Raw genomic sequence first — 56,807 nt, 5'->3', positions numbered from 1 at the left:
CACGCGCCGGCATACACAAAGGCCACGCTTTGCCGCGCCCGGGTGAAGGCCACGTAGTATTTCGGCGGCGCGGTGATACGCGCTGCATCGGCCGTGCGCAGGTACTGCGTCAACGGCCCGTTCGGAAAGATGAGGACCCGACTGTAGGTGCGGCCCTTGCACTGCCCAAAGTTCACCGCCGGCAGTCCGTCGCACGCCTGCCGCCGGTCATGCCGGAGCACGGTGGGGGCGAACTCCTGCATGTACGCGGCCACATCCCCTGGAGCGACGAGGTAGATGCCATCGTGTCCGGTGACCTCGCCATTGCCTGATTGGGTCCGCGGCATCTGCGGATAGAGCGTGTCAGCCATATCGCACAGGGCCTGGACGCAGCGCAGACTGGTGAGGCGGTGATCCAGCCGGCATAAGCCGTCGGCCTCCCAAATCTGAAACAGCGCTGCCAGATTCGGACCACGGTATTGGCTGTACCTTTGCGCATAGTTGGTGGCATACGTGGCTTGGCGCGTATCGCCTACCAACGTGATGGCAATCTCACTCTTCAACAGCCGTTCGACCAGATCCAGATCAAAGCCGGCCAGATCCTGGACTTCGTCGATGTAGAGCTCGTCGTACATCGCCGCCAATCGCGCCACGACCTGGCCTTGGGTCAGCTCATCGCAGCGCACAGCGAAATCGGCCGCTCGGTCCGAATACATCCGGTTGCCCGCCAGGTAGTGGCGCGCCACCTGGGTGCGTGGGGCGCGGTTGTTGGTGACACCTTCTACGAACAGGATGGTCTCGATGCGAGGCTCAGGGCAAAGCGCAGCTTGGTACGGGCGAATGCACTGGCGCAGCAGAAAGCCATACCAGCTGTGCAAGGTGACATGCGCGGGGACCGCGCCTGCGTGGGCCTCAAACGAGCGCCGGATCTCTTCCAGGTTTTCCAGCGTGTAGGTGACAATCGCGATGCGGCGCCCAGGTCGCTCCAAGGCCTGCCGGACCAGCAACGTGGTCTTGCCCGAGCCGGCTGCCGAGAGCAGGACCCGGTTAGGTGATGGCACGCTGGACATAGTCCGGGAACCTGATCGAGTGCGGGCTATTGAAAATCGCCAAGGCCGTATCGGTCTTATGGCCCTTCATGTACTTGAGCAGCGCCACCTCATCGGCAAAGGCCTTGCCCAGCACGGTATTGAGTTCGGCCAGCGAGTTGGCTTTGATCAGCTGCTCTTCCAGCGAAGGGGCGCTCTCGTCGGAATCGTAATAGATCGCGTTGATGTGCTCGGCATAGCGCTCTTGCACAACTGCGATATCACCGTCGTTGTCGGTGATCACTTTGGCCTGAATCCTCAGTCGATCGGCAATCTGCAAGAAGCGTTTGAATGCCAACGACTTGACCGAAATGATGTCTACGCCGTGAGCCATCGGCGCCACGCCGTGATGGTCACTGTAGGCACGCTGCACGATCAGTTCGTCGGAAGGGCCTTCCACCAGGATCGCCTGCTTGGCCAGGATCAACCGCAGCGTGTCGTGGCCCGGCAGCTTCATGAAATAGTCGTGGGTATCGCTGGGCAGCTGGTCCAGCTTCATCTGGCCTTGCGCGCTGAACAGGATCACGTTGTCCACGCCCAGCTTGTTCAACACGAAGCTGCTGTGGGTGGCGATGATCACCTGCTGGGCGGTGGAGAGGGCCGCAATCTTGTCGATCAGCTGGGTCATGCTGGAATAGGACAGATGGTTCTCCGGCTCCTCGATCAGCAGCACGTGAGCCGCGCCGGCCGCGTGCATCGCCAGCTTCATCTTCACCGCGCTTTGCTCGCCCTTGCCGACCTGGGTGAACGGGAGCTCATCCAGGTAGGGTGACAGGCTGGTTTCCCACGTTGAGCGCGGCGATGTGTCCACGCCTACCGTCAATGCCCTGTGGCTGATGTCCCCGGTGTGCTCGGTCAAGTAGGCATTGATCGCTGCCACATCCGCTTCTTCGGAAAAGCTCTGCCGCATGCGGCGGAAGCTCAGCGACAGCGAGACGCGCTGCGCAGGCGTCAGTGCCTGCTCGATGATGCCGGCGATATAGCGATCGGCACCGGACAAGGTCTTGATGCCGTGCGTGTCGATGATGGTCGAGTCGAACGGAATACTACGGGCGGTGACGCCATTGTTGGCGAAGGAGTACCAGCGCACCGTGTAGTACTCCACCGGCAGGCTGACCGCGCCCTGGTGCTGCTGCAGGTAGGCGTTGAACTCCTCGCGGTAGTCGTCGTTGAGCTCGACCAGCAGCCGGATGCCGGCGGTATCCAGACGCAGGGAGTTGTTGGTGCCGCGTAACGACGCCAGCGCGGCGTCGGCGCCCAGATAGGCTTCGATGGAGATCCGTGGCGGCGAGGCCGGCGTGCCCGTGGCAAGCGCTCCCAAGTACTCCTGCACCATGGGCTGGTGGAACAGGTAGGGCGTGAGCTCGTAGGCAAGATTGCGCCCATGCAGCTGGCCGGTGACCACCGCGTGGATGGCCTCCAGCAGGGTGGATTTACCGACCTCGTTGTCGCCCACCACCAGGTTCATGTGGGCATTGAGGGGCAGGTCCAGATGGCGAAACGACTTGAAGTTGTCGATGACGATACGTTCGATCGGCATGCACAGTCCTTTGATGGCCAACGGGCTCGGTGGCGGAGCCTGCCTGCACCCTGGCTGGCCTCCTTTCCGCTCTGGGCCATACTACCCAGCGATCGCCGGCCTGGGCGGTTTCGTACTGCTTGGGACGCGGGGAAGGGTCAGAATCCGCCTTACGCGGGATAATTCAATATTATCCCGTATAACTATTCTCGCCGACGAGCGGTCGTCTACCTGCTTTAATAGTATGTAATTACATGGTATGTAATACATTACGAAATAAAGTGGGGTGGCACGATGGCGCGCGCAGGACTCTATAAGAGTGACGTCCAGAAGGCGCGCGACGCGCTGCTGGCCCAAGGCAAGAAGCCGTCAGTCGACGCGGTGCGAGTGGCCTTGGGCAACACGGGCTCCAAGACCACGATCCACCGCTACTTGCGTGAACTGGAAGGAGAGGAAGGCGGCGGTCCGGCGAGGACGGTAGCCGTTAGTGATGCTTTGCAGGACTTGGTTGCGCGCTTGGCCTCGCGGCTCCAGGAGGAAGCAGAGGCCATCCTCACCCAGGAGCGTGAGCGCCATCAGGCTGAGCTCCACAGTCGGCAACAGGCGCTTTCCGGTGCCCAAGAGGAGGCTGCCGCCTTGAGCAGTCGGCTGCAGCGCACCGAAGCAAGCCTGCACCAAGAGCAAGCTGCTCACGCCCTCCTTCAACAGAATCTAGGTGACAGGATCGCGGAAATCGCCCAGTTGAACGAGCGCATCGCTGGCATGACGGTGCGGCTGGCTGATCATGAGGCGCATACGCGTTCTCTGGAGGACAAGCATGCCCATGCCCGGGAAGCGCTTGAGCACTACCGCACTTCAACCAAAGAGCAGCGTGAGCAAGAGCTTCGCCGTCACGAGCATCAGGTCCAAGAGCTGCAAGTAGCCTTACGTCAGGCCAATGAAGCCTTGGGCGCGAAGAATCAGGAGCTGTTGGTGCTGAACCGCGACAATGGTCAATGGCTGGAGCGCCACGGGCGGATTGAGCGTGAGCTTGCCCAGCTACGACAGGCCCACGAAGGCCAACACAGCGAGGTCGTGGCGTTGCGCCAGACCGCGACGGACTATTTGGCACTGCAGGAGCGCTGGAAGACTGACGCCAAGACCTTGGATACCATGCGCAACGAGCTAGCTCAAGTTCAAGACACCCTTGCGCGGGAGCGTGAGCGCCGCGAGAGCGCTGAAGCCGATGCGTTGCGTGCCAATGCACGTCTTGAAGCGCTAGAGCCTCTACTGAATCAACTGACGCCAGCACAAAATGCGGTGAAGAAAACTCGGCGCGGCCATGCGCAAGATGGGGGAGCCGACTGACGAGGCTGCTCGTTTGTCTGCTAGCGGCTGGGGTGGCGCTCACCTGTCCAGTACGCCCATTCCATAGGGACGACCCAATCTACAAACAGTTTGGCTACTGAGGACTCCGGTGCCAAATGATAGGGCTTGAACATGCCTTGCTCGGGCGAGCTGGTCATCAGGTAGCGCAGGCGCTTCTGGACCTCCTGAAAGATGGCTTCCCGCACATGGGCGCTGTCGTGCACGCCAAGACGCATCGCCACCGAGGCACCTTGGCGTACCGCCGCCCAGCAGCAGTAACGCCACCGCGCGATCGGCAAGCCCCGCGGTCCGGATTGAAAGGCGAACCCCACATCACGTGCCCAGCCTGGGTCGAAGTGATGTTTGAGCAATTGCTGCTCCAGAAACTGCTCGGTCTCCCAGAGTGCAAGTTCATCCCACAGCTCCAGTTTCGCGTCCGCCAAGTCTACATCGTGTGCCATATCGCCGAGTTGGTCTTCCAGCACCGGGAGCAGGTGCCTGCGCTCGTGGGTATACCAGGCGAAAGCCCATTGCAGATCTTCGATGGGCGTGACCTCGGCATCGGGGCGGATCTGCCATCGATCCGCTGGCCAGGGAACTTGGATCAAGGCCAAGTCTCGCAGCGTGTCCAGCACCAGCAAGGTGGAGCGGCGTGTGGGCGCCACCGGTAGGCGTCGTAGCTGCGCGGCTAACAGTGCGGCTAGGAAAAGGGTGCCACGAAGGCCCAACTCCTCGATGCTGGCGACCCCAGATGGCGTCATTGACGAGGTTCCGGGCATGCGGTTTCCGGGGATGAGGGAGCGGCGTGGCTCCTGGGGGGGGGGGGGGCGGCGCCACCGGTGTCGCCGGTTGCCTCAAAGCTAAGAATATCTTAGTATGCAAGGCAGGATACATCCGCCATCCTTATGGGGTCTCCATGGGGTGCGCGCGTGACTTTGTCCGTCGACTCAACACCGACCTTCGCTCGACGCCTCAAACAAGCCCGCCTGCACACGGGTTTGTCGCAGAACGAGTTGGGCATCCGGGCCGGTCTGGATCCTCACGTGGCCAGCCCCCGAATCAACCAGTACGAGCGTGGCAAGCACGAGCCCATGCTGGAGATTGCTGAGCGGTTGGCCCAAGCGTTGGGGATCCCCGCCGCCTTCCTTTACACCGACGATGATCTGCTGGCCAAGTTGCTCCTGCGCTGGGGCTCGCTAAGCAAGCAGCAGAAGCGCGAGTTGGTGAAGCTGATCGAGGCCACGCCCGAGAAGTAAACCGAACAAGCGCTCGCCCTATGGGCAACTCTTCGCCTCAACCCGCCCTTTGGGCGCTTCTGGAGGGAGCTGCAGTGTCCGCGGCTAGTGCGACTGACAAGTCGCGACATCTCAGGCTTACTTGAGATTTTGTTCACGACCGATACACACGCGCCTTGTCTAAAGTGATATACCATGTCGCCCGTGTCAGCCTCCTCACTTCTACTGCGACTGTTCCTGATCGCCATGCTCGTGCTTAACGGCGCGTGGTCGGCGTTTGCGTCCGTCAGTATGAACCCGGTCATGGAAGAGCAGGCCAGCGAAGTGGCTGCCGCGGTGCAAGTCGACGAAGACTGCTTCGCCCATCACAGTGCAGAGCATCATCCCGATGCCACATCGATTGAAAAGGCTGGCACTGGGCATGGCGACCATGCCGGTCCCGACTGTTGCAAGTCTTCTGCGTGCCGGTGCGCCTGCGTACACGCTTGCGCGAGCGCACTTCCTGCGCGCCTGCATGTTTCGGTGCAACTGGCCTTGGGCCTGGATGTCATGCCGCTGCCCCTAGGGCATGCGGCACCTGCCTTGCCTCATCTGATCCGACCACCGATCGGCTAAGCGTCCCTAGGCGCCGCAATGGCGCCGTTGGTGTGGCTTGCATGCCTGTTTAGGCCAGCCGCCCGCTCTGTACCACCGCCCGCCGGTGGCAACACAACGCTTGGAGCATTTTCATGTCGCATGATGATTTTCGTGGTCCACACGGTGGACCGCTGCTGCCTTCGCGGCGGCGATTTGTCCAGGGCTTGGCCTTGGGAGGCGCAGTCGCAGGATTAGGTTTCTGGCCCAAAGCCAGCTGGGCGCTCAAGGGCCCGGGACAACCCAACGTACTATCGGGCACCGAGTTTGACCTGACCATTGGCGAGACGCCGATGAACTTCACCGGCAAGACCCGCACCGCGATCACGGTCAACGGGTCCGTTCCGGCGCCGTTGCTGCGTTGGCGGGAAGGCACCACCGTCAACCTGCGTGTCTCCAATGCATTGCCCGCTAACTCCATCCATGGCGCGGACACCTCCATCCATTGGCACGGCATCATTTTGCCGGCCAACATGGACGGCGTGCCGGGCCTGAGCTTTGACGGTATCGGACGTGGTGAGACCTACCACTACCGGTTCACCCTGCATCAGGGCGGCACCTACTGGTACCACAGCCACTCAGGGTTCCAGGAACAAGCCGGGCTCTATGGCCCGATCGTCATCGACCCATTGGAGCCGGAGCCCTTCAGCTTCGATCGCGACTACGTCGTGATGCTGAGCGATTGGACAGACCTGGACCCGACGGCCCTGTTCGATCGTTTGAAGAAGATGCCGGGCCATGACAATTACTACAAGCGCACGGTCGGCGATTTTGCGCGCGATGTGAAGCGCAACGGCCTGTCGGCCACGTTGGAAGATCGCAAGATGTGGGGCGTGATGCGGATGACGCCCACGGATCTGTCCGACGTCAACGCCAACACCTACACCTACCTGATGAACGGCACGACCTCGCTGGGCAACTGGACCGGTTTGTTCCGCAGTGGCGAGAAGGTGCGCCTGCGTTTCATCAATGGCTCTGCCATGACGTACTTCGATGTGCGTATTCCGGGGCTAAAGATGACCGTGGTGGCAGCAGATGGCTTGTATGTCCATCCGGTTTCCGTCGACGAGTTCCGCATCGCGGTAGCAGAAACCTTCGATGTGATCGTGGAGCCCTCCGGGCAGGACGCATTCACCATCTTTGCCCAAGACTCCGGTCGCACCGGCTACGTCAGCGGCACGCTCGCCGTGCGCGAAGGATTACGCGCGCCCGTTCCGTCTGTGGATCCCCGGCCGCTGCTGACGATGGCAGACATGGGCATGGATCATGGATCGATGGATATGTCTGGCGGCAGCAAGGGCATGGAAGGCGGCTGTGGTGCGGCCATGGGCATGCCTGGCATGACCCCACCTGCCAGCGGTAACGCGACCTCGGCCCATGCAGGCCATGCGATGCCCGCCGCCGGCGATGGGGCCATGGCAGGCATGCAGCACGGGGGCATGCAATCACACCCTGCCAGCGAGACCAACAATCCCCTGTTGGACAACCAGGCCATGAGCGTGAGTTCGCGCTTGGATGATCCTGGTAATGGCCTGCGCGATAACGGCCGTCATGTACTGACGTATTCCATGCTCAAGAGCACCTTTGAAGACCCTGACGGACGCGACCCCGGTCGCGAGATCGAGCTGCATCTGACCGGACATATGGAGAAATTCTCCTGGGGCTTCAACGGTCAGAAGTTCTCCGATGTCGAGCCGCTGCGGCTGAACTACGGCGAGCGTATGCGCATCGTATTGGTTAACGACACGATGATGACCCATCCCATCCATTTGCACGGCATGTGGAGTGACGTGGAGGACGACAACGGCAACTTCATGGTGCGCAAGCACACGGTGGATATGCCGCCGGGTAGCCGACGCACGTATCGCGTGCGTGCCGATGCGTTGGGCAGCTGGGCGTTCCATTGCCACCTGCTTTATCACATGGAAGCCGGAATGATGCGCACGGTGAGGGTCGACGAATGAACATCAATAGACGCGATACCACCCTGACTGCGCTGACGCTGGCTATCTCGCTGGCCCTGGCCAATGCGGCCAGCGCCCAATCTATGCAGCACGGCTCCATGCCGATGGAGCAGGGCGCGCAGACCCAAACTCAGGATCACTCTGCACATCAGGCGCCGACATCAAAACCTGCGCCAGCCCAAAAGCCTGCAACACCGGCCAAGACGAGCGAAGCGACGATCGATCATGCGGCGATGGACCACGCCGCGCCGCAGGCTAAAACAGCCGAGCCTGCCATGCAGGGCATGGACCATTCGCAAATGGGGCACGTCTCGCCCGCGAGCACACCTGCGGCGCCCACAGCACAGGCGCAGTCGATGCAGGGCATGGATCACAGTCAGATGGCACAGCCCGCGGCGGCCGACACCTCCGGCACGGCCACGCCTGCGATGCGGGGGATGGACCATTCGCAGATGGGCCATGATTCGCCCGCGCCCGCTACACCAGAAGCGGGAATGCAATCAATGGAGGGCATGGACCACAGTCAGATGGGACACGGGCCTGCAGCGCCAACGCAGCCGCGCACCCCGATACCCGCGGTGACGGACGCGGATCGCAAGGCGGCCATCGCGCCGGAACACGCGCATCCGGTGCATGACAACTCGATCAAGAGCTACGTGCTGCTCAATCGCCTGGAAGCCTGGGATGCCGATCCGGGCACCGGGCTGGGCTGGGAGGGCCAGGCTTGGATCGGTACGGACCTCAATCGCGTCTGGCTCCGCAGTGAAGGCGAACGCACGGATGGTCAGACCGAGTCGGCTGATCTGGAAGTGCTCTACGGCCGCAGTATCTCTACGTGGTGGGATGTGGTGGCCGGTGTGCGTCATGACTTCAAGCCTGGGGCATCTCAAAACTTCGCCGCTATCGGTGTACAGGGCTTGGCGCCGATGAAGTTCGAAGTGTCCGCCACAGCCTATCTCGGCGAAGGGGGCCAGACTGCCGCCAATGTCGAGGCCGAGTACGAATTGCTGCTAACCAACCGGCTGATCTTGCAGCCGCTGGTGGAAGTCACCGCCTATGGCAAGAACGATCCATTGCGCGGGATAGGTTCGGGTCTGAGTACCGCTGAGGCGGGGCTACGACTTCGTTATGAGTTCACCCGAAAGTTCGCTCCCTACATCGGCGTGGTGTACGAGCGCGCGTTTGGCAATACCGCAGACATGCGACGCGAGCATGGCGAGTCCTTTGAAGACACGCGCTTGGTCATCGGCCTTCGTACCTGGTTCTAAGGGGAACTGACAATGAAATCCAACAAGAAGATGTGGGTATGGCTCGGTGCCGGCTTGGGATTGGTTGCGGTAGCCGCAACCGCCACGGTCTCTCTGGGCGTATACAACGTGGCCGCCGACGATCCGCATAGTCGCCCGGTGTATGCGCTACTTGAAACGGCGCGCGAGCGTTCCATTGAGGTGCGCGCCGCCAAGCTTCAGGTGCCCACGAACCTGGATGATCCTGAGCGTATCCGCCAGGGTGCGGGCAACTACAACGCCATGTGCGTGACCTGCCATCTTTCGCCAGAGGCGGCGGCCACCGAGATGAGCAAGGGCCTGTACCCCGCGCCACCGAACCTAAGCAAACAGTCGGTCGCTCCAGCTGAGGCGTTCTGGGTGATCAAGCACGGCATCAAGGCCAGCGGCATGCCCGCGTGGGGCGGCAGCATGGACGATGAGTTCATCTGGAACATGTCGGCCTTCCTGCAGAAGCTGCCCACGCTGGACAAGGCCGGCTACGATGCGTTGGTGGCCAGCAGTGATGGTCATTCACACGGCGGTGGTGAGACCGGCGGGCACTCGCACGGCGAGGAAGCGGGTGCAGATCAGCATGGCAGCGGTGATGGAGCAGAGATGGGTGATGGCCATGACCAGGGTCATCAAGCCGGTGGCATGGACATGGACATGAGCAAAGCTAAGGAAGGCACCACGCACGTGCATGCCGACGGCAAGACGCACGTGCATGCGGCCGAGCCAGCCAAGCAACCCGCGCAGGCCAGATCCGAAGCTGAGCACGATCAGCACTCCTCCATGCCAGCCAAATCAGCCGAGCCAGCTCCCAAGGCCGATGACGGCCACGACCACCAGCATTGATCCCTTCATGGAGCTGCCCGGCTCCACGCCCGAGCGCCTCGGCGCTCGGGCATCTCTTGAGGACGCATGATGAATACTTCTCGCAGCTGTCTCTTTCTGCTGACCACGGCCTTGTCGCTGACCGCATGCGCGCGCCCCGAATCGGCTGTCAGTGCAGAGGCGGCATCGGCCGCTCAATCTCCGACATCGGCGGCTGCGCAGCAGGTCGCTCAGCCGCAGCGTCCGTTGCCGTTGGTCAAAGTACATAAGAGTGCGACCTGCGGTTGCTGCCAACTGTGGGTGGAGCATCTGGAGAAAGCAGGTTTTACGGTTGAGGTGCACAACAGCGAAGACCTTAATCCGATCAAGGCGCGCTTGGGCGTTCCTTATGGACGCGGCTCGTGCCATACCGCCGAGATCGATGGCTACATCGTCGAAGGTCATGTGCCGGTGCAGGACATCCTGCGCCTGCTTCGTGAGCGCCCGGTAGGCCGTGGACTAGTGCTGCCGGGGATGCCCGCCGGTTCTCCTGGTATGGAGATGCCCGACGGACGTGTTCAACCCTACACGGTGGAATTCGTACTGCCCGACGGCACCACGCAGCCTTACGTCCTGCACGGTCAACGCAGCTGACAGTTTGTCGCGATCCCTTCTTCCAGACCAGAGTGATCCATGTCCCCTCATTCCCACGATGAAGCCGGCAAGGCGATGCCGCAGGGTGCCAGCGATGGTCCAGACTCGGTGCGTGATCCGGTATGCGGTATGCAGGTCTCCACGGCTAGAACGCCGTACCACGCCCTGCATGGCGGAACGAAGTATCACTTCTGCTCAGCCAAATGCCGAGAGCGGTTCATCACCAATCCCGTCCGCTATACGGACGATGCTCCCCAGCAAGTTGAAGTGACCGCCCCAGCAGCGGTGGCCCAACCCAGCGGTACCCACGCCACGGTCTACACCTGCCCGATGCATCCGCAGATTCGTCAGCCAGGTCCCGGCACCTGTCCGATCTGCGGCATGGCGCTGGAGCCGGAGATGCCCTCGCTGGAGGAGGACGACAATCCGGAGTTACGCGATTTCACCCGACGCTTCTGGTGGACGTTGCCTTTGACCTTGATCGTCCTGGTCTTGGCCATGCTGGGACATCGTCTGCCCGGCTTGTCCACGCAGGCACGCACCTGGATTGAGCTCGTGCTGAGCGCCCCGGTGGTGCTCTGGGCGGGGTGGCCTTTCTTTGAGCGCTGCCTACAGTCCATCGGCAATCGCAGCCCCAACATGTGGACGCTGATCGGCATCGGCGTGGCCGCCGCGTTTGGCTACAGCGTGGTGGCCACCGTGGCACCGGGCCTGTTTCCGGACTCTTTCCGCGAGCATGGACGGGTAGGGGTCTACTTCGAGGCGGCAGCGGTCATCGTCTCGCTCACCCTGCTCGGACAGCTGCTGGAACTGCGGGCGCGTTCCAAAACCTCGGCGGCCATCAAGTCCCTGCTGGGATTGGCGCCCAAGACGGCTCGCCGCGTCAAACCCGATGGGGGCGAAGAGGACGTTGCGCTGGATCACGTGCACGTGGGTGATCTGCTTCGCGTACGACCGGGCGAGAAGGTGCCGGTCGATGGGGAAGTCATCGAAGGCCGCACCAGTGTCGATGAGTCGATGCTGACCGGTGAACCCATTCCGGTGGAGAAGGCTGTCGGTGATCACGTTATAGGCGCCACGCTCAACGGGACGGGCGCCTTGGTCATCCGGGCGGACAAAGTCGGATCCGGGACGGTACTGTCGCAGATTGTGCAGTTGGTAGCCCAAGCCCAGCGCTCCCGCGCGCCGATGCAGCGTATGGCGGACAAGGTGGCGTACTGGTTTGTCCTGGCCGTGCTGGCCACGGCGGTGCTCACGTTCTTCGGATGGGGCCTGTTTGGACCCGAACCGTCCTGGACTTTTGCCGTCCTCAATGCCGTATCGGTTCTGATCATTGCGTGCCCGTGTGCCTTGGGTTTGGCTACCCCCATGTCGATCATGGTCGCCACTGGCCGCGCTGCGCAGGTCGGGGTCCTGTTCCGCGATGCTCAGGCGATCGAACAGCTACGTCTGATCGACACGTTGATCGTGGACAAGACCGGTACGTTGACCGAGGGGCGTCCAGCCTTTCGCGACACACTCTCCTACGCCGGCTTCGATGCTGATCAGATCCTCAGCTTGGCTGGCAGCTTGGAGCAGGGCAGTGAGCACCCCTTGGCCGAGGCTATCGTGGCTGAAGCCCAGCGACGTGGCTTGATCCTGGTGACCGCCCAAGATTTTGATTCGCTCACCGGTCAAGGCGTTCGCGGGCGCGTGTCCGATCAGGATGTCGTGCTTGGTAACCAAAGCTTGATGGCATCGGTAGGGGCTGATGTTGCGCCCTTGCAAAGCAGCGCCGAGCGTCTGCGCAAGGAAGGCGCCAGCGTGATGTTCCTGGCGGTCAATGGACGATTGGCCGGCGCCATTGCGGTAGCAGATCCCATCAAAGCCACGACCTTGCCTGCCTTGAACCTGCTACGTGCCGATGGCCTGCACGTGGTGATGGCCTCTGGTGACGCACAGGCGACGGCCGAGGCCGTGGGGCGCACGCTGGGCATCGAGGATGTGCGTGGCGGCGTCAAACCTCAGGACAAGGCCGAACTGGTCCAGCAACTCAAAGCCCAGGGTCGTCGTGTGGCCATGGCTGGCGACGGCATCAACGATGCGCCGGCCCTGGCGGCAGCCGATGTGGGCATCGCGATGGGGACGGGCACGGATGTGGCCATGTCCAGCGCCCAGCTCACCCTGGTCAAGGGTGATCTGAGGCGCATCGTGCAAGCCCGTGCCATCTCGTCTTCGACGGTGGCCAACATGAAGCAGAACCTGGGCTTCGCCTTCGTCTACAACGCCATCGGCGTGCCTATCGCCGCCGGCCTGCTGTATCCCAGCTTCGGCCTTTTGCTCAGTCCGATGATGGCGGCCCTGGCCATGAGCCTGAGCTCGGTTTCGGTGGTCACCAATGCCTTGCGTTTGTCCGGCTCCACCGTTGTTGCCACCTCCCCCCCTGACCGCGCCGATGAGCCTGCGCGCGGCCATTCCTGTCACTGATGGCTCATATCCCACAAGGAGTACTGCAATGAAGCGTTATGCCTCCCTCTCGATGATGGCCCTGTTTCTGATGGCGGGCGCGGCCTTCGCCGGCGGCCAGACCACCACGCCCACCACCGACCACGGTCAGCACAAGCCGATGGACCACAAGAAGCAGGAGCATGGTCAGCACAAGCCGGCCGCGGCCGATGCCGATTTCACCAAGCTCGATACCAACAAGGATGGCGCGCTGTCCAAGGAAGAACTGGCCAAGCACAAGCTCGCGCCGCACTTCGGCATGCTTGATGGCAACAAGGACGGCAAGCTGAGCCCGCAGGAATTCGCTGCCGGCAAGGGTATGTAACTGCTATCTCCCCGGGGGCTGGTTCATTGGCTCCCGGGATTCGGCGATGTTCTGCCATTCCCACGGAGATCGACATGTCTTTTTCGCACGGTAAGCACGAAAGCACGCACACGCAGCATTCAGAGCAACACGCCTCGCACGGAAGTTCCGGTCAGACGCATCAGGGCCACTACGGTCGCCTGCTGCTGATGATGGCCTTGTCGTTCCTGGCCATGTACGCCCTGATGTATGCCATGGTCGATCAGTTGGCCAACGTCTATCACAACGTCAACCAGTTCTACATGGCAGGGCTGATGGCCGCGCCGATGCTGTTGATCGAGCTTTGGCTAATGTCCAGCATGTACCCCGATCGTCGGCGCAATCTGATCCTGGCCGGCGTGACCGTGGTGTTCATGCTGTTCTGCTGGTGGGGAATTCGCACGCAGGCCGCGGTGACAGATCGGCAGTTCATCCGCTCCATGATTCCCCATCATGCCGGCGCCATTCTGATGTGCGAGGAAAACCGCCTGAAGGATCCCGAGCTGGTCAAGCTCTGCCAGGAGATCATCACCTCGCAGAAGCAGGAGATCGCCCAGATGAAACAACTTCTGGCTGAGCGCTCCCGCTAGCTCACTGCCTTTTGCCAGCCGGTGTCACCCCACTGAGCCTGCGCGCTGACCATGCGGTGGATCAAGCGCGCAGCCACACGTGCGGTGGCCTGATCCGGATCCAGGGGCGGACACAGTTCCGCCACGTCGACCACACGTACCTTGCCCGAGGCCATGACCAGATCCAGCAGGGCTTCCAGGACCTCCAGACTCACCCCGCGTGGGTGGGGGGCACTCACGCCCGGGGCCACCGCCTGTGGCAGCACGTCCAGGCACAGCGTCAGGTAGATAACGTCAACCGCATCACACCACGCACGCAGAACCTCAGCCTGTGCCTGCCAATTCCAGGTGCACAGCACGTCATCGGTGAGGTAATGGGCGCCTTCGCGGTCGGCCGTAGCGAATAGACGCGGCGTGTTGCTGGATCGACTTACACCAATGCAGTGATACTGCAGCGGGGAGCGAATGCTTCGGGCATGCTCCAGTGCCTGCAGGAAGGGCGTGCCCGAGCTTGCACTGCCTTGCTCGCGCAGATCAAAGTGTGCATCGAAGTTGAAGATGCCGATGCGAGCCTTGGATGCGCCCAGGTGTCCGCGCAGTGCCGCGTAGCTGGCATACCCGATCTCGTGGCCGCCGCCCAGACCAATCACCCAATGCCCCTGATCCAACAGTTGCTGCGCTCGATGGGAGTAGCGGGCCTGCGCCAGCTCCAATGCCTGATCCACGCAGGTGATTTCGCCCGCATCGTAGAGCGGAGCACAATGGAGCACAGGCAGGTTGGCCAAGGCGTTGCGACGTGCACCGGGCCCTTGTGCGGCGCCCAGGCGGCCGGCATTGCGACGAATCCCTTCATCGCTGGCAAATCCCAGCAGGGCAATGCCGGGCGCCTCAGGCTGCGGGCCCAAGGCCACCCTTTGGTGCCAGCGTTGCGTATCGGCGGTCGCCGGCAGGTCCACGCATCCGTGCCAAGCCAGATTCACGCGCGCAGATCCTGCAGCGGCCAGTCCAGGAACGCGCGCAAACCGCCCCGCTCGATCAAGGCTTCCATCGCCTGCATTTCCGGCGCCAGATAGCGATCCTCATCGTAGCGGGGCACCTCGCTACGCACCTGCGCATGCACTGCCTCCAATGCTTGCGAAGACGCCAGTGGCCGCCTGAACTCGATGCCTTGGCACGCGGCGAGCAGCTCGATGGCCACGATCCGGCGCACGTTGTCGGCCACCTCGCGCGACTTGCGCGCGGCGAAGGTGGCCATGCTGACATGATCCTCCTGATTGGCCGAGGTGGGCAGGGAGTCCACGCTGGCCGGGTGGGAGAGGGTCTTGTTCTCGCTGGCCAGGGCGGCCGCGGTCACGTGCGCGATCATGAAGCCGGAGTTCACGCCCGGATTGGCGACCAGGAAGGCGGGTAACCCGGAGATCGTGGCATCGATGAGTAGGGCGATGCGCCGTTCCGACAGGGCGCCAATCTCGGACACCGCCATCGTCAGCTGGTCCGCGGCAAAGGCTACCGGTTCGGCGTGGAAGTTGCCGCCGGAGATCACCTCGCCGGTGTCGGTGAACACCAGCGGATTGTCGGAGACTGCGTTGGCTTCGGTTAGCAGCACGTGGGCGGCGTGCTGCATGACATCGCGCACCGCGCCCATGACCTGCGGCTGACACCGAAGGCTGTAAGGGTCTTGCACGCGGGTGTCGTTGTGAAGGTGCGATTGGCGAATGGCGCTGCCGGCCAGCAGTCGCTGGTAGTGCGCGGCCACTGCTATCTGGCCGGGCTGGCCACGCACGGCGTGGATGCGCGGATCGAAGGGAGCATCTGAGCCGCATGCCGCATCCACGCTCATCGCGCCCGTTAGCACGGCGGCCGCATAGACTTGTTCGGCGGCAAACAGCGCCATCAGCGCAATGCCCGTGGACACTTGGGTGCCGTTGAGCAATGCCAGCCCTTCCTTGGCTGCCAGTCGAATGGGAGCGATCCCAGCGTCCTGCAGGGCCTGGCTGGCCGACAGGATCTGCCCGTCGACGCGTACCTGCCTTCGCCCATGGCCGCCAAGGTCAGATGCGCCAAGGGGGCCAGATCACCGGATGCACCGACCGAACCCTGGGCGGGGATACAGGGCCAGATCCCGGCGTTGTAGACCGCGATCAGGGTGGTCAGCGTCTGCTCGCGTACACCGGAGTAGCCCCGCGCCAGGGAAGCAATCTTGGTGGCGAAGATCAGGCGCACGCAGGCATCGTCGAGCAATGGCCCCATGCCCACGGCGTGCGAGCGCACCAGGTTGGTTTGCAACTGTTCCAGTTGCTCGCGTGGGATGTGGACTTTGGCGAGTTTGCCGAAGCCGGTGTTGATCCCATAGGCCGGCTCGCCGGCGGCCACGATGGCCTGCACGGCCTGCGAAGAGGCCCGGACGTTGTCCCAGCAATCTGCGTCCAGGGCGATGGGATCAGTCCCTTGCGCGATCTGCCGCAGTTGGGCCAACGTCAGCTGGCCCGGTGTCAGGGTAAGCATGCGATTCACTCCAGAATGGCCGGCAAGGTCAGGCCATGCTCACGGGCACAGGCCAGTGCCTGCTCGTAGCCCGCGTCGGCGTGGCGCATCACGCCCGTCGCCGGGTCGTTCCACAGCACACGCGCCAGCCGGCGATCGGCTTGCTCGGTGCCATCGCACACGATGACCACGCCCGAGTGTTGCGAGAAGCCCATCCCGACGCCGCCGCCATGATGCAGGCTCACCCAGGTCGCACCGCCACTGGTAGCCAGCAGCGCGTTGAGCAGCGGCCAGTCCGAGACCGCATCGGAGCCGTCACGCATGCCTTCGGTTTCACGGTTGGGGCTGGCTACCGAGCCGCAGTCCAGGTGATCGCGTCCGATGACGATCGGTGCTTTGAGCTCGCCATTGCGTACCATTTCGTTGAAGGCCAGCGCGGCCTTGTGGCGCTCGCCCAAGCCCAACCAGCAGATTCGTGCGGGCAGACCTTGGAAGGCAATGCGCTCGCGGGCCTGGTCCAACCAGTAGTGAAGATGCGTGTTGTCAGGAAACAGTTCCTTGACCTTGGCATCGGTCTTGTAGATGTCTTCTGGATCCCCGCTCAGGGCCACCCATCGGAATGGGCCCATGCCGCGGCAGAATAGCGGACGGATACAGGCGGGCACGAAGCCGGGGAAGGCAAAGGCATTGTCCACGCCCTGATCCAGCGCCACCTGGCGGATGTTGTTGCCGTAATCGATCGTCGGCACGCCCATGGCGTGGAAATCGAGCATCGCGCGCACATGCGTGGCACACGAGGCCGCGGCAGCCTGCGCCAGCTCGCGTCGCTGACCATCGTCACCGCTGCGGGCCTGCTCCCGCTGTGAGAGGGTCCATCCGGCGGGCAGATAGCCATTGATCAGATCGTGCGCCGAGGTCTGATCGGTCACCGCATGGGGGCGGGCGCCGCCACTACGTGCAAGGGCGACGAACTGCGGCAGCAGTTCGGCCGCATTGCCCAGCAGACCCACTGATACCGGCGTCGGGCTGTGCTCGATGATCTGCAAGGCTTCATCGATGGAGTAGGCCTTGTGATCGACATAGCGCGTGCGAATACGAAAATCGATCCGAGACTCCTGGCACTCGATCACGATGCTGCTGGCCCCGGCCAAGGTCGCCGCCAACGCCTGCGCGCCACCCATACCGCCCAAGCCGGCGGTAAGGATCCACTTGTTCTGCCAGTTGCCCCCATAGTGCTGGCGCCCCAACTCCACGAAGGTCTCGTACGTGCCCTGGACGATGCCCTGGCTGCCGATGTAGATCCAACTGCCGGCCGTCATCTGGCCGTACATCATCAAGCCCTTCTTATCGAGCTCGTTGAAGTGCTCCCACGTCGCCCAATGGGGGACGAGGTTGGAGTTGGCGATCAGCACGCGTGGCGCAGAGGGGTGCGTGCGGAAAACACCGACGGGCTTGCCCGACTGGACCAGCAAGGACTCATCGTTCTCAAGCGATCGCAACGTTTCCAAGATGCGGTCAAAGCTTTTCCAGTCGCGCGCAGCACGACCGATGCCGCCGTAGACCACCAGGTCTTCCGGGCGCTCGGCAACATCGGGGTCCAGATTGTTCTGGATCATGCGGTAGGCCGCTTCAGTCAGCCAGCTCTTGCAGTGCAGCTGGGTGCCGATCGGAGCGCGAACGGTGCGCGCAGGGGAAGCGGAGCGTTCCAAGGTATCCATCAAATCATCAAGGGTTCAGGGGGGCGCCAACCTGGAAGGTGCCCACAAAGCGGTAACGAGATGCCGGGTGAATCAGCCGCACAAAGCTGGCCACCTGTCCGCGCGACCACGTACGTCGGGTCAGCACCAGCAACGGATCGCCTTCGTTGATCTTCAGTTGCGCAGCCAGACGCTTGCTGGCCGTCTCGGCTTCAATCACATGTTCGGCGCGCTCCAGCGGCGCAACGCGCATCAAGTACTGATGCGGAATCTCGGTGTGGAAATCGATGTCCAGGTAATCCGGCGCCACGCTGGGTTGCACAAAGCGATCCTCCAACTGCACGGGCTTGTCATCGCTGTGGTGGAGCAGGCGGCTGTGGAACAGCTCCGTGCCCGGTGTCAGGCCGAAGTTGGTCGTCACACTGGAGCGCGCCTCGACCGTCTCGCAGATCAATACCTGGACCGAGTGTGTCTGGCCGCGGGACTGAATCTCTTCGCGAATGTTGCGCACCTCGAACATCGCCGATTCGGCCTTGGGCCCGGCGACGAACGTGCCCACGCCTTGCACTCGGGTCAGCACGCCGGCATCGGTCAACTCGCGCAGCGCTCGATTCACTGTCATGCGAGACAAGCCGAACTTGGCCGTCAGTTCGTTCTCGCTGGGGACGCGACTGCGCGCGGGCCAATCGCCGTTGGTGATGTGACGCAGGATGAAGTGCTTGAGCTTCTGGTAGTGCGGCTTGGGTTCGTCCATGGCCCAAGCATTACATGTCTATACAACCAGTCCAACCACTTTCGATGCTGTGCTGCACAAGGAGTTGACACTAAGAATTTCCTCGTGCTATTGCTGTGGTATAGACAACCTGCGGGTTCGCCACACGCTCATGCCGTCGCTTCGCGTGCTACTGCGTATGTTCCTGATCCTCGTGCTCTGCGCGGATGGGATCCTGAGCGCGCAGGCCACCACGCGGATGGCCGTGCGGCATATTCCTCCCCCAGGTGCGGTGAATGGCACCCACTCGGTGCACGGCGGCGCGCGTGTCAATGAACGCGCCAAGATTAGTAACGATTGCAACAAAATTCGTCCCGATGGTAAGCAAGCCGGGCAGGGTGATCAGAACGATCATCAGTGCGACTGCAGCACCACCTCCTGCGACTGCAGCTGTGTGCTCACCTTCTTCGCCGGGCGTGTGCCGGTCATCTTTGCCGCCCAGCACGCCCTGACGAGCACCTACCTACCTACGCCTGAGTTGCCGCCGCTGCGACGACAGGTATCCCGGCTGTTCCGACCTCCCATCGGCTAATGCTGCTTGGTCGCCATTGATTGGCGACGTCTACGCACGCCCTGATGTCGCATAGGCCCCCACGTCTGGGGCACCAGGGTCATACGCATGCATTGCCCTTCGGGGGAGAGAGAACCCATGTACTTCAAGCGCAATCCTTTGGCGGTATCCGTCGGTGCCCTTCTGTGCGCCGGTTTTTCCACGGTGGCTCTGGCTCAGCAGGCTGAACAGGGCGCCACGAGCGAGTCGGCCAAGACGCTGGACACCGTCCAGGTCACCGGCAGCCATATCAAGCGACTGCAGCTCTCCGGTGTTGGTCCGGTCAGCGTGGTGGATGCCGAAGCCATCGAGCGCTCCGGCGCCACTTCGGTGGAGACGCTGCTGCAGCGCCTGCCGGCCTCGGCCGGCTTTGCCGGCAGCCAGTCCAATGCCTACTGGGCCGAGAACGGCTACGGCACTACTCAGGTCAATCTGCGCGGCCTTGGCATTAACCGCACGCTGGTTCTGCTCAATGGTCGTCGTGTGGTCAATGGTGGCACCGGTGCCAACAGCTCGGTGGACCTGAACATCATCCCGGTAGCGCTGATCGAGCGGATCGAGGTCCTCAAGGACGGTGCCTCCGCTATCTACGGTGCCGATGCCGTGGCGGGCGTGGTGAACATCATCACCAAGAAGAACTACGACGGTGCCGAGGCGGCGGTGCGATACGGACAGACCTTCGAAAGCGATGGCGAAGAAAAGTCGTTCGATTTCGCTTGGGGTATTACGTCAGACCGCGGTTCGTTGATGGCCGGCATCAACTACTCGGAGACCGGCACGGTCAACATGGCCTCACGCGCACCGTGCGGCTTGGGTGAGGTCGACGGGCAACTCGAATGTGTGGGCAGCTCGGCCACCATCGGTGGGCGCGCATTGCTAGCCGATGGCTCGCGCGTGAACTTCAACCAGGATCCCAATGGTGACGGGGATTTCTATGAACCGTATTCGGCGGCCAAACATAACTACAACGGCAATCCCTATCTCAATGCCGTCAACCCCATCAAACGTTTGAGCTTCAGCCTGTTCGGCGACAGCACCGTGAATGAAACCACGCGCGTGTTCACCGAGTTGATGTTCACCAACCGCCAGTCCGACCAGCTGGCCACGCCCGGCAGCCTGGGTGTCTATCGCCCGATCAACATCGCGGCCAGCCACCCGACCAACCCGACCGGTCAGGACCTGCTGCTGCAGCGCCGCCGTCTGGAAGAGGCCGGCCCGCGCGAGTTCTTCCAGGAAACCAATACCTTCCGCGTGGTCGCGGGCATTGAAGGCCAGTTGGGCATGAACTGGGACTGGTCGGCCGCGCTGAACTGGGGGCGCAACACCGGTGTGGATGGCTCGACCAATGTGGCCAACCTGGACCGGGTGGATGACACGCTCAATACCGCGGTGTGCAGCAACACGCCCGGCGCGGCGATCCCCTGCGGTGACTATCTCGGCTACGGCGACCTGACCCCCGAGGTGCTCAACTACCTCCTGTTCAGGACGCGCGATAACGGCGGTAACGACCAGAAAAGCTTCACCGCCAACATCAGCGGCCAGCTATTCGAGATGCCGGCCGGTTGGGTGGGCTTTGCCTCCGGCATCGAGGTTCGCAGGGAGCGTGGTTGGCGCGATCCGGATCCGTTGACGGTGCTGGGCATTGCCAACACGAACCAACAGGATCCGATCGCCGGTGAGTACACGGCCAAGGAAGCCTTCGCCGAGTTTGCCGTGCCGCTGTTGCAGGACAGCGTGATCGCCGAGAGCCTGACGCTCAATGCCGCGGTGCGTTACTCCGACTACGATCTGTTCGGCGAAGACGTGAACTACAAGGTGGGGCTGGATTGGCAGATCGTGCCGTCCTTGAAGGTGCGCGCCAACTATGCCACGGCTTTCCGCATCCCCAACATCCCCGAGCTGTTTGGTGGCGTGGCCGAGGGCAACCTGACCACGACTGATCCCTGTAGCGGCTGGAGCAGCTTGCCGGCTGATTCGGTAGTGCGTCAGAACTGCCAGGCGTACGGCGTACGGGCGGGCTACGTGCAGCCGGGCAACACGATCCTGACCACCTCCGGCGGTAATCCTGACCTGGAGCCGGAAGACGCCAAGTCCCTGACCGTGGGCGCGGTCTGGACGCCGAGCTTCTTGCCCGGGCTGACGCTGACGGTGGACTACTTCAACATCAAGATCGACAACGCCATCCAGCGCATCGATGGCTCAACCAAGCTGTCGATCTGCTACAACACCCCGGGCTTGGCGCATCCGTTCTGCGGCAACGACAACTTCACCCGCAACCCGATCACCGGTGAAGTGGACTTCCTGTCGTCCCAGCCGGTCAATGCCGCCAACGAGCGGGTACGGGGCATCGACCTGGGCGGTCTGTACCAGTTCGCGGTCGCTGGGTTCGATTCGACTTTGAGTGTGGATGTGTCCTATCTGGACCAGTACGACGTGCGGCCGTTCCCGGGCGCGGAGGTGATCGAGTACGCCGGCAAGATCACCGGTGGCCGTGGCAGCTTTACTCACTGGCGCGCCTTGACCTCGCTGACGATGGAGCGCGAAGCCTGGTCCGGCTCTTACAGCTTGCAGTACATCGGCAAGGCGGATGACATCAACGCTAGCCCCGGCGACATTGGCGATCATGCCCCCAGCGTGACCTACCACAACGCCCAGCTCAAGTACGCACCGAACAAGACCTTCGATGTGTCCTTCGGCATCGACAACCTGTACGACAAGAAAGCCCCGTTCATCCAGAGCTATACCGACGCCAATACCGACACGATGACGTATGACCTGCTGGGTCGTCGTTGGTATGCACGCGTGGGTTACCACTGGTAAGGCCCGCTTCACCTGCCCCCGTCCGTGTGACGGGGGCAGGTGTCGTCTTCCTGTCGAACGAGATCACTATGAAATCGGCTTTCTGGGCGCGTAAGGCCCACAAATGGATTGGCCTGATCATCGGCGTGCAAGCGCTGCTGTGGATGATCAGCGGCGTGTACATGACGGTTATTTCCTTGGACATCATCCATGGCGATCACCTGGCCCATGCGCATCAGCAACCGCTGGTCGCACCCACGCACTTGTCAGGTGAGGAGTTGCAGCGCCGCTACCCGGGCATGACCCAGGTCAAGCTCAAGCGCCTGCTAGAGCGGGATGTCTATGAGATCCATGCCCACGACAAGATCTACCTGCTCGACGCTACGACCGGCCAGGTGCTCTCGCCGGGCGATCAGCAAATGGCGATCGCGCTGGCCAAGTCGGTGTACCAGGGCCAAGCGCCGGTAGCCCGGGTTGAATGGGTGACGCAAGCGCCACAGGAAGTCGCCACGCGCCCGGTTCCCATGTGGGCCGTACACTACGCCGATGCCGGTGAAACGACGTTGTACTTCTCGCCCTATAGCGGCGAGTTGCTGGCGCGGCGGCACAGCCTGTGGCGTTGGTTCGATTTCCTGTGGATGTTCCACATCATGGACTACGAGGCGCGCTCGGACGTCAACAACACTCTGTTGCGCGTGGCCTCGGCGGTCGGACTGGTGTTCGTGCTCAGTGGTGCCTGGCTGTTGTTCTACAGCTTTCGCAGGAGGGCCGCAGCATGACGCCCTGGATGAGAACGCTGCACAAATGGGTCGGCTTGATCATCGGCCTGCAGTTGCTGCTTTGGATGGCCAGCGGCGTGATGATGAGTTGGTTGGACCACGATCAGGTGCAGGGCCATCAGTTCCAGGCCCATGCGCATGCCGCGCACGACTGGCCCGCCAACGCCCGATCGCCGGCCAGCTTTCTGGGTGGCAACAAGAAAATCAGCCGCGTGAGTTCTGGCTGGCTGTTGGACACGCCGGTGTACCAATTGGCCGATGCGCAAGGTATCACCTTGGCCAACGCCGTTACGGGCCAGCCGATCTCCTTGGATTCGGCCTGGGCCACGCGCCTGGCCCAAGCTTCCTACACCGGACCGGGCACGCTGAAAGCGCCGCGCTTGTTGGAGTGGAGCGGGGAGGTGCGCGATCACGAGGGGCGTCTGTGGCGTGTGGACACCGATGACACGCAGGACACCACGGTGTACCTGTCTGCCCAGACGGGCGAAGTGCTCTACCACCGCAACAAGACCTGGCGTCTATTCGATGTGTTCTGGATGTTGCACATCATGGACTACACCGGACGCAAGAACTTCAACAACCCGTTGGTGGTCACTGCCGCGATCGGCGGTCTGTGGTTGGCACTGACCGGGATCTGGCTGCTGTTTGCCAGCTTCCACTGGAGCGAGTTCGTGCCGCGCCGCTGGCGTCCGACCCGCGAGTTGTCGGTATTCGGTCCGGACGGGGCACGGCTGCGCACCGTACGAGCGTCGGCAGGCGACAACGTCTACGTCTCGCTGGCACGTGAGGGCGTGCAACTGCCGTCCAACTGTGGAGGAGGGCAGAGCTGTGGTCTGTGCGAGGTGCGCTTCCGCGGCGCGGCGCCCAAAGCCACCGCGGCCGATCGCGCCCACCTGGGCGCCAGCAAGGTCAAGATGGGCTATCGCCTGGCCTGCAACCTGGCCGTGACCGAGGACACCGATGTCGAGGTGGCCGGCGGGGCAAGCCTGTGGACCGAGTATGCGGCCACCGTGGAGCAGGTTACGGCAGTGACCCCGTTCCTGCGCGAGATCGTGCTCAAGCCCGACGAGGCTGCCGGACCGGAGTATCAACCCGGTGCTTACCTGCAAGTGCACGTGCCCGATTACGACGTGCCTGTTCACAAGTTGGTGCGACCGGAACACCACCATCAGGATTGGGCCGGCGTGGATCTGCCGGAAAAGCTGGTCAATCGTGAGCCGGTACGCCGGGCCTACTCCTTGGCCTTGCCCATTGATCAGGCGCAGGGTCGTCTGACGTTGCTGGCGCGCTTCAGTCCCGGCAGATCGGACAAGAAGCGGCAACCGCCGGGCAGGGGATCGACCTACCTGTACACGCTCTCGCCGGGGGATCGGGTTTCTTTCAGCGGCCCCTTCGGCGACTTCGCGCTCAAACCCCACGGGCGGGAGAAAGTGTTCATCGGCGGCGGCGCTGGCATGGCGCCGCTGCGCGCGATGATTCGGACGTTGTTGGCGGGGCAGGGTGGTGAGCGGATCCACTTCTGGTATGGCGCACGCAGCCTTAAGGAGGCACCGTACATCGAGGAGATGGAGCAACTGGCCGGGCAGCACCCGAACTTCAGCTGGCATCTGGTGCTCTCGGATGAAGCACAGAACGACGATGCGCTCTTGAGAGGTCTGGTTCACGAAGTGGCCCACGATCGTCTGCTCAAAGCCCATCAGGCCCTGGCTGATTGCGAGTTTTACCTGTGCGGACCGCCGGCCATGCTCAAGGCCACCCGAGAGCTACTGAGCAGGCTAGGGGTACCAGACAGCCAGGTGGCGTACGACGACTTCAAGATCTGATCCCAGCGCCCGCCGGCCAAGCAGGCCGGCGGGCGCTGCGGTGTACCGGATTTCCTGACCGCGCTCGTCCCAGTGAATGGATGTGCTTGAGCCTGCCCGATGAATCAGCGAGTACCCTGTTGACCACCGCACTGGATGAGTGGTTCATCGCCCATGTCTTGCCGCTGGAAGGCTTGATCCACGCCTTTCTGCGGCGGCATGGGCATGAGGACAGCGAGATTCCTGATCTTCGGCAGGAGGCTTACACACGCATATACGAAGCGGCGCGTCGGGGTCTGCCGTCGCAGGCCAAACCTTTTGTCATGACCACCGTACGCAACCTGCTCATTGATCGCATCCGCCGCTCACGCATCGTGTCCATTGAAGCCATGGCCGATGTCGAGCAGGCGGTGATGCAGAGCGATGAGGTGACGCCGGAGCGGCACCTGGGTGCACGCGATGAGTTGCGGCGTCTCCAGCAAGGCTTGCAGAAACTGCCTGCCAAATGCCGGCAGATCGTCGAGCTTCGCAAGATCTACGGCTTGAGCCAACGCGAAGTGGCCAGCCGCCTGGGCATTGCCGAAGATACGGTGGAGCGCCAGACGTTGTTGGGCATGCGCGCATTGGCGGACTTCATGCTTGGCGGTACCGGCAAGATTCAGCGCCCGGCCCGGCGCTTCAACAAGGAACGTTCGCACCCATGAGCTCGCACAACGACATCGAACAAGTTGCTGCGCAGTGGATCAATCGCGCCCAATCTTCGCAGTGGACCGCGCAGGACCAGAGGCAGCTTGATGCTTGGTTGGGGCAGGATACGGCCCATCGTGTGGCCTGGCTTCGTTTGAAGTCGGTCTGGGATCGAGCCGATCGACTGGCGGCCGTGCGCGGCGTGCAATCACCTCGCACGCGGCGTTGGGCCTCACCGGTGCGTTGGTCAGCGGCCGCGGCGGTGGCAATGCTGGCCGTACTGCTGAACATGCCCTGGTGGGGGCCGGGCACCCGCTACACCACCGAGGTTGGGGGGCGGGAAGTCATGGCCTTGTCAGACGGTTCGCGGGTGGAACTGAATACGCACACCGAGCTCCGCGCGCAGGTGGATCCCTCGCTGCGCCATGTATGGCTGGACAAAGGCGAAGCCTTTTTCGACGTAAAGCCAGACCCTGCGCATCCGTTTGTGATCCATGCCGGCGACCACAAGGTGGTGGTCTTGGGAACGAAGTTCTCCGTCAGGCAAGAACGCGAGCGCCTGGAAGTGGCGGTGCTGGAAGGCAAGGTGCGCGTCGAGCCGATGGTGGCCAAGCCCGGCCGCCCGCCCGTGATCGTACAGGGCGGCGGTTTGCTGTACAGCAAACCGGCCGGCACGCTCGTAGCGGTGAATGCGCAGGACAAGGTGCGGCGATCCCTGAGCTGGCGCCATGGCACATTGGAGTTCGATCAATCCACCTTGGCCGATGTGGCAGCCCAGTTCAATCGCTACAACGAAAAGCAGCTGGTGCTGATGGATACGGAAACCGCCCACATGCGCGTGGGTGGCAGCTTCGATGCCGTCGGGGTGGATGCCTTCGCGCGACTGCTGGCCACGGGATTCAATCTGCGCGTAGAGACGCACGGCGATCAGATTCGTGTCTCGCAACCGCATTGAATCGCCTACAGACATCAATCTGAAATATTTCATACCGGAACTGCGTCGCCATCTCGTCTCAGACATAAGGCCGATTTGCGCCGACCTGGGGAAAATGCATGGCACGTACGAAAGTGGCGAGGACAGCGTTGGCTGTCATGTGTGGTCTGGTCATCGCGGCCTCGGCCGCAGCACAAACAAGCACCTTTGATATTCCAGAAGGGGATCTGAAGATCGCGCTGGAGGCCTATGCCAGGCAGTCGGGCGTCCGTCTGGTCTACCTGAGCGAAGACGTGCGCGATCGGCGCACCTCCGGGGCGCGCGGTGACATGTCCCAGGACGCGGCGCTGAACCGTCTGCTGGCGGGCACCGGGTTGACCGTCAAGCGGGATCAAAGTGGCGCATTGGCCATCGTCCGCGAGGCGGCAAATGCACCGGCGCCCAGTACCCGCAGCACACCATCTTCCAGCCTAGGGCAAGCCGGCTCCGACACGGCCGACGCTTGGTCAACGGTGGTACCGGCGCCAACAATTCGGTGGATCTGAACGTGGTGCCCTTGGCCCTGGTTGATCGCATCGAGATCCTGAAGGACGGCGCATCGGCGATCTACGGCGCCGATGCCGTGGCCGGTGTGGTGAACATCATCACGCGCAAGGAAATGGATGGCGTGGAGCTATCCACCCGCTATGGTCAGACTTTCCAGGGCGATGGCGAGATCGGCTCCTTCAACCTCGCCTTCGGTACCATCGGCGAGCGCAGCTCAATGTCGGGTGCCCTGACCTATGCCGAAAGCGGCACGATCACCATGGCTTCGCGGGCACCGTGTCCGTTGGGTGTGGTGGCCGGCACCCTGCAGTGCGTGGGCAACTCGTCCACCATCGGTGGGCGAGCCCGGCTGGCCGATGGTCGCGTGGTCAACTTCAACCAGGACCCCAACGGGGATCCACGCTCCTACGAGCTCTATGATCCGGCCAAGCACAATTACAACTACAACTTGTTGCTCAATGCGGTCAGCCCGATCAAGCGAGTGGGCTTGAGTGGCTTTGGTCAATTCGACCTGACCGAGAACACCCGTCTGTTCACGGAACTGATGGCGACCAATCGCCAGTCCAATCAGCGCGCTTCGCCCAACACCTTGGGGGTGTATCGCACCATCCGGATCGCCGCCACCAATCCCACCAATCCCACCGGCCAGAATCTGACCCTGGAACGTCGGCGTCTCGAAGAAGCCGGGGCGCGCATCACCGAGCAGGAGGTCGATACGTTCCGCACCGTGCTAGGGCTGGAAGGGCAGTGGGGCGATAACTGGGCATGGAATGTGGCGTTGAACTGGGGGCGCAATTCGGCCACCGACAGCTCGACCAACATTGCCAACCTGGACCGGGTGGAAAACACTCTCAATACCAGCCTGTGCAGCAACCCCGGGCGCGGCCATTCCTTGCGGCAACTATCTGGGCTACGGCAATCTGACGCCTGAAGTGCTGGACTACCTTCTGTTTACCCAGCGTGGCTCGGGTGGCAACAGCCAGCAGGGCTTTAGCGGCACCATTTCCGGCGCCCTGTTCGATCTGCCCGCCGGCAGCGTCGCCTTCGCCTCGGGCGTGGAGTTTCGCAAGGAACGCGGTTGGCTGTATCCGGACCCGCTGGTGGTCAACGGCAGCGCCAACATCGTGCGTCAAGATCCGATCGAAGGCGAGTACTCGGCCAAGGAAGCGTTTGTCGAGTTCGCCGTCCCGCTGTTGCAGGACATTCCGCTGGTGGGCTACGCCACCTTGAACCTGGCCGGCCGCTATTCGGACTACGACCTGTTCGGCAGCGACACCAACTACAAGGTGGGGTTGGATTGGCAGGTGGCCGAACCTCTCAAGATCCGTCTCAACTACGCCACGGCTTTTCGCATCCCCAGCATTCCGGAGTTGTTCGGTGGCATCGGCCAAGGCAGCTTGACTACGCTGGATCCGTGCAGCAACTGGAGCACGTTACCGGCCGACTCGGTCATTCGGGCCAACTGCCAAGCCGCGGGCGTGCCGACCAACTTTCGTCAGTTGGGCAACACCATCCTCACCACGACCGGCGGCAATCCCGACCTCAAGCCTGAAGATGCGCGGACCTTCACGGCAGGCTTTGTGTGGACCCCAGGGTTTGCGCCGGGGCTGACGCTCACGGCCGATTACTACCGTATCCGCATCGAGAATGCGATCCGTAGCATTGAAGGCTCGGTCAAGCTGCGTGCGTGCCACACCACACCGAACTTGGCCCATCCGTTCTGCTCACCGGCCAACTTCACCCGTGATTCGGTCACCGGTGAGGTCAACTACCTCTCGTCCCAGCAGGTCAATGCGGCCAGCGAGGAATCCGAAGGTGTTGATATCGGCGTGCTGTATCAGTTCGATGTGGCCGGCTGGCAGGCCAGCGCGAGTCTGGACGCCTCGTATCTGGAGCGTTACGACGTCACTCCCTTCGCCGGTGCCACCACCATTGAGTACGCCGGCAAGATCACCAGCGGCTTGGGTAGCTACACCCAGTGGCGTGGCTTGGGCTCACTGCGCATGGGCAAGAACCGTTGGACTGGCGTCTATTCGGCGCAGTACATCGGCAGTGCGGACGACATCATCGCCGTGCCCGGAACGATCGGCTCGCATGTGTCCAGCGTGGTGTACCACAACCTGCAACTGAGCTACGGCATCAAGAAGAAATGGGACATCTCCGCCGGCGTTGAAAACGTGCTCGATAAGAAGGCGCCGTTCGTGCAGAACAACCCCAACGCCAACACCGACACCATGACGTACGACTTGCTGGGTCGTCGCTGGAATGTCCGCTTTGGTTACCACTGGTAAGCCACGATCCCAAGGAGCTACACATCATGAGAAACACGCAACTATCCGCCGCACTACTGCTGTTCGCTGTGGCCGGCAGCGCCGGCGCGCACGACCTGTTTGTCGCGTTTTCCAAGCCCGGCACCGCAGCGGGCGAGGCGAACACAGCGTTGGTGAACAATGGCACCTTCGATGAAAGTGCAGGTGCAGTCACCCGAGCGCGTCTACAGGACGTTTCGCTGAGTCAGGGCGGCGCTAAGGCTGCACCGGACTTGGCCAGTTGGAAAGAGGTCGGCAAGCAGAGCCAGCTCACCGTGCATCCGGCGGGCGAGGGCACCTATCTGCTGGGGGTCTCGACGATGGCCTCCACCAGCACGCGTACGGCCAGCGAGTTCGGCAAGTACCTGGAGTTGGAAGACTTGCCCGATACCCTGGCCACCTATGATGCGAGCAAGTTTCCCAAAGGGGTCACCTATAGCTATACCAAGCATGCTCGTGCCATTGGACAGGTGGGCACAAAACTGACCGACGATTTCGCTGCCTCGCTGGGCTATCCGCTGGAGATCCGCTTGGCCCGCAATCCTGGAAGCGTGAAGGTCGGCGAACAGCTGTCGTTCCAGGTGCTGCAGCAGGGCACGCCAGTGCCCAACCTACGCGTGTACGTCGGTCATCGTGCTGACGCACCGGTCAAGGGTGGGCACGGTAGCGCTACGCTCCTGCGCACCGATGCCCAAGGCCAAGCCAGTTTCCAGGTGACCACCGCCAAGACCTGGTACATCCACACCAATCACATGGTGCCCTCTACACAAAAGGGTTTGGATTTTGTGTCGGATCGGGCGTCGCTGAGCTTTGAGATTTCCCCGCACGCCGGGCACTGATAAGTAAGCATGTAGGCGGTACTCTCCCCTTTGACGCCAGTCATGACTTCTTCCATGACTGGCGTCTTTTTGTGGGGACTTACCTCAAGTGCTCAGTCTGTCTCTCATTGGTCGCCCCGCGCCGCGCGCAATCCACGTCGCCGCACTAGATAGAACGCTGCGGGAATCACCACCATAGAGAGCACCGGTGCGGTGAGCATGCCACCCAGCATCGGCGCGGCGATACGTTGCATGACCTCCGAGCCGGCACCGGCACCGACGAAAAGCGGAAACAACCCGGCCAGGATGACGGCTACCGTCATCGCCTTCGGGCGCACCCGTTGCACGGCGCCTTCGTAGATAGCCTCTTGCAGGGTAGACACATCTTCCGGCGCACCGCTGGCCAAGCGCTGCTCCCAGGCATGACGCAGGTACAGCAGCATGATGACGCCGAACTCAGCCGCAACGCCGCCCAGGGCGATGAATCCGATCATGCTGGCCACCGAAATCGCATGGCCCAGCCCCCAGATCAACCAGAAACCGCCCACCAACGCCAAGGGCAAGCTGAGCAGGATGATGGATACATCGCTAAGCCGGCGAAACACCATCCAGATGACCAGGAAGATGATCGCCAACGCCGCGGGCACCACCCATTGCAGGCGTGCCAAAGCCCGTTGCAGATACTCGTACTGCCCCGACCACGCCAGACCATAGCCGGCAGGCAAACTCACCTGGGTCTGCACCGCGGCTTGCAGGTCCTGGACCACCGATCCCAAGTCGCGATCGGCCACATCCACGTAGATGTAGCCCACCAACCGGCCGTTATCGCTCTTGAGCATCGGCGGGCCTGGGCTGATTGACAGCTCCGCCACCTGGCTCAAGGTCAGTTGCACACCGCCTGGCGCGATCAGCGGCAGATCCTGCAAGGCCTGCAACGAGTCACGCTGGCCACGGGGGTAGCGCAAGACGATGGGATAGCGTTCGCGCCCCTCGATCGTTTCCCCGATTGGATCACCGCCAACGACCGTGGCAATCAGTTGCTGGAGTTGGCCTTGAGTGAATCCGTAACGTGCAGCGATTTCCGGGCGCACCTGTACATCGACATAGCGCCCACCCGTGACGCGTTCGGCCAGTGCCGAACTCACGCCGGGCACAGTCTTGGCCACCTGCTCGATCTGCCGGCTCAGGCGCTCGATCTGCTCCACATCGGGTCCGGAGACCTTGATCCCAATCGGGCTCTTGATGCCGGTGGCCAACATATCGATGCGATTGCGAATGGGCGGGACCCATAGGTTGGTCAGACCGGGAATCTTGACCGCTGCGTCCAACTCCTGGCGTAGCTTCTGGGGGGTCATGCCCGGGCGCCATTGATCCCGCGGCTTGAAGGTCACGGTGGTCTCAAACATTTCGATCGGTGCCGGATCGGTCGCACTTTCGGCACGGCCCGCCTTGCCGAACACGTGCTCAACCTCCGGTACGGTCTTGATCATCCGGCCCGAGAGCTGGAGCAACTGACGGGCCTTGTCGGCGGACAGGCCGGGCAGGGCCGTGGGCATGTACAACAGGCTGCCTTCTTCCAAGGGCGGCATGAACTCACTGCCCAACCGGCTAAAGGGGATCAAGGTGAGCACTAGCAGCAGGCCGCTGAGCAGCAAGGTGACACCGGGATGTTTGAGGACCCACAGCAGGATGGGCCGATAGCCAGCGATCAGGATGCGATTGATGGGGTTCTGCTGTTCCGGGCGGATGCGGCCGCGGATCAGGTAGCCCATCAAGACGGGGATCAAGGTCACCGACAACCCTGCTGCGGCGGCCATCGCGTAGGTCTTGGTGTAGGCCAGAGGCGAGAACAATCGCCCTTCCTGCGCCTGCAGGGCAAAAACCGGCACGAAAGACAGGGTGATGACCAGCAAGCTGGCGAACAGGGCCGGTCCGACCTCGGCCGCCGAGCGGGCCATCAGCTGCCAGCGCTCCTCACCCTGAGGTTCCCGGCCGTGCGCCTCCCGCCAGTGCTCCAGATGCTTGTGTGCATTTTCGATCATCACCACCGCTGCATCGACCATCGCACCAATGGCGATGGCGATGCCGCCTAATGACAGCAAGTTGGCGGAGATCCCCTGGGCGTGCATCACGATGAAGGCCGCCAGGATACCCAAAGGCAGGGTGATGACGGCCACCAACGCCGAGCGTAGGTGCCACAGGAACAGCAGGCATACCAGCGCTACGACCAGAAACTCTTCGCCAAGCTTGTGGGTGAGGTTGCGTACCGCATCCTGGATCAGCTCGGAGCGGTCGTACACCGGCACCACTTCCACGCCCTCGGGCAAGCTGGATTGCAACGCCTGCAGTCGCGCTTTGACGTTCCGAATGGCCCCCAAGGCATCCTTGCCGGTCCGCAGGACGATCACGCCGCCGGCCACCTCACCTTGACCATCCAACTCTGCGATACCACGACGGAAGACCGGCCCGCGACTGATCGTGGCCACCTCGCCGAGCAGGACGGGGATGCCGTCGTTGCCGGTTACCGGCACCTGTTCGAACGCCTCCTGTGTGCGCAGGTAGCCTTCGCTGCGCACCATCAGTTCGGCTTCGCCTTGTTCGATCACCGAGCCCCCGGTAGCGCCGTTGGCCGCATCCACCGCCTCGATGAGCTCGGCCACCGTCAGTCCACGGGCCGCCAACGCCTGCGGATCGGGCTGGATCTGCCAGGCGCGCACCGCACCGCCCACACTGGCTACTTCAGCCACGTCCGGCACGGTTTTTAGCTCATAACGAAGAAACCAGTCCTGCAACGCACGCAGCTGCCCCACATCACGTTGACCTGTCCGATCCACCAAGGCGTACTGGTAGATCCAGCCCAGTCCTGTCGCATCAGGACCCAGCGCCGGATTCACATTCGGCGGAAGTCGATCGCGTACCTGGCTCAAGTACTCGAGCACTCGAGAGCGCGCCCAGTAAAGATCAGTGGCATCGTCAAACAGGATGTAGACGAATGAATCACCGAAGAAGGAGAAGCCGCGTACCGCCTTCACGCCCGGCACGGACAACATCGTGGTGGCCAACGGGTAGGTGACCTGGTCTTCGATGATGCGCGGGGTTTGCCCCGCCCATTGCGTGCGGATGATGACCTGGGTATCGGACAGGTCCGGCAGCGCATCCAGCGGCGTGTTCTTTACCGACCAGATACCGACCACCGCCAGCAGCGCGGCGGCAACCAGCACCAGCACGCGATTGGCGATGCAAGCATGGATCAGGCGCGCGATCATGGTGTGCCCTCCATCGCTTCGGACATGACCTCGCTTGCCTGGCAATCAGCGGCTGCGGCGGGGCCGAACTTGGGTACCAACTGCATATCCATGAACGGTGACTTGCCCGGCTTGTCGAAATGCTTCTCCGGCACCATCGGGTCATACCAGTACTGCACCGGGCAGCGCGGCGGCGTAGAGGTGGAGGTGTCTGGCGCGACAGGCGCCGGCTGTCTGGACGGTGACGGCACGACAGTGCGTGGTTCGTGCCCGGCGTCATGGCGCTCGTGCACACCTGATGCGCTGGCAGGGCGTGTCGGTTGTGCAGCACCCAGGCGCTCCAACGCACCGGAGAGACTGGCTTCGGAGTCGAGCAAGAACTGACCCGAGACGACCACGCGTTCACCACCGGCCAAGCCTGCCACGATCTGCGTGCGCCCTTGCACGCTACGTCCCACACTCACCCGCACTGGCCGGAAGCTCCCGTCCGGATCCTGCACGATGACCCGGCTGTCCCGCCCGGTGGCGATCAGCGCCTCCGTGGGAACGACTGGCAGGGCCTGCTCGGCGTCGGGCTGCACCAGAACCTCGGCGAACATGCCCGGCACCAGCCGACGCTGCGGGTTGCGCAGCACAATTCGCGCCCGCTGCGTGCGACTAGCCATGTCGACCTGGGGAAGCAACGCCTGGATCTGTCCGGCAAAGCGCTCTGCCGGCCAGGCACTGACCGTGGCCTGCACTGAGGTCCCCGGCCGCAAGGTGCCCAGCGCTGCCTGGGGTACCGAGGCCTCCAGCCACAACGTGTCCAGCCCATTGATCTTGAACAGTGGCGTACCGGGCATCACCGTCTGTCCCTCGCGTGCCAGGATCTCGGTCACGACACCACTGTGGTCTGCGCTAAGCACGACGCCACTTCTGGCCGAGGCGCCAGAAGGAACACCCAACGAACGCAACCGTTGTTGCGCCGCACCCTGCAGCTCACGCGCGCCCGCGGACTGAGCTTGGCTCATGGCATGTGCTTCGGCGATGGCCGCGTTCCATGCCGGGGCCTGCACGGTGGCCAGCGTTTGACCACGACGAACCTCGGTAAACGGCGCCTTTACCTGCACGTGGGTGATCAAGCCTTCCATGCGCGCACTGATCACGCTTTCCTGGGTCAGATCCCACGTCAGTGTGCCCGGCACGCGTACGGCAGTCCCTAGTAACTCTACCGTCACTTCCTGAGTGCGTATACCCACGTTCTGCTGCAGGCGCGGATCGATCTGCGTTCCGCCCCCTATGGCCTCATCTGCGTATTTGGGCAGCAACTCCATATCCATGAACGGAGATTTGCCCGGCTTGTCGAATCGCTGCTCCGGCGCCATGGGGTCGTACCAGTACAGCACCTTGCGTGCTTGATCTGCGACGCTCGTGCCGGGGGGCGGGGTGGTATCAGAGGTTCGAGTCATCCAGGCGTAGCCGCCGGCAAAGCCGAGCGCCAGCAACCCGAGGGCCACGGCGAGCTGTGTGAGACGCGTCTTGGTCGGGCTCATGGCGTGTTCTCCTCATGGGGTAGCAGATAGGCCAGTGCCGCCCAGGCACGGCCCTGTTCGCCCAGCAGACGGGCGTTCTCCAGGTGCAATTCGATCTCATCGCGCCGCGCTTCCAGCCACGGCTGCAGGTCGGCACCGGCGCCGTAGGCGGCCAACGCCGTGCGTGCACGATCGCGCGCCAAAGGCAGGCTCTGCGTGTTCTGGCGCTCCAACTGGCCGGTTAACCCGCGCCATCGCGCTATCGCGCGTTGCACCGACTCGGCTTGGATGCGCCGGGCCTCATCGCGCTCTGCGGACACCGCCTCCAGCTCGGCCCGCCGTGCCGCGATGCCTCGTGCTTGGCGGTTCTTCTGGAACAGCGGCAGGCCCACACCCACTTCCACCATGAGCATGTCGCTGCGCGCCATGCCGTCGGGTGCGCGCTCGCGACGTCCGTAGGTGAGCTCCACACTCCAATCCGGGCGGGTTTCGGCCACGGCCGCATCCACCTGGGCCTGGGCTAAGCTCTCGCGTGCCTCCCAGCCCAGTAGTGGCGTGTGTTGGTCCAGTTTGGCCAGCAGTTGGGTGGGCTCCAATGGCAACTGCGAAAAATCCGGTGCCGCACCACTGGCCAAGATCGCCTCTGGTGCAATACCCAACCACCGCGCCAGGCCGGCCTGCGCGGCGGCGTGCTCCGCATGTACCTGCTCCAGGCGATTGTCCAACTGCAGTAGGGCGGCCTGGGCGGCAAGCACATCACTGGCCCCGGCCGTGCCGCCTGCCAAGCGAGCACGCGCCGCACGCTCGGCTATACGGGCCGGCTCGCGCAGACCTTCCAACGCATCTACGGCTTGCTGCGTACTCCACAGCTCGATCCAGGCCAGCGCGGCCGCTTGGGCCACCATCTGCTGTTCGGCCATCGACAGTGAGCGCGCTTGCGCCAGCGTCGCTTGCGCCAACGCGTGCTCGGCACGTCGTTTCGCACGCGCAGGAAACTCCTGCATCAGACCGATTTGCTGGGTGGTCATCTCATCGGCCCGCAAGCTGAAGGCATCGGGTCCGCTGACGGGCCAGTTCGCCAGCCCCACGATCAAACGTGGGTCGGGAAGCGCGCCAGCACGCGCGGCTTCTTCGGTACTGGCATCGATCTGCGATCGGCGCACCTGCAGGGTTGGGGCGTTAGCAAGCGCCCGTTGTAGGGCTTCTGTGTAGCTGATCGGGATAGCGGGCGATGCCGCCAGCACAGGACCACTGAGCGCCAGGGCAAACACGAACCCACACGCCATCTTGCGCCTTGCACGCAAGAAGAAAGACATCTCCATAAGACCTCCGGGAAACGACAACGAGCGCGCTGCAACGCATGCAGCACGAGCACGGGTCAATCCAGGAGGGGGCTTAAATCAGCAGGCTACAGAAGCGCTGCAGGGGAGGCGGATCGGACACGCACACCGGAACATCCCGATAGAACTGCGCGTGTACCGGTGGCAACAGAGCCTGCACCAGCGCGAAGGCGGCCAGCGCGGGCTGGTAAGCCACTTGAGGGGCCTTCGCATCGGCCGTGGCGATGTGATCGCGCTGGCAATGCTGGTCGCACAACGCCGGAGCATCGGGATCCGGCGTGGACATCTCTTCGCAACCGACCATCAGGGTCGCTTGTCCAGCTTCCACCGATTCCAGCGGACAGGCGTAAGCCACCAGCGCGAGTTGCTGCAGCAGCAGCGCCCACAGTCCCAGCCATGCCAGTCGGGCACGAGAACGGGGTCGCCGCCATCGCCTCAGCAGCCTCACCATGACAGCTCCCGCACGCCCGAAGCAGCGCCTGCGGACGCTGGGCAGATAAGGGCAGGGGACGTGCGAGCTCTCATGATGGCCAGTCTAGCCCTCTTGGGGCCGACTGTCATTGATCAGGATCAAGCCCTCGCGCGGACTCAGCGGTGGCATCCGCCGCAGCAGGAGGATGCGGCGGCCGGGGCGGCCGGCGTACCAGCCTCAGAAGGGAGCACCGCAGCGATCACATAGCCTTGCCGCTGGATAGCCTCAACCGCCTGTTCTACGGCAAGCAGGCCCTCGATCTTGACCACGCCACTGCCCAGATCGACGTCCACCTGGGCGTGGGGGTCAAGGGCCTGAATGGCTTGGGTGACCGTTCGGACACAGTGACCACAGGTCATACCTTCAACAACGAGATTCATGGACAACCCTCCAAAAGCATCGGCGGTTTGCCGACGGCGTGACGATGAGCCTTCCCACGGTGGGAAGGTCAAACGGCAGGCAAGTTGAGTGCTGGTCCGCCCCCGCTGTTGACCTTCCCATCATGGGAAGGCTCAGGCTAGCTGCTCGTTCCTATTGGCCCTTACTCCATGGACATAGCGCTCACCCCGCCGCAGCCGGCGCCTGCGGACATCCATCGCTTCAGTGTCGCCGGCATGACCTGTGCCTCATGTGTAGGCCGGGTAGAGCGCAGCTTGCGGGCCGTTGCCGGCGTGAGCGATGCGTCGATCAATCTGGCCACAGAAGTGGCCGAGGTAACCGCTCCGGCGGCCGCGCTGCCCGCTTTGATCGCGGCGGTGAAGCAGGCCGGTTATGAGGTTGCCAGCCAGGAGCGGGATCTGATCATCGAAGGGATGACCTGCGCTTCATGTGTGGCACGGGTAGAGCGTGCGCTGCGTGCTGTGCCGGGCGTGATGGAGGTGTCGGTCAATCTGGCCACCGAGCGTGCGCGCATACGGGCTACGTCACTGGTGGAGGTCACATCTCTGGTTGCCGCCGTCAGCGCAGCCGGTTATCGCGAGATCGAACCGCAGACACTGGAAGGCAAGATCGATACAGCGCCGGCGCGCCAGGCGCTCAGTGGTGACACCCTCAAACTACTGATCGCTGCGGCCCTGTCCCTGCCGTTGGTCGTCCCGATGCTGGGATGGGTCGCAGGTCAGCACTGGATGCTGCCGGGCTGGATGCAGTTCTTGCTCGCAACGCCGGTGCAGTTCTGGATCGGTGCGCGCTTTTATCGCGCCGGATGGCACGCCCTGCGCGCCGGCACGGGCAACATGGATCTGCTGGTCGCTTTGGGGACCAGCGCCGGTTATGGGTTGAGTGTCTATCACTTGTTCAATGATGCCGGACACCACGGCGATGCCGCGCTGTACTTCGAGACCTCGGCGGTCATCATTACCTTGATCCTGCTGGGCAAGTGGTTAGAGGCCCGCGCCAAGCGACAGACCACGCAAGCGCAGGGCGCCAGTACAGGAGACTTCGCATGGCCCGCGGTATCACCGAATCAGACGTCCACACCGCCGCCGACGAACTGGTGGCCAAGGGCGAGCGCCCAACCGTTGAGCGAATCCGGACTCACTTGGGGACCGGCTCTCCGAACACAGTCACTCGCTGGCTAGAGACTTGGTGGAATCGACTCGGCACACGCCTGCAGCAACGACGTCTGGACTTTGAAGACGCCCCGGCGGTGTTGGCGGAACTGGCCGGGCAATGGTGGGAACTCGCGCTGAAGCACGCTAGGGAGGCAGCCCTTCGAGAGTTCGCAGAGACTGAGCAGTCGCTGGCTACCCAACGTGAAGCGCTAGATGCCAGGTCACGGGTCGTAGCTGACGAACTGAGTCAAATGAACTCAGAACGCGCCACTGCTATCGCCGGCGAACGTGTGGCTAGTACGCGAGCTGCAGAACTGGAGCGGCTGGTCGAGCAGCTACACCGGCAGATCTCAGAGCTCACGGAGCAGCGCGATCTCGGGCTTCGAAGAGCCGATCGAGCTGAGGCAGCAACACAGCATCTTGATGCCCGGCTTCACGAAGCGCTGGAAACGGCGAAATCTGAGCGAGAGGATTGGACCGAGTACGTCAGATCTGTCGAGAATCGGGCGCTGAGCGATGTAGATCGAGCACGCCAGGAGGTGAAGGATCTTCAGGCGCAAATAAGCAAGACATCCGAACACCACAGGACCCTTGAGAACCAACTGCGGCAGAATCTCCAGACCGCCCAATCGGCGGCCGCAGCAGCCAGTCAGTCGGCGGATATCCTACGCGGCAGATGTGACGCTCTAGAGGGGCAACTTTCGAGCCTCCGAGATCTCCCAACGCAGCTAGAGGCAGCACTCAAACGATCCGAAGAAATTCGCATCAGTGCTGATGTTCGGCCCAAAAGGAAACGCTCGAAACAGTGAAAACATAGCAGCCAGATGCCTGCAAGGGAGGCAGAACGCTAAACGCTTTCCAGCGCATCGGCTGCACCGTCAGGCGTCTCCCTGAAACTCCATACACGCGGCCCGCAGAACGCGGCAGGGGGCCGCGGCCAAAATTTGGGATGGAGCCGCGCCATCGAGCGTCGCGTGAGGCGACAGGAACCACTCGACCTCTCCCCAATAAGTGCTTCGCCGCAGTCCGCCCAACTCGCGCGCAAAAGGACCGAACTCCCGCAGCAAAGCCAAAATCTCGGCCAAGTGGTCCACAGGCTGGCCGCTCGGCAGGAATTGCCAAGCCGGATACCGGTAACTGGGCGACGGGCGGGTGACGTAGGCCCCCAAGAGCTTGCCAGCGCGGCGCAACCGGCTGACCAGGTGGCTACCGCTGGGCGCATGAGAGCCAAGCCCCTGACTGACCTGGGCGGCGCTCAGCCACTGCGAGGCAAGTGCTTGTCGCGCGGTAGCCGCATCGAGGAAGACCCGTTGAGCGGGCGTAAAGGTGCCGAAGTGCATCCAGCCGCCTCGAATTGTAGAGACTACACAGGATGTGAGTCTAGCAAGCCGGAAGAAATGTGCGCCAGCTTCCGGCCCAAATCAGGCGCCTAGGCGCCAATACACGGGTCGGGCGGGCTTCAATACTTTCAACCTTGCGGCAACCAGCAACCAAAAATGTCTGCAACGGTTCGTCTTGTACTGAAATTGTCTGCCTCAAAAGCTAAAAACTCTGCAATGGCACGCTGAAAATGACTGCAATGAACACCTGTCTCTAGCGGACGATTCGGATCCAGCGCATACGTGGCCCGACCTGCCAGACCATCGAACACCTTTGGATTGTGCATGCTGCAACAAACGAGGAACACGATGGCCTCCAAAGGGCGAACCGAATCGCCCGAGCTCCTCCAGCTAATCCATTTGCCCGCCAATCCGCCGTTAGACCAGATCTGGGGCAACAGTTTCGCGGTTTCGTCGAATTAGGGGCGCCTTGATGGAAGTTCCACCAAATGTGTGGCGACTTTTCGTAGCAAATGGGGCGACTTTCCGTAGTAGGTGGGGCAACTTCTCCCCGTCAATCAAGAGAGCAACATGATTTGCACCATTTATCACGTCACTGTTGCGGTCAAGTAGGCCTAGAAGGTCTTCTCAACGCAACACCTCAATAACTACCACTTTTTCGCATAATGTATACGCCCTCTTCACAGCGGAGGGGGCGCAAGCGAGCGGGGTATGGCCGTAGACGGCCATACGTCACTGCCGAGCAGTTCCGTGATGCCCGGATTTTCTCCGGGCTCACTCGCCTGGACGCCGCCGAGATGCTCGGGGTGTCCCTTCGCACCATCGGTAGCTGGGAGCTTGGCCGTGCTAGGCCGTCTTGGGCCGCCTTCAAGCTCCTGCGTTTCCTCAAGCATGGTGCTTTCATTGATCCGGCATGGGCTGGCTACACGGTCGTCCGTGGGCGCCTGATCACGCCCGAGAACCATGCGATCGAGCCCCACGATATGGCCTGGCTGTCGCTGCTGGTGCGGCGCTCGCGGGCGTTCTCCGACCTGTTGAAACAGCGGCAAGGGCAGGCGGCCGACGCCGGCGCTCGCGCCGGTGCGGCCGCTGACCTCGGTCAATTTTCATCCGCTCGGGGAGCCTCAGATGGGGCGCCCAGCAGCGGCCGCGAAGCGGCCGCTGCGCTGGGCTTGTCTCTATATAGGACAAGTGACAAGTATTTTCCCGCCCAAGTGGCTCGGGCCCTACTGCTGACTGGCGATGCCAGTCTTGTGGGGGTCATTGACAGTGGGGCCAAAGTGGGGCCAAAGTGGCCCCATGAAAAAGCCCAAGCCCGAAGTACAGAAGTTCAACCTGAGGATGCCTGTGGATCTGATGGAACGTGCCCAGGAGCAGGCTTCGGTGATGGGGGTCTCACTCAACGCGTTTATCCTGATGGCCCTGTCGGATTTCGTGCGCCGGATCGACCAGCAGGCGCGAGCGTCGACGGATGCCGAAGCGGAATCGATCATCGGGGCGCCGATCAAGCCAGCCCCCAAGCCGAGGGCCAGCCGTGCCAGCACTGCGAAGGCGACAGCGTCGAAGCCGGTGGAGCCGCCAATGCCACGCGTTGGCCGCAACGAACCGTGCCCGTGCGGCTCGGGCCGCAAGGCCAAGCACTGCCATCCGGCGTACTGCTGAGCTCCGGGGGTGCAGCATGATGCTGACCTTCCGCGACGGCCTTGAATGGGTCCAGCCGCAGTCGGCGGCGTACCCGTCGCCGAAGGCCTGCTGCTACTTCAGCGAGCGCGAATTGCTCGGGCTGGCCCTTGATTCCTACAGGGCAGCTTTGCGTGGTCTATCTCCGCCTGCAGGTGAGCCATGGTCGCTCGAAGGGTCAGCCTGGGCTGGCCCTGAGTCGTTTGTCGAGGGGCTGGCGTTGGAGCTGGTCACCCGGTTGCGTCGGCGCGCCTATCTCACCGGCCACATGATTCCGGCTCAGGAATGGTCGCCTGCCGATGCACGGGGGGCGGGGGGAACCCCCGCGGATATGGCGCATGGATGCGCCGCTGTTGACGCGGTTGGACCCGCGCAAGGTGCGGGTCAGGGTGGCGATGATGCCGCCACCGTTGACCCGCTTTTTGTTTGCCCGTTGGGGCAAGAACTGCCAGCGGTTGCAGCCGCTGGCTCACGCAATGCCGCACTGGAGGTGGCCCGCCAATGAAATCACAGAACCCACTTTTTCGCATAATGTATATTATGTTCTAGCCAGACTGGCCCGGGCGACCGCCGCCTGGGCCCAACCCGCGCTGCAGACTCCCCCTTCAAATGGCCGCCCCAACACCGGCAGAACCGCGCCCCACAGGCCGAGCCTTTCTCACCCCGTATCCAAACGCCCTCGTGTAGGCTCGGCGCACCACTTAAGGACGGGTTTGGCGATGCGCCTGGCTGATTTTATCGAACAGAATGCGCGGGAAATCCTCGACGACGCGGTGGCATTCGCCGAAACGCAGGCACCCGATACCGTCGAGTTCAGCGCAAAGCAACTTCGGAATCATCTTCCCCAGATTCTTCAGGCGGTCATAGACGATCTCAGATCGCCGCAGACAGACTCCCAGCAGCTCGCAAAGTCCCACGGGCTTGCACCGTTGAAACCCGGTCCCGAGTCCGCCGCGTCCTATCATGGCCGAACCCGCGCCATCGCCGGCTTTGGCCTCAACCAGATGGTGGCTGAGTATCGAGCGCTTCGGGCTTCGGTACTTCGGCGATGGGCATCCGACCAGCGGCTGGTCACTTCATCGATCGATGACATCCTTCGTTTCAATGAGGCCATCGACCAGGCGGTGGCCGAATCCCTTGCTCAGTTCTCTGCCGAGGTCGAATCCTGGCGGCAGATCTTCCTCGCGGCGCTCGGGCATGATCTCCGAGGCCCCTTGGCAGCGATCATCTTCTCGGCAGACACCCTGGCCAGTGGGCTGCAGGACCCAGCTTTGGCCAAGCAGGCCGAGCGGATCGTCAACGGCAGCATGCGCATGAAAAAGCTGCTGGACGACCTGCTGGCTTACAGCCGCAGCAAGCTGGGCGATGGGATGGCCATTCATCCGGTGGACTGCGATCTTGCCCAATCGCTTGGCGAGGAAGTCGAGTTGCTTCGCGCTGCCCTGCCCCACGTCCCTATCACGTATGAGGTTGAAGGCGATGCCCGCGGTTGCTTCGATGCCTCTTCGTTGCGCGAGGCGGTTCACAACCTCACGACCAACGCCGCAAAGTACGGCGAACACGGCACCGATGTGCGGATCAGCCTTGAGGGCCTCGCCGACCAGATCCTGATCACGGTGAGCAACACGGGGGCCGAAATGTCGGACGAAGCGTTCAACAGCCTGTTCGATCCCTTGCGCCGAGGCTCGCACAACGCGTCACAGGGAGAACACGCGAGCCTTGGTCTCGGCCTGTTCCTGGTGCGGGAAATCTGCCACGCGCACCGCGGCACTGTCCATGGACGATGGCGTGATGGCCGCACCTCATTCGTCATCACACTCCCGAAGAATGCTGATTGATGCGGCCGACCTGGCGACGGCACTACAGGAACCTGTGCATTACGAAGACATCGACCAACCCGCGCCTGCCATGCCGGAAGGCCTCTGGCAGCGTTCCAACCACCGCAAACCCCAGCTTCCGGTACAGCGCCACCGCCGGGCCGTTGGTGCTGACCACGTAATTGAACTGCATGGCCAGGAACCCTTCCGCCCTCGCCCGCTCCAGGCTGTGTTCCACCAGGGCTCGGCCCACGCCCCGCCCCTGTGTCGCGGCGTCGACCACATACGTGGCGCTGGCCACATGCGCCCCAAGGTCAGGGAAATTCGGGCCCATCTTGTACATGCCCACAACCCGGCCCTCCAGCACAGCTACATGAGGTGCCTGGGCCTGGAACCAATGCGCGCGAAACGTCTCGACGGCGAAAGAGCCAGCAAAGGGCAGTGCATCCTGCGTCGCAATGGCTTGCTTGAACATGCCCCACATCACGTCGAAATCGCCTGCACGGGCGGGCCGGATATCCATGCGACTCCTGCAGATCTGTGGTGGTGACCAGGCCGGACACTACCAGAATCCAACGCCTGCTCCGTAGCTGCTTCACGCGCCACCGCCATCGGCTCGGCAATAGTTGCAGATATTCCGGCCTTCAGAGCAGTAGATGCCCCCTGTTTCCGCGCACATCCCGCACCGGCTTCGACGGTGGCGTGTTCCTGCCTGCGTCCTGCTGGGCATCTACCTGCTGTACCTGCTGGCCGGCAACATCTTCCTCAACACACCGCTGTTTGACCAGGTCACCAACCGCAAGCCGCACAAGTTCGTGATGACCACTGGGCCGGCCATTACCGTGCTGCCAGGCCATGTCATCGCCTGGAACGTGCACATGCGCGGCCATGTGAACCACACGGTCTACGTGCTGCACGCCGACCGCGCCAGCGCTCGCTTGGCGGTGCTGCCCCTGTTCCAGCGCGAGGTGCGGGTGCCCCGGCTGCAGGCCACCGGGGTTTCGGCCGAGATCAGCCGCGTGGAAGAGGCCATCCCGCCACCGCCGCGCAGCGACCGGGGCTGGACCCTGCGCTTCGACGCCATCCACAGCGATAGTATCCGCAGCGCACGTTTCGGCAAGCTGCTGATCATCGGCCAGGGCCAGGGCACGGTGGGCTTCCTCAAGCAGCTGCGCGGCGGGCCGTCGGAACTGTTCGAATCCGAGGTTGCATTCAGCGATGCGGACACCAGTTTTGACGGCGTGCAGCTGTTGGGCGACATGGATCTCACCGCGCGCTTCAGCTATCCGCGCCATTATCAGGACCAGGCGCCCGGCCTGGCCAAGTTGAAGCTGCTGCATGCCCAGCTCGAGGTCGATGCCCGCAGCCAGGGCCTGCGCATGGACACCAATGCCACAACGCCGAAGATCTCCAGCGCACCAGTGCCCGGACGGCTGCAGGCCGCACTCCACCTGATCGATGGCCAACTGCAGCCCGGCGACCACGCGCTGTGGCAGGTGCCGCTCTACCTGGGCGACGGCGCCCCCGATCGCGGCATGCTGGCGCTGCAACTCAATGTGGCCAAGGACCTGCGCCTGCAGGCCCGCTTGCCGCCAAAGTCCGGTTCAGGCAGCGAGGTGGATGCCGATCTGCATATCAGTGGCCGGGACATTCCCTTCCAACAGCCCGCACAGCTGCTGGAACGCAGCTCTGGCACAGTGCGCGGCGAATGGACGTTCACCTCGCTCAACTGGATCCCTGCCCTGTTCGTGCGCAAGCCGTGGCTGCAGCTGGATGGCGGCGGCACGCTGAAGGCGGACCTGCGCCTTCGCAACGGCGAGCTGACCGAAGGCAGCACCGTGGACATTCCTGCGGCCGAAGCCGTGGCCGAGGTGGCGGGTGTGCGCTTGGCAGGCACGGCCAGTGCCCACGGCGAACTGAAGGCCGGCACGCCCAGCCAGGCGCGGCTGGCCGTCCGGTTGCCCCGCTTCACCGCGCGGCCAGGCGATGCCAAGCACGTGCGCCTGTTCGACGGCCGGGATCTGGCCCTGGACCTGACCGGCGATGGCCGCCTGCAGGAACTGCGCAAGGGCGTCCGCGCGCAGCTGCGCTTCAGTGAAGCCACCATCCCTGACCTGACCGCCTACAACCGCTACCTGGGTTCGCCCCAGGTGCGACTGCTCCGTGGCACCGGCACCGTGAGTGGTGATGCGACCCTCGATACCGACGGGCGCGTCGGCCATGGCACGGCCCGGCTGTTGGGGCGCAACGCCAGTGCAAAGGTGGCAGGGCTGGACATGGGCGGCGATATAGACGTGAACGCAACACTGCGCCGGGGAGACTTCAACCAGCGTCATTTCGATCTGTCCGGCACCACGGTCGAGCTGCGCAACGTGCAGGTGGCGGGCACGCAGGGCTCGACGGCATGGAAAGGCCGCGTGGACTTCAGGCGTGGGCGCATCGATGCGCAGTCGCCGTTCCAGGTGGATGCCACCACGGACCTCGATCTCAGCGATGCGCGACCGTTGCTGGCGCTGTTCGCAGAGCGCACCGACTACCCGCGCTGGACCTTGTCCCTGCTGGATTCCGGACAGGTACAGGCGCAGGCGACGCTGCGCTGGCGCCCTGGCCATCTGGTCATCGATGGCCTGCAGGCCGAGAACGACCGCCTGTCGGTACGCGCGCGGCTGGATCTGCTGGAACAGCGCAAGCGCGGTGATCTCTATCTACGGTGGGGGCTGCTGGGTGCGGGCATCGAGCTGGACGGCGACCAGCGCCAATGGCATCTGGCCAAGGCACGCGAGTGGTTTGACCAGCAGCCTTCGTTGCTGCCAGCGGGCCAGGGCACGGGTGCTGCAGGCTCGTCGCACTGAAGGCAACCGTCTGCATCCATTGCCGGCCCCGGTGCGTATACACCGACGCCCCAATTGACGAGTTGCACGCAATGAACAAGCGCACACAGGCCTATGGCCTTCTGGGATGGGTGGCCATCACCTTCGCCGCCGCCGCACTGGGCGCGTGGGCCTCGACGTTCGCCGCCAGCTTCTATGCCACCCTCGTCCTGCCTGCATGGGCGCCGCCCGCCGGTGTGTTTGGCCCGGCATGGACCTTGCTGTACGCCATGATGGCGATTGCGGCGTGGCTGGTCTGGCGGGAGCGCGGCTGGCGCGGCGCGCGGCCTGCGCTGTGGCTCTATCTGGTGCAGCTGGCCATCAATGCATTGTGGAGCTGGCTGTTCTTCGGCTGGAAGCTGGGCGCCCTCGCCTTCGCCGACATCCTGGTGCTGGTGGCGCTGGTGTGCGCGACGATGCTCGCGTTCGTGCGCGTCCGCACGATGGCAGGCGTACTGCTGCTGCCCTATCTGGCCTGGATTTGCTTCGCCTCGGCGCTCAACTTCGCAGTCTGGCGTGCCAACCCCGGGCTGCTGTGATAGCGCGGCGCATTGCTTACGCCTGGGCCACGACCTGTGGGCGCCAGTTCCTCAACAGTGCCGGCTTGAACGCCTGCTGCCCGCAGCCGGTGGGGCAACGCACCACACGCGCCGACGAATGGCTGACCAGGCCTTGTCCTTCTTCGGCCTTGAACACCGTCTCGCAGGACAGGCAACGGGCCACCAGCGAATACAGGTGCAGCAACCGGCCACTGGCGGGGTCCTGCAGGGCATCCACATCCAGCAGTTCGAACTGGCAACTGTCAGCCAGCATGCGGTACGGCGTAGAAGGCAGGGTCTGCAGGTTCACGGGCGTGGTATCCGACGGAAGTCGAGCCACCCTAGGGCAGCCGCTGTCGAGCCGGCGTGCAGCGCAGATGCACTGGCCGCGAAGCCGGCAGAGACGCCTGCCGCATGCGCATCGCTGCTTGTATGAAGAATTCAGTTTCAGATGGAGGACACGCCACATGCACAGGGAGGTAGGCGGATACGCTCTTTTGCTTCACCATCCATGGTTACCGGATACACCGCTGGGTCGTTCCTGCCCTTCACGAATCATGAGTCCCGCCCTTGATGCCTTCTGCTGAGCCCACGCACGACGCTGCCCTGTCGCGTTGCGCGCGCGAACCGATCCATACCCCCGGCGCGATCCAGCCGTACGGTGTGCTTCTGGTGGTGGAACCGCACTCGCTGCAGGTGCGTGAGCGCGCCATCAGCCACCCCGCCCTGCTGCAGCAGTTCGGCGAGCCATTGATGCAACACGTCGCCGAGGTGCTGGGTGGCGTGCTGGCGCCGTTCCAGGCGGTGTTGCAGCAGGCCACGGTCGGCAGCAGCGCACACGTGGGCGCGGTGCATCTGGATGGCCATGGCCGCCACCAGCTGCTCGTGCACCGGTCTGCAACCGACCTTCTGGTTGAACTGGAGGCGCCGGTTCCGGGCCAGCCCGGTTCGCTGGAAGAGCTGTACCCGGCGATCCGCGAGCTGATGTCCGGCATCGAGACCGCCACGACGGTGGAAGACCTGTGCAGGCTGGCCGCCGCGCATGTGCGACGCCTCACCGGCTTCGACCGCACCCTGGTCTACCAGTTCGATGCAGGCTGGAATGGCACGGTGGTGGCCGAGGACGGCAACGGCCTGCTGCCATCCTATCTGGACCTGCGCTTCCCCGAATCGGACATCCCCGCCCAGGCGCGTGAGCTGTACCGCCGCAACCGGGTGCGCCTGATTGCGGACAGCGATTACACCCCTGCACCGCTGCTGCGCGCGGAAGCGCATCGCGACGCGCCTCCCACCGACCTGAGCCTGGCCGTGCTGCGCAGCGTCTCGCCCGTGCACCTGCAGTACATGCGCAACATGGGCACCGGGGCATCAATGTCGGTGTCGCTGGTGCACGAAGGGCGGCTGTGGGGCCTGGTGTCCTGCCACGCGGTGCAGCCGCGCCGCCTGCCGTACCACGTGCGTACGGCCTGTGAGTTTATGGGCCAGATCCTGTCGCTGCAGATCGCGCTGAAGGAGCGCGCGCGCGCGATCGAGGAACGCGTGGCCCGTCGCTCGGTGCTGGTCAAGCTGCTGGCACGCATGGCCGGGGACGAAGAGTTCATGGCTGCGCTGCGCCACGATGAGGCCAGCCTGCTGTCCCTGACCGGCGCGGCCGGCGCGGCCATCGTGCACAAGGGGGACTGCATGCGCGTGGGGCAGTGCCCGCCCCCCAGCGAGGTGCTGGCCCTGGCCGACTGGCTGGCCAACCAGCACGCCGGGCAGGAAATGTACTGCGCCGATCATCTCGCCGCCGACTGGTCGCCTGCCGCGCACCTGACCGACGTGGCCAGTGGCCTGCTGGCGGTGTCGATCTCGCAGCTCCATCACAGCTACCTGATGTGGCTCCGGCCGGAGGTCGTGCGCACCGTGCGCTGGGGGGGCGACCCGCGCAAGACCGATGCGCCCGGCGTGGCCCTGTCGCCGCGCAACTCGTTCGAGGCGTGGAAGGAGACCGTGCAGCAGCGCAGCCTGCCCTGGAGTGATGCCGACTGCGATGCCGCGCACGAAATGCGCACCGCCATTGTCGACATCGTGCTGCGCAAGGCCGAGGAAATGGCGGAGCTGAACGAACAGCTGGTGCGCAGCAACAAGGAACTGGAAGCGTTCTCCTATTCGGTCAGCCACGACCTGCGCGCTCCCTTCCGCCACATCGTCGGCTACTCGGAGCTGCTGGGCAGCTCTGCGGGCGAGCGCCTCAACGACACCGAACGCCGCTTCCTCGACACCATCGTGGAATCGGCGAAATCGGCCGGCACGTTGGTGGATGACCTGCTCAGTTTCTCGCAGATGGGCCGCTCGACGGTGGGCCGGGTGCGGCTGGACATGGCTGCACTGGCCGAGGACGTGCGCAGGACGTTGGCCCTGGACTATGCCGGCCGCGAGGTGCAATGGACGCTGGCGCCGCTGCCGGAAGTCGAGGCCGATCCGACCATGCTGCGCCTGGTCTGGCAGAACCTGCTGGGCAACGCGATCAAGTTCACCCGCGAGCGCGAGCAGGCAGTTATCGAGGTCGGCCACGAACGCAACGACGACGAAGACCATTTCTTCGTGCGCGACAACGGCTGCGGCTTCGACATGCGCTACGTGGACAAGCTGTTCGGCGTGTTCCAGCGCCTGCATCACGTCGAGGAATTCGAAGGCACCGGCATCGGCCTGGCCAATGTGCGCCGCATCATCGGCCGCCACGGCGGCCGCACCTGGGCCGAGGGCGAACCCGGCAAGGGCGCCACGATCCATTTCACCCTACCCCGTTCCACAGGAGATCACCCATGAGGGACCTGCGGCCGATCCTCCTGGTCGAGGACAGCCCCAAAGACGCCGAGCTGACGATGGCCGCGTTGTCACGCTGCCAGCTGCTGAACGACGTCATCCACGTGCGCGATGGCGCCGAGGCGCTGGACTACCTGCGCTGCGAAGGCAAGTTCGCCGGCGCCATGCACGGCGGCCCGGTCGTGGTGCTGCTGGACCTGAAGCTGCCCAAGGTCAATGGCCTGGAAGTGCTCGAACAGGTCCGTGGCGACGCGCAGCTGAGCAGCACCCCGATCGTGATGCTGACCTCCTCGCGCGAGGAACAGGATCTGGTGCGGAGCTACGAACTGGGCGTCAATGCATTCGTGGTCAAGCCGGTCGATTTCAAGGAATTCTTCGATGCCATCCAGGGGCTGGGCATGTTCTGGGGCATCACCAACCAACCACCGCCGCACCGGCCCAACGGTTCGGGGCAGCACCATGCGTGATGGATCGCGCCGCAGTGAGCGCCTGCGCATCCTCATGCTGGAGGACAGCGCGCTTGACGCGGAGCTGATCAGCGCACAGCTGCAGCGCGCAGGCCTCGACTTCGAGGCCGAGCGGCTGTGGACCCGCAATGCGTTCATCGAGGCGATCGACAATCGCCCCTTCGACATCATCCTGGCCGACCACGTACTGCCCGGATTCGATGGCGATGCCGCCCTTGCGCTGGCGCGCGAGCGCATCCCGCACACGCCTTTCATCTTCGTCTCCGGCACCCTGACCGAAGAGCTGGCCGTGCAGGCCTTGACCCGCGGCGCACGCGACTATGTGGTGAAGCAGCGCCTGCAGCGCTTGCCGGATGCCATCCGTCGCGCGCGGCAGGAAGCCCACGAGCGCAACCAGCTGGTGCAGGCGCAGGCTGCGCTCAATGAGAGCCAGGCGCAGCTGCAGCAGGTGACCGACGCCGTTCCGGCGCTGATCGCCCGGCTCGACAAGGACCACCGCTACCGCTTCGCGAACAAGGCGTTCCTGGATTGGCATGGCGTGAGCCAGGCCGAATTGCTGGGACGCCTTGCCCGCGATGTCAGCGGCATCAGCGCCTTCGAACGTGCCCTCCCCAGCCTGGAACGCGTGCTGCAGGGCGAGCGCACCAGCTTCCAGGTCGAGCTCGTGCATCGCAGCGGCCAGTCACGATTCGTGCAGATGGACTGCGTGCCGGAGCATGCCGCCGATGGCAGCGTGGCCGGCTACATCTGCATGGGCAGCGACGTATCGGTGTTGAAGCAGGCCGAACTGGCCCTGCGTGAGGACAACCAGGCCCTGGAGCAGCAGGTGCAGGCGCGCACCGCCGAACTGCGGGCCAGCAAACGGCGGCTGCAGGCAATCTTTGAATCCAGCTTCCAGCATCAGGTGCTGCTGGATCTGTCCGGGCGCGTGGTCGATGCCAATGACGCTTCATTGGCCGCCGTGCTGGCGGACAAGAAGGACATTGTCGGCCAGCGCTTCGGCGAATCCCTGTGGTTCGCCAACACCGACGGCGTCGGCGCGGTGGTTGACCAGGCCGTCGCCGCGGCGGCGCAGGGTCGCAACTCGCTGCATTCCCTCGAGCTGGAACTGCCCACCGGCCGGCGCAGCTTCGACGTCTCGCTGCGCCCGCTGCTGGACGCCGACGGCGTGGCCACCGCCGTGGTATCGGAGGCGGTGGAAACTACTGCGCGGCGGCAGGCCGAGCATGCGCTTCGCCAGTCGCAGAAGATCGAGGCGGTCGGCCAGCTCACCGGCGGCATCGCGCATGATTTCAACAACATCCTGACGGTGATCTCGGGCAACATCGAGCACGCCATGCTGCTCAGCGAACGGGCCGGCGAAGCCGGCGCGATGGCCAGCCGTGCCCTGGACAATGCCCTGAAGGGGGTTGGCCGTGCCGCCAGCCTCACCCAGCGCCTGCTCGCCTTTGCCCGGCGCCAGCCGCTGCACAGCCAGGCAGCCAACCTCAACGAGTGCCTGCTGGACATGCAGGACATGCTGCGGCGGGCGCTGGGCGAACTGGTGCAACTGGACATCCGCACCGCCGAGGACATCTGGTGCGTGGAGATCGACATCAGCCAACTGGAAGCGTCGGTGCTGAACCTGGCGGTCAATGCGCGCGACGCGATGCCGCACGGCGGCCGCCTGGTGATCGAAGTCGACAACAGCCACCTCGACCACGACTACGCCGCATTGTTCCCGGATGCTTCCCCCGGCGAGTATGTGATGCTGCGGGTGCGCGACAACGGCCACGGCATGGACGCGGCCACCTTGGCGCGCGTGTTCGAGCCGTTCTTCACCACCAAGCAGGTCGGCCGCGGCACCGGGCTCGGCCTGTCGATGGTGCACGGCTTCGTGAAGCAATCCGGTGGCCACGTGCTGATCGATTCGGTGGAAGGCGGCGGTACCAGCATCACCATGATGTTCCCGCGCTCGCCTCTGGCGCTGCCTTGCGAGGCTCGCGTCCCGCAGACGGGCCTGGCCGGCTACTCGCCACGCGAGGAAACCGTGCTGGTGGCCGAGGACAACGACGATGTCCGTGCGCATACAGTCGATGCGCTGCGCCTGCTGGGCTACCGCGTGCTGGAAGCGCACGACGGCCCCTCGGCGTTGCGGCTGCTGGAACGGCCGGACACCAAGGTCGACCTGCTGTTCTCGGACGTGGTGATGCCGGGCATGTCCGGCTGGGAGCTGGTGCGTGAGGTGCGTGAACGCTGGCCGGCAATCGCGGTCCTGTTCACGTCAGGCTATCCACGCGACCACGATGCGGTTGGCGCGCAGGGGCGTGCAGCCGCCCTGCTGCCAAAGCCATTTACCCGCAGTGACCTTGCGCTGGCAGTGCGCACCGCGCTGGAGGCTGCGCCGCGCTGAGGTCAGGCGGACGCATCGCGCATGCCTGCCGCGATCCGGTTGATATCCGCGCACTCGATCGTGGCCGGCGGGTTTTCTCTTCCGGCCAGGGCGATCATGGCCATGCCCAGCGCCAGGTTGCTGGTCATCAGCGAGGGCGCGAGCGCACCGGCCAGTTTCATCAACGGTGCGCCGCCCCAGTACAGGGGTTTCAACAGGGCATGCCGGGTACCTGTCCCCGGCACCGGCCGGACCCCGCCCGGACGCAGCATCACCGCGCGCAGCGGCAGCGCCTGCAACGCCCGCTCGGTCTCGCCCTTCACCCGCAGCGGCATCAGCCGGCTTTGCGGGTCCGCGCCTGCGCCGGAGACATACATGAAGGACCCCTGCGGATTCACCGCAGCCCAGGCGCGGGCCACTGCCAGTGTGGTGTCCAGGGTCACGCGCCGGTACTCGGCCTCGGCAGTGCCAACCGGTGGCGCACCGGCACAGTAGAAGCATGCGTCGTACCCGGCCAGTTCATCACGCTGCGCGTCGATGTGCAGGAAGTCCGGGACCACCCGTTCGCTGCCGGGTCCGCGCAGGCTGCCCGGGCGCCGCACCAGCGCGGTCAAGCCGGCAACCTGCGGCGAACGCTGGCAGGCCAGGGCAACGCCCTGCCCCACCAGGCCTGCAGCGCCGGTCAGGAGAATCCGCAATGTCCGTGCCTGAGCCATGGCCAGGGCCGCACTAGAGTTTCACGAACCGCTGGATCTTGCGCGCCAGCCACCCGCTGAACACCAGCGGTGCATCCAGCGCCGACACGCAGATGCACGGCACCCCCGGCGCGGTCACCGGCTGATGCTCCACGTCTTCATCCAGGTCCGCCACGTCGCCGGGTGCGAACAGCCCCAGCGCATCGTTGTAGGAACCGCGCAGGATCTGGGTCAGCTCGCTGCGGCCATGGCTGTGCATGGGCAGGCATTTGCCCGGGGCGATCTTCAGCATGATCAGCGAAGGCATCTGCTCGGCACGGATGCAGTGCACGCCGGGTGCCATCCAGCGCCAACGCAACCCACTGAGCGATGCCCCGAAGTAGGGGTGCAGCGAGGCAGGCAGATGGTCCGGGTCGGCCTCGGGCCGCTCCTTCGGCACGGGACGCGCGGCCTGGTCCATGGCAATCGGCATTTCCGCAGCCAGCTGCATCAGCATGGCCTCGCGCAGCTGTTCGCGGCGTGGATCAGGCGCGGGCGGCTGGGTCTGCTCGAGCAGCACCGAGCCGATCGCCTCGGCCTCGCGCAGGCGCTGGCGGCAGTGCGGGCACTGCTCCAGATGCGTACCAGCGACCACGCTCAGTGGCGTGGGCAGCGCGCCTGCGGCATAGCTCATCAACGTCGATTCGTGCAGGTGGTGGCGCGGGTTCACAGCGCACCTCCCACTTTGGCCTGCAGCTGCAGGAACGCGCGCCGCAGATGCGACTTGACCGTGCCCAAGGGCATGCCGATCGCCTCGGCGATCTCGCTGTGGCTCTTGGCCTCGAAATAGGACATGCGCACCAAGCGCGCCTGCACGGCGGGCAGTTCGTTGATGCGCTGGCGCAGCCGGGCCTGGTCGGCAAACTGTTCGGCGCTGCTGCGTTCGATCACATCCAGGGTTGCTGCGTCCTCGACGGCTGCCTGCACCTGCATCCAGCTGCGCTCGCGGCGGATGCGGTCAATGTGCAGGTTACGGGCGATGCGATACAGCCACGTGCTCAGCGCGCCCTGCGCGGGATCGAAGTCGGCCGCGCGCAGCCATAGCCGCAGCAGGCTCTCCTGCGCCAGTTCCTCGGCCACCGCGTCAGGCACGCCCAGGCCCCGCAGGTATACGCACAGCCGCGGCATGAAGTAATCATAGATCCGCATGAAACAGTCGCGGTCACGAAGCCGTGCCACGCCGTCCATGTCACCGGCCCAGTTCGTCGGCTCGCTGCTCGGCTGCTGGGAACTGGACACGATGCGTGCGGTATCGAAGTTGAGGGGGTTGCTGGCGGCGTCAGGGTACATCGGCGTTCGCGGCGGGCGGGTGAAGGTCTGTCCTCTGTACGCGCAGGGGCCGTGATTGGATGCAGCCGCTGCAGACGCATCCAACCGCCCATCCCCGCCGTATGACCTCAGCCCTCCTTTCCCGGATGAACGCGATGCGTACCGCCTGGCTGCTGCTGTGCCTGCCCCATGTCGCGCTGGCCGCGCCCTGGCTGCGAAGCGAGGGGGTAGCAACGTCGTCGCGCGGCGACCTGCTCTACCGCGAGGTGCACTGGCGACGCAATGCGGCCGAGGGTGCCGAGCGCTGGGTGCTGTACCAATGCGCGGACGGGCGGCCTTTCGCCCGCAAGCACCTGCCGGCCAGCGCGGACCCACAGGCGCGCGGCTATACCTTGGAGGACCGGCGCAGCGGCCAGAAGGCCGACGTCGAGGCCGCCAGCGGCAGGGTCTCGATCGCGTGGAAGGAGGATGCCGGCAGCCCACCGGTGCAGCGCGAGCTCGACCTGCCGACCGGCGCGGTCATCGACGCAGGGTTCGACGCGGCGGTGCGCCTGCATTGGCAGGCGCTCATGCGCGGCGAGCGTGTGACCCTTCCCTTCCTGGTCCCAGCGCGGCAGCGCTACTTCCCGGTGCAGGTAAGGCGCATCGGCCCGCAGCGCTGGCAGGGGATCGATGCGCAGTCGATCGAGGTCAGCCTGGACACCTGGTACGGCGGCATCGCGCCACGCCTTGCGCTGGTATACGCCAGCGCTGACCAGCGCCTGCTGGAGTTCCGTGGCACCAGCAACCTGCGCGATCAACGCGGTGCCTATCCACAGGTGACGGTGCGCTTCATCGCCGCAGCGGCTGGTCGCCCCGCCAGCGAATGGCAGCAGGCCTGGGCGCAGCCGCTGACAGATCGCTGCACCGTTACGGCCAGGTGAAATCTAAATTTCCTGCCGCGCTCCGCATCCAGTGGGCCTTCTGCCGCGTAGAGGAAGACACGAAACCCGCCGAGATCCGCCATGGCCTCTGTAGCGCCCCTCCCCCGTCGACGCTGGCGCCTGCTGCGCACGCTGCAGCGCTGGTTCGATACCGGCAACGCCGCAGAGGCCACCGGCGAGCGGCCGGGGCGGATCGACTGGGTGCGCGCCGTGCCCTTCGCGCTGATGCACCTGGCCTGCATCGCAGTGATCTGGGTGGGCATCTCGTGGACAGCGGTGATCGTGGCTGCAGCACTCTATGCGGTGCGCATGTTCGCCATCACGGCGTTCTACCACCGCTACTTCTCGCATCGCACCTTCCAGGCATCGCGGCCGGTGCAGTTCGTGTTCGCGGTGATAGGCGCCTCCAGCGTACAGCGCGGGCCGCTGTGGTGGGCCGCCCACCATCGCCACCACCACCGTCACGCCGACCAGCCGCTGGACCCGCACTCCCCCCGTGAGGGCGGCTTCTGGCGCAGCCACATGGGCTGGTTCCTGACCCGCGAGGCCTTTGCCACCGACCTGTCGCGGGTGCCCGACCTCGCGTGCTACCCGGAGCTGCGCTGGCTGGACCGCTTCGATACGGCTGTGCCGGTACTGCTGGCCGCAGCGCTGTATGCACTGGGCGCCGGGTTGGAGCGCTGGGCGCCAGGCTTGCATACCTCCGGCTCGCAATTGCTGGTGTGGGGCTTCTTCATTTCCACGATCGTGCTGTTCCACGCCACGGTCACCATCAATTCGCTGGCCCATCGCTTCGGTCGCCGCCGCTTCGAGACCCGCGATGACAGCCGCAACAATCTCTGGCTGGCGCTGCTCACCTTCGGCGAAGGCTGGCACAACAACCACCACTTCTTCCCGGGCACCGTCCGCCAGGGCTTTCGCTGGTGGGAAGTGGACCTGACCTGGTATGGACTGCGCGCGATGGCGGCGCTTGGGCTGGTCAAAGGGCTCAAGCCGATTCCCGAATGGGTGCTGGCCAAGGCGAGGTACTGACATGCGCATCGCGATCATCGGTTCGGGCATTGCGGGACTGGCCAGCGCCTGGTGGCTGGACGGCGAACACGACGTCACGCTGTTCGAGGCCAACGACTATCTGGGCGGCCATACCCACACCCACGACGTGCAGGTGGATGGCGTCCGCATGGCGGTGGACACCGGCTTCATCGTGTTCAATCCCCAGCACTACCCGCTGCTGACCGCACTGTTCGACGAGCTGGGCGTAGCCTCGCAGCCGACCACGATGAGCTTCTCGATGCACAGCGAGCGCAGCGGCGTGGAGTACAACGCCACCTCGCTGGATGGCCTGTTCTGCCAGCGCCGCAACCTGGTGTCGCCGCGGTTCTGGGGCATGCTGGCCGACCTGCGCCGGTTCTACCGCGATGCCCCCCTGTTGCTGGCAGAAGACGAGGGCCCAACGTTGGGGCAGTACCTGCGCAGCCAGCGCTACGGCGATGCCTTCATCGACGAGCACCTGCTGCCGATGGCCTCCGCGCTGTGGTCGTCCCCGACGGCCACGGTGATGGACTTCCCGGCGCGCTATCTGGCCCAGTTCATGGCCAACCACCAGATGCTGCAGATGACCGGGCGTGCACCGTGGCGGGTGGTGAGCGGTGGATCGGCCCGCTATGTCGACGCCCTGCGCGCCCGCTGGCGGGTGCATGAGCGGCTGGAGTGCCCGGTACAGTCGGTCGAGCGCATGCCGTGGGGCGCTCGCGTGCACAGCGCGGCCGGCGTGGAAGGCTTCGATGAGGTCATC

The 56,807-nt window shown here is 63.8% G+C and carries 50 protein-coding genes and 2 pseudogenes (2 of these 52 cut by a window edge); 34 read left to right on the top strand and 18 right to left on the bottom strand.

The genetic code is table 11. The features are described from left to right. Positions 1–1,049: the 5' portion of a UvrD-helicase domain-containing protein gene (locus tag AC5P7F_RS18585; protein ID WP_012480224.1), read on the bottom strand. 49 nt of this gene lie to the left of the window's left edge; the window shows 1,049 of its 1,098 coding nt (coding positions 1–1,049); the start codon lies at positions 1,047–1,049; its stop codon lies beyond the left edge, outside the window. Beyond that, entirely contained in the window at positions 1,027–2,607 is a 1,581-nt protein-coding gene (locus AC5P7F_RS18580) for an ATP-dependent nuclease (protein ID WP_495205422.1), read from the bottom strand. Before AC5P7F_RS18580 ends, AC5P7F_RS18585 begins: the two co-directional genes overlap by 23 nt. Positions 2,608–2,880: 273 nt before the next feature. Between AC5P7F_RS18580 and AC5P7F_RS18575 the strand changes: the two genes are divergently transcribed. Then, positions 2,881–3,933 carry a DNA-binding protein gene (locus AC5P7F_RS18575; protein WP_032961134.1) on the top strand — a complete coding sequence of 351 codons (1,053 nt, stop codon included), beginning with the start codon at positions 2,881–2,883 and terminating at the stop codon, positions 3,931–3,933. Positions 3,934–3,953: 20 nt separating this feature from the next. Here the strand turns inward: AC5P7F_RS18575 and AC5P7F_RS18570 are convergent, their stop codons facing one another. After that, the gene (locus tag AC5P7F_RS18570; RefSeq protein ID WP_229302576.1) at positions 3,954–4,712 is read right to left on the bottom strand and encodes a hypothetical protein; all 759 of its coding nucleotides are present in this window, start codon (positions 4,710–4,712) and stop codon (positions 3,954–3,956) included. A 126-nt stretch (positions 4,713–4,838) separates the two neighbouring features. On the opposite strand from AC5P7F_RS18570, the gene AC5P7F_RS18565 reads away from it, so the two are divergent. The 9 genes from AC5P7F_RS18565 to AC5P7F_RS18525 all read left to right on the top strand — a co-directional run bounded on the left by AC5P7F_RS18565 (position 4,839) and on the right by AC5P7F_RS18525 (position 13,917). Continuing rightward, a complete protein-coding gene (locus AC5P7F_RS18565; RefSeq protein ID WP_049395170.1) occupies positions 4,839–5,189 on the top strand; it encodes a helix-turn-helix domain-containing protein in 351 nt (116 codons plus the stop codon). 174 nt (positions 5,190–5,363) lie between these two features. Further along, positions 5,364–5,783, top strand: coding sequence for a transcriptional regulator CopL (copL, locus tag AC5P7F_RS18560; protein ID WP_012480218.1), 420 nt, complete (start codon positions 5,364–5,366; stop codon positions 5,781–5,783). Positions 5,784–5,896: 113 nt separating this feature from the next. Beyond that, on the top strand, positions 5,897–7,765 hold the full coding sequence (locus tag AC5P7F_RS18555) for a copper resistance system multicopper oxidase (RefSeq protein WP_046935492.1): 1,869 nt from the start codon (positions 5,897–5,899) through the stop codon (positions 7,763–7,765). Then, a complete protein-coding gene (locus tag AC5P7F_RS18550; protein ID WP_049395168.1) occupies positions 7,762–9,033 on the top strand; it encodes a copper resistance protein B in 1,272 nt (423 codons plus the stop codon). The genes AC5P7F_RS18555 and AC5P7F_RS18550 overlap by 4 nt, the downstream gene beginning before the upstream one ends. Before the next feature lie 12 nt (positions 9,034–9,045). Beyond that, entirely contained in the window at positions 9,046–9,888 is an 843-nt protein-coding gene (locus AC5P7F_RS18545; RefSeq protein WP_232350873.1) for a c-type cytochrome, read from the top strand. 69 nt (positions 9,889–9,957) lie between these two features. Continuing rightward, complete coding sequence (locus AC5P7F_RS18540) at positions 9,958–10,500, top strand: DUF411 domain-containing protein (protein ID WP_080354108.1); 543 nt, start codon at positions 9,958–9,960, stop codon at positions 10,498–10,500. Positions 10,501–10,539: 39 nt separating this feature from the next. After that, positions 10,540–12,966, top strand: a complete 2,427-nt coding sequence (locus tag AC5P7F_RS18535; protein ID WP_370443874.1) for a heavy metal translocating P-type ATPase — start codon at positions 10,540–10,542, stop codon at positions 12,964–12,966. A 28-nt stretch (positions 12,967–12,994) separates the two neighbouring features. Next, positions 12,995–13,309, top strand: coding sequence for a hypothetical protein (locus tag AC5P7F_RS18530; protein WP_049395166.1), 315 nt, complete (start codon positions 12,995–12,997; stop codon positions 13,307–13,309). 74 nt (positions 13,310–13,383) lie between these two features. Next, the gene (locus AC5P7F_RS18525; protein ID WP_495205421.1) at positions 13,384–13,917 is read left to right on the top strand and encodes a DUF305 domain-containing protein; all 534 of its coding nucleotides are present in this window, start codon (positions 13,384–13,386) and stop codon (positions 13,915–13,917) included. Here the strand turns inward: AC5P7F_RS18525 and hutG are convergent. The 4 genes and pseudogenes from hutG to hutC all read right to left on the bottom strand — a co-directional run bounded on the left by hutG (position 13,914) and on the right by hutC (position 18,831). Beyond that, the gene (hutG, locus tag AC5P7F_RS18520; RefSeq protein WP_049395164.1) at positions 13,914–14,876 is read right to left on the bottom strand and encodes a formimidoylglutamase; all 963 of its coding nucleotides are present in this window, start codon (positions 14,874–14,876) and stop codon (positions 13,914–13,916) included. The two genes, AC5P7F_RS18525 and hutG, sit on opposite strands and share 4 nt — an antisense overlap. Further along, positions 14,873–16,410, bottom strand: a pseudogene (gene hutH / locus AC5P7F_RS18515) (histidine ammonia-lyase). The gene hutG and the pseudogene hutH overlap by 4 nt, the downstream one beginning before the upstream one ends. Continuing rightward, on the bottom strand, positions 16,407–18,098 hold the full coding sequence (hutU, locus tag AC5P7F_RS18510; RefSeq protein ID WP_049395162.1) for a urocanate hydratase: 1,692 nt from the start codon (positions 18,096–18,098) through the stop codon (positions 16,407–16,409). Before hutU ends, hutH begins: the two are co-directional and overlap by 4 nt. Before the next feature lie 7 nt (positions 18,099–18,105). Continuing rightward, positions 18,106–18,831: a histidine utilization transcriptional repressor HutC gene (gene hutC / locus AC5P7F_RS18505; protein ID WP_049395161.1), complete on the bottom strand. Its 726-nt coding sequence runs from the start codon at positions 18,829–18,831 to the stop codon at positions 18,106–18,108. On the opposite strand from hutC, the gene AC5P7F_RS18500 reads away from it, so the two are divergent. The 10 genes from AC5P7F_RS18500 to AC5P7F_RS18455 all read left to right on the top strand — a co-directional run bounded on the left by AC5P7F_RS18500 (position 18,830) and on the right by AC5P7F_RS18455 (position 30,094). Next, positions 18,830–19,381, top strand: a complete 552-nt coding sequence (locus AC5P7F_RS18500; RefSeq protein WP_136624995.1) for a CopL family metal-binding regulatory protein — start codon at positions 18,830–18,832, stop codon at positions 19,379–19,381. The two genes, hutC and AC5P7F_RS18500, sit on opposite strands and share 2 nt — an antisense overlap. Positions 19,382–19,498: 117 nt before the next feature. Continuing rightward, on the top strand, positions 19,499–22,219 hold the full coding sequence (locus AC5P7F_RS18495; protein ID WP_098477609.1) for a TonB-dependent receptor: 2,721 nt from the start codon (positions 19,499–19,501) through the stop codon (positions 22,217–22,219). Between the two features lie 68 nt (positions 22,220–22,287). Beyond that, positions 22,288–22,977, top strand: a complete 690-nt coding sequence (locus tag AC5P7F_RS18490; protein WP_049395158.1) for a PepSY domain-containing protein — start codon at positions 22,288–22,290, stop codon at positions 22,975–22,977. Further along, positions 22,974–24,800: a PepSY domain-containing protein gene (locus AC5P7F_RS18485; RefSeq protein WP_049427062.1), complete on the top strand. Its 1,827-nt coding sequence runs from the start codon at positions 22,974–22,976 to the stop codon at positions 24,798–24,800. The genes AC5P7F_RS18490 and AC5P7F_RS18485 overlap by 4 nt, the downstream gene beginning before the upstream one ends. Positions 24,801–24,886: 86 nt before the next feature. Then, positions 24,887–25,483, top strand: a complete 597-nt coding sequence (locus AC5P7F_RS18480) for an RNA polymerase sigma factor (RefSeq protein ID WP_197579955.1) — start codon at positions 24,887–24,889, stop codon at positions 25,481–25,483. Then, entirely contained in the window at positions 25,480–26,421 is a 942-nt protein-coding gene (locus AC5P7F_RS18475; RefSeq protein ID WP_049395155.1) for a FecR family protein, read from the top strand. The genes AC5P7F_RS18480 and AC5P7F_RS18475 overlap by 4 nt, the downstream gene beginning before the upstream one ends. A gap of 98 nt (positions 26,422–26,519) precedes the next feature. Then, positions 26,520–26,945 carry a secretin and TonB N-terminal domain-containing protein gene (locus AC5P7F_RS18470; RefSeq protein WP_164076859.1) on the top strand — a complete coding sequence of 142 codons (426 nt, stop codon included), beginning with the start codon at positions 26,520–26,522 and terminating at the stop codon, positions 26,943–26,945. Beyond that, on the top strand, positions 26,936–27,877 hold the full coding sequence (locus tag AC5P7F_RS18465) for a TonB-dependent receptor plug domain-containing protein (RefSeq protein WP_262243191.1): 942 nt from the start codon (positions 26,936–26,938) through the stop codon (positions 27,875–27,877). Before AC5P7F_RS18470 ends, AC5P7F_RS18465 begins: the two co-directional genes overlap by 10 nt. Position 27,878: 1 nt before the next feature. Beyond that, positions 27,879–29,237, top strand: coding sequence for a TonB-dependent receptor domain-containing protein (locus AC5P7F_RS18460; protein ID WP_262243188.1), 1,359 nt, complete (start codon positions 27,879–27,881; stop codon positions 29,235–29,237). A gap of 26 nt (positions 29,238–29,263) precedes the next feature. Next, complete coding sequence (locus AC5P7F_RS18455; protein WP_049395152.1) at positions 29,264–30,094, top strand: DUF4198 domain-containing protein; 831 nt, start codon at positions 29,264–29,266, stop codon at positions 30,092–30,094. Between the two features lie 104 nt (positions 30,095–30,198). Here AC5P7F_RS18455 and AC5P7F_RS18450 read toward each other — a convergent pair whose 3' ends face one another. The 5 genes from AC5P7F_RS18450 to AC5P7F_RS18430 all read right to left on the bottom strand — a co-directional run bounded on the left by AC5P7F_RS18450 (position 30,199) and on the right by AC5P7F_RS18430 (position 37,000). Then, positions 30,199–33,339, bottom strand: a complete 3,141-nt coding sequence (locus AC5P7F_RS18450; RefSeq protein WP_049407091.1) for an efflux RND transporter permease subunit — start codon at positions 33,337–33,339, stop codon at positions 30,199–30,201. Beyond that, the gene (locus AC5P7F_RS18445; RefSeq protein ID WP_049396901.1) at positions 33,336–34,850 is read right to left on the bottom strand and encodes an efflux RND transporter periplasmic adaptor subunit; all 1,515 of its coding nucleotides are present in this window, start codon (positions 34,848–34,850) and stop codon (positions 33,336–33,338) included. The genes AC5P7F_RS18450 and AC5P7F_RS18445 overlap by 4 nt, the downstream gene beginning before the upstream one ends. Further along, positions 34,847–36,145, bottom strand: coding sequence for a TolC family protein (locus tag AC5P7F_RS18440; RefSeq protein ID WP_024957398.1), 1,299 nt, complete (start codon positions 36,143–36,145; stop codon positions 34,847–34,849). The genes AC5P7F_RS18445 and AC5P7F_RS18440 overlap by 4 nt, the downstream gene beginning before the upstream one ends. A 79-nt stretch (positions 36,146–36,224) precedes the next feature. Next, positions 36,225–36,497, bottom strand: a complete 273-nt coding sequence (locus AC5P7F_RS18435; RefSeq protein WP_322546828.1) for a hypothetical protein — start codon at positions 36,495–36,497, stop codon at positions 36,225–36,227. Positions 36,498–36,757: 260 nt separating this feature from the next. Next, the gene (locus AC5P7F_RS18430) at positions 36,758–37,000 is read right to left on the bottom strand and encodes a heavy-metal-associated domain-containing protein (protein WP_232350880.1); all 243 of its coding nucleotides are present in this window, start codon (positions 36,998–37,000) and stop codon (positions 36,758–36,760) included. Between the two features lie 189 nt (positions 37,001–37,189). Here AC5P7F_RS18430 and AC5P7F_RS18425 point away from each other — a divergent pair, with 189 nt between their 5' ends. Together AC5P7F_RS18425 and AC5P7F_RS18420 are read left to right on the top strand one after the other, a co-directional pair. Further along, positions 37,190–38,221, top strand: a complete 1,032-nt coding sequence (locus AC5P7F_RS18425; protein WP_049396908.1) for a heavy metal translocating P-type ATPase — start codon at positions 37,190–37,192, stop codon at positions 38,219–38,221. Further along, positions 38,137–39,003: a DNA-binding protein gene (locus AC5P7F_RS18420; RefSeq protein WP_275043315.1), complete on the top strand. Its 867-nt coding sequence runs from the start codon at positions 38,137–38,139 to the stop codon at positions 39,001–39,003. Before AC5P7F_RS18425 ends, AC5P7F_RS18420 begins: the two co-directional genes overlap by 85 nt. Before the next feature lie 69 nt (positions 39,004–39,072). Here the strand turns inward: AC5P7F_RS18420 and AC5P7F_RS18415 are convergent, their stop codons facing one another. Further along, positions 39,073–39,534, bottom strand: a complete 462-nt coding sequence (locus AC5P7F_RS18415) for a hypothetical protein (protein WP_049396911.1) — start codon at positions 39,532–39,534, stop codon at positions 39,073–39,075. A 665-nt stretch (positions 39,535–40,199) separates the two neighbouring features. Between AC5P7F_RS18415 and AC5P7F_RS18410 the strand changes: the two are divergent. From AC5P7F_RS18410 to AC5P7F_RS18395, 4 genes and pseudogenes are all read left to right on the top strand, one after another. Further along, a pseudogene (locus AC5P7F_RS18410) lies at positions 40,200–40,583 on the top strand (VC1465 family Xer recombination activation factor); the annotation flags it as partial. Positions 40,584–40,833: 250 nt separating this feature from the next. After that, positions 40,834–41,196 carry an SEC-C metal-binding domain-containing protein gene (locus tag AC5P7F_RS18405; protein ID WP_197637399.1) on the top strand — a complete coding sequence of 121 codons (363 nt, stop codon included), beginning with the start codon at positions 40,834–40,836 and terminating at the stop codon, positions 41,194–41,196. A gap of 16 nt (positions 41,197–41,212) precedes the next feature. Beyond that, entirely contained in the window at positions 41,213–41,719 is a 507-nt protein-coding gene (locus tag AC5P7F_RS18400; protein ID WP_495205420.1) for a hypothetical protein, read from the top strand. Positions 41,720–41,933: 214 nt separating this feature from the next. Next, a complete protein-coding gene (locus AC5P7F_RS18395) occupies positions 41,934–43,052 on the top strand; it encodes a sensor histidine kinase (protein WP_164076856.1) in 1,119 nt (372 codons plus the stop codon). A 22-nt stretch (positions 43,053–43,074) separates the two neighbouring features. On the opposite strand, the gene AC5P7F_RS18390 is transcribed toward AC5P7F_RS18395, so the two are convergent. Then, positions 43,075–43,554, bottom strand: a complete 480-nt coding sequence (locus AC5P7F_RS18390; RefSeq protein ID WP_046430525.1) for a GNAT family N-acetyltransferase — start codon at positions 43,552–43,554, stop codon at positions 43,075–43,077. Positions 43,555–43,687: 133 nt separating this feature from the next. Here AC5P7F_RS18390 and AC5P7F_RS18385 point away from each other — a divergent pair, with 133 nt between their 5' ends. Both AC5P7F_RS18385 and AC5P7F_RS18380 read left to right on the top strand, forming a co-directional pair. Then, the gene (locus AC5P7F_RS18385) at positions 43,688–45,883 is read left to right on the top strand and encodes a translocation/assembly module TamB domain-containing protein (protein WP_495204206.1); all 2,196 of its coding nucleotides are present in this window, start codon (positions 43,688–43,690) and stop codon (positions 45,881–45,883) included. Between the two features lie 71 nt (positions 45,884–45,954). Next, positions 45,955–46,440 (top strand): TspO/MBR family protein, encoded by a 486-nt coding sequence (locus AC5P7F_RS18380; protein WP_495204205.1) that lies wholly within the window; start codon positions 45,955–45,957, stop codon positions 46,438–46,440. 16 nt (positions 46,441–46,456) lie between these two features. Here the strand turns inward: AC5P7F_RS18380 and AC5P7F_RS18375 are convergent, their stop codons facing one another. Continuing rightward, positions 46,457–46,750 (bottom strand): hypothetical protein, encoded by a 294-nt coding sequence (locus tag AC5P7F_RS18375; protein ID WP_014647137.1) that lies wholly within the window; start codon positions 46,748–46,750, stop codon positions 46,457–46,459. Positions 46,751–47,013: 263 nt separating this feature from the next. Here AC5P7F_RS18375 and AC5P7F_RS18370 point away from each other — a divergent pair, with 263 nt between their 5' ends. From AC5P7F_RS18370 to AC5P7F_RS18360, 3 genes are read left to right on the top strand one after another with little or no spacing between them, the layout of a single operon-like run. Next, entirely contained in the window at positions 47,014–49,251 is a 2,238-nt protein-coding gene (locus AC5P7F_RS18370) for an ATP-binding protein (RefSeq protein WP_495204204.1), read from the top strand. After that, on the top strand, positions 49,248–49,715 hold the full coding sequence (locus tag AC5P7F_RS18365) for a response regulator (RefSeq protein WP_014647135.1): 468 nt from the start codon (positions 49,248–49,250) through the stop codon (positions 49,713–49,715). Before AC5P7F_RS18370 ends, AC5P7F_RS18365 begins: the two co-directional genes overlap by 4 nt. Continuing rightward, entirely contained in the window at positions 49,708–52,107 is a 2,400-nt protein-coding gene (locus AC5P7F_RS18360; protein WP_164076853.1) for a response regulator, read from the top strand. Before AC5P7F_RS18365 ends, AC5P7F_RS18360 begins: the two co-directional genes overlap by 8 nt. Positions 52,108–52,109: 2 nt before the next feature. On the opposite strand, the gene AC5P7F_RS18355 is transcribed toward AC5P7F_RS18360, so the two are convergent. From AC5P7F_RS18355 to AC5P7F_RS18345, 3 genes are read right to left on the bottom strand one after another with little or no spacing between them, the layout of a single operon-like run. Further along, the gene (locus AC5P7F_RS18355) at positions 52,110–52,802 is read right to left on the bottom strand and encodes a Rossmann-fold NAD(P)-binding domain-containing protein (protein ID WP_164076852.1); all 693 of its coding nucleotides are present in this window, start codon (positions 52,800–52,802) and stop codon (positions 52,110–52,112) included. A gap of 13 nt (positions 52,803–52,815) precedes the next feature. Continuing rightward, on the bottom strand, positions 52,816–53,490 hold the full coding sequence (locus AC5P7F_RS18350; protein ID WP_049405290.1) for a ChrR family anti-sigma-E factor: 675 nt from the start codon (positions 53,488–53,490) through the stop codon (positions 52,816–52,818). After that, positions 53,487–54,110, bottom strand: coding sequence for a sigma-70 family RNA polymerase sigma factor (locus tag AC5P7F_RS18345; RefSeq protein WP_014647131.1), 624 nt, complete (start codon positions 54,108–54,110; stop codon positions 53,487–53,489). Before AC5P7F_RS18345 ends, AC5P7F_RS18350 begins: the two co-directional genes overlap by 4 nt. Positions 54,111–54,244: 134 nt before the next feature. Between AC5P7F_RS18345 and AC5P7F_RS18340 the strand changes: the two genes are divergently transcribed. The 3 genes from AC5P7F_RS18340 to AC5P7F_RS18330 all read left to right on the top strand — a co-directional run. Continuing rightward, positions 54,245–55,012 (top strand): hypothetical protein, encoded by a 768-nt coding sequence (locus tag AC5P7F_RS18340; protein ID WP_164076851.1) that lies wholly within the window; start codon positions 54,245–54,247, stop codon positions 55,010–55,012. Between the two features lie 81 nt (positions 55,013–55,093). Further along, complete coding sequence (locus AC5P7F_RS18335; RefSeq protein WP_164076850.1) at positions 55,094–56,044, top strand: fatty acid desaturase; 951 nt, start codon at positions 55,094–55,096, stop codon at positions 56,042–56,044. A gap of 1 nt (position 56,045) precedes the next feature. Further along, positions 56,046–56,807, top strand: the 5' portion of a protein-coding gene (locus AC5P7F_RS18330) for an NAD(P)/FAD-dependent oxidoreductase (RefSeq protein ID WP_049439856.1). Its footprint extends 516 nt past the window's final position; only the first 762 of its 1,278 coding nucleotides appear in the window; the start codon lies at positions 56,046–56,048; its stop codon lies off the right edge, out of view.

Source organism: Stenotrophomonas sp. YJH_SMC_105-26 (assembly GCF_059368915.1).
Note: the sequence above shows the minus strand (reverse complement) of the source record. Positions and strands in the feature narration are given on the sequence as shown.

What these genes read in the sequence shown, in the direction of transcription:
- AC5P7F_RS18580 (WP_495205422.1), bottom strand. Translation starts at nt 2,607, where the DNA reads ATGCCGATCGAACGTATCGTCATCGACAACTTCAAGTCGTTTCGCCAT.
- AC5P7F_RS18575 (WP_032961134.1), top strand. Translation starts at nt 2,881, where the DNA reads ATGGCGCGCGCAGGACTCTATAAGAGTGACGTCCAGAAGGCGCGCGAC.
- AC5P7F_RS18570 (WP_229302576.1), bottom strand. Translation starts at nt 4,712, where the DNA reads ATGCCCGGAACCTCGTCAATGACGCCATCTGGGGTCGCCAGCATCGAG.
- AC5P7F_RS18565 (WP_049395170.1), top strand. Translation starts at nt 4,839, where the DNA reads ATGGGGTCTCCATGGGGTGCGCGCGTGACTTTGTCCGTCGACTCAACA.
- copL (WP_012480218.1), top strand. Translation starts at nt 5,364, where the DNA reads ATGTCGCCCGTGTCAGCCTCCTCACTTCTACTGCGACTGTTCCTGATC.
- AC5P7F_RS18555 (WP_046935492.1), top strand. Translation starts at nt 5,897, where the DNA reads ATGTCGCATGATGATTTTCGTGGTCCACACGGTGGACCGCTGCTGCCT.
- AC5P7F_RS18550 (WP_049395168.1), top strand. Translation starts at nt 7,762, where the DNA reads ATGAACATCAATAGACGCGATACCACCCTGACTGCGCTGACGCTGGCT.
- AC5P7F_RS18545 (WP_232350873.1), top strand. Translation starts at nt 9,046, where the DNA reads ATGAAATCCAACAAGAAGATGTGGGTATGGCTCGGTGCCGGCTTGGGA.
- AC5P7F_RS18540 (WP_080354108.1), top strand. Translation starts at nt 9,958, where the DNA reads ATGAATACTTCTCGCAGCTGTCTCTTTCTGCTGACCACGGCCTTGTCG.
- AC5P7F_RS18535 (WP_370443874.1), top strand. Translation starts at nt 10,540, where the DNA reads ATGTCCCCTCATTCCCACGATGAAGCCGGCAAGGCGATGCCGCAGGGT.
- AC5P7F_RS18530 (WP_049395166.1), top strand. Translation starts at nt 12,995, where the DNA reads ATGAAGCGTTATGCCTCCCTCTCGATGATGGCCCTGTTTCTGATGGCG.
- AC5P7F_RS18525 (WP_495205421.1), top strand. Translation starts at nt 13,384, where the DNA reads ATGTCTTTTTCGCACGGTAAGCACGAAAGCACGCACACGCAGCATTCA.
- hutU (WP_049395162.1), bottom strand. Translation starts at nt 18,098, where the DNA reads ATGGATACCTTGGAACGCTCCGCTTCCCCTGCGCGCACCGTTCGCGCT.
- AC5P7F_RS18500 (WP_136624995.1), top strand. Translation starts at nt 18,830, where the DNA reads ATGGCCCAAGCATTACATGTCTATACAACCAGTCCAACCACTTTCGAT.
- hutC (WP_049395161.1), bottom strand. Translation starts at nt 18,831, where the DNA reads ATGGACGAACCCAAGCCGCACTACCAGAAGCTCAAGCACTTCATCCTG.
- AC5P7F_RS18495 (WP_098477609.1), top strand. Translation starts at nt 19,499, where the DNA reads ATGTACTTCAAGCGCAATCCTTTGGCGGTATCCGTCGGTGCCCTTCTG.
- AC5P7F_RS18490 (WP_049395158.1), top strand. Translation starts at nt 22,288, where the DNA reads ATGAAATCGGCTTTCTGGGCGCGTAAGGCCCACAAATGGATTGGCCTG.
- AC5P7F_RS18485 (WP_049427062.1), top strand. Translation starts at nt 22,974, where the DNA reads ATGACGCCCTGGATGAGAACGCTGCACAAATGGGTCGGCTTGATCATC.
- AC5P7F_RS18475 (WP_049395155.1), top strand. Translation starts at nt 25,480, where the DNA reads ATGAGCTCGCACAACGACATCGAACAAGTTGCTGCGCAGTGGATCAAT.
- AC5P7F_RS18470 (WP_164076859.1), top strand. Translation starts at nt 26,520, where the DNA reads ATGGCACGTACGAAAGTGGCGAGGACAGCGTTGGCTGTCATGTGTGGT.
- AC5P7F_RS18455 (WP_049395152.1), top strand. Translation starts at nt 29,264, where the DNA reads ATGAGAAACACGCAACTATCCGCCGCACTACTGCTGTTCGCTGTGGCC.
- AC5P7F_RS18450 (WP_049407091.1), bottom strand. Translation starts at nt 33,339, where the DNA reads ATGATCGCGCGCCTGATCCATGCTTGCATCGCCAATCGCGTGCTGGTG.
- AC5P7F_RS18445 (WP_049396901.1), bottom strand. Translation starts at nt 34,850, where the DNA reads ATGAGCCCGACCAAGACGCGTCTCACACAGCTCGCCGTGGCCCTCGGG.
- AC5P7F_RS18440 (WP_024957398.1), bottom strand. Translation starts at nt 36,145, where the DNA reads ATGTCTTTCTTCTTGCGTGCAAGGCGCAAGATGGCGTGTGGGTTCGTG.
- AC5P7F_RS18430 (WP_232350880.1), bottom strand. Translation starts at nt 37,000, where the DNA reads ATGACCTGTGGTCACTGTGTCCGAACGGTCACCCAAGCCATTCAGGCC.
- AC5P7F_RS18425 (WP_049396908.1), top strand. Translation starts at nt 37,190, where the DNA reads ATGGACATAGCGCTCACCCCGCCGCAGCCGGCGCCTGCGGACATCCAT.
- AC5P7F_RS18415 (WP_049396911.1), bottom strand. Translation starts at nt 39,534, where the DNA reads ATGCACTTCGGCACCTTTACGCCCGCTCAACGGGTCTTCCTCGATGCG.
- AC5P7F_RS18405 (WP_197637399.1), top strand. Translation starts at nt 40,834, where the DNA reads ATGAAAAAGCCCAAGCCCGAAGTACAGAAGTTCAACCTGAGGATGCCT.
- AC5P7F_RS18400 (WP_495205420.1), top strand. Translation starts at nt 41,213, where the DNA reads ATGATGCTGACCTTCCGCGACGGCCTTGAATGGGTCCAGCCGCAGTCG.
- AC5P7F_RS18395 (WP_164076856.1), top strand. Translation starts at nt 41,934, where the DNA reads ATGCGCCTGGCTGATTTTATCGAACAGAATGCGCGGGAAATCCTCGAC.
- AC5P7F_RS18390 (WP_046430525.1), bottom strand. Translation starts at nt 43,554, where the DNA reads ATGGATATCCGGCCCGCCCGTGCAGGCGATTTCGACGTGATGTGGGGC.
- AC5P7F_RS18385 (WP_495204206.1), top strand. Translation starts at nt 43,688, where the DNA reads ATGCCCCCTGTTTCCGCGCACATCCCGCACCGGCTTCGACGGTGGCGT.
- AC5P7F_RS18380 (WP_495204205.1), top strand. Translation starts at nt 45,955, where the DNA reads ATGAACAAGCGCACACAGGCCTATGGCCTTCTGGGATGGGTGGCCATC.
- AC5P7F_RS18370 (WP_495204204.1), top strand. Translation starts at nt 47,014, where the DNA reads ATGCCTTCTGCTGAGCCCACGCACGACGCTGCCCTGTCGCGTTGCGCG.
- AC5P7F_RS18365 (WP_014647135.1), top strand. Translation starts at nt 49,248, where the DNA reads ATGAGGGACCTGCGGCCGATCCTCCTGGTCGAGGACAGCCCCAAAGAC.
- AC5P7F_RS18360 (WP_164076853.1), top strand. Translation starts at nt 49,708, where the DNA reads ATGCGTGATGGATCGCGCCGCAGTGAGCGCCTGCGCATCCTCATGCTG.
- AC5P7F_RS18355 (WP_164076852.1), bottom strand. Translation starts at nt 52,802, where the DNA reads ATGGCTCAGGCACGGACATTGCGGATTCTCCTGACCGGCGCTGCAGGC.
- AC5P7F_RS18345 (WP_014647131.1), bottom strand. Translation starts at nt 54,110, where the DNA reads ATGTACCCTGACGCCGCCAGCAACCCCCTCAACTTCGATACCGCACGC.
- AC5P7F_RS18340 (WP_164076851.1), top strand. Translation starts at nt 54,245, where the DNA reads ATGCGTACCGCCTGGCTGCTGCTGTGCCTGCCCCATGTCGCGCTGGCC.
- AC5P7F_RS18335 (WP_164076850.1), top strand. Translation starts at nt 55,094, where the DNA reads ATGGCCTCTGTAGCGCCCCTCCCCCGTCGACGCTGGCGCCTGCTGCGC.